66 protein-coding genes and 7 tRNA genes (2 of these 73 running past the window's edge) are annotated in these 54423 nt (G+C 52.0%); 18 read left to right on the forward strand and 55 right to left on the reverse strand.

Annotated elements, in window-relative coordinates; translation table 11 throughout:
* The 30 genes from FIU95_RS12950 to FIU95_RS13095 all read right to left on the reverse strand — a co-directional run.
* Nucleotides 1–1253, reverse strand: the 5' portion of a protein-coding gene (locus tag FIU95_RS12950) for a hypothetical protein (protein WP_152454166.1). It extends 799 nt beyond the left edge of the window; 1253 of the gene's 2052 nt are visible here — the first part of the coding sequence; it begins with the start codon at nt 1251–1253; its stop codon lies beyond the left edge, outside the window.
* Nucleotides 1253–2362 carry a hypothetical protein gene (locus FIU95_RS12955; RefSeq protein WP_152454167.1) on the reverse strand — a complete coding sequence of 370 codons (1110 nt, stop codon included), beginning with the start codon at nt 2360–2362 and terminating at the stop codon, nt 1253–1255. The genes FIU95_RS12950 and FIU95_RS12955 overlap by 1 nt, the downstream gene beginning before the upstream one ends.
* Before the next feature lie 32 nt (nt 2363–2394).
* Nucleotides 2395–3321 carry a hypothetical protein gene (locus FIU95_RS12960; protein ID WP_152454168.1) on the reverse strand — a complete coding sequence of 309 codons (927 nt, stop codon included), beginning with the start codon at nt 3319–3321 and terminating at the stop codon, nt 2395–2397.
* 15 nt (nt 3322–3336) lie between these two features.
* Nucleotides 3337–3720 carry a hypothetical protein gene (locus tag FIU95_RS12965; RefSeq protein ID WP_152454169.1) on the reverse strand — a complete coding sequence of 128 codons (384 nt, stop codon included), beginning with the start codon at nt 3718–3720 and terminating at the stop codon, nt 3337–3339.
* Nucleotides 3721–3728: 8 nt separating this feature from the next.
* The gene (locus tag FIU95_RS12970; RefSeq protein ID WP_152454170.1) at nt 3729–5609 is read right to left on the reverse strand and encodes a hypothetical protein; all 1881 of its coding nucleotides are present in this window, start codon (nt 5607–5609) and stop codon (nt 3729–3731) included.
* On the reverse strand, nt 5606–7138 hold the full coding sequence (locus tag FIU95_RS12975) for a hypothetical protein (protein ID WP_152454171.1): 1533 nt from the start codon (nt 7136–7138) through the stop codon (nt 5606–5608). Before FIU95_RS12975 ends, FIU95_RS12970 begins: the two co-directional genes overlap by 4 nt.
* The gene (locus tag FIU95_RS12980; protein WP_152454172.1) at nt 7138–7905 is read right to left on the reverse strand and encodes a tail fiber protein; all 768 of its coding nucleotides are present in this window, start codon (nt 7903–7905) and stop codon (nt 7138–7140) included. The genes FIU95_RS12975 and FIU95_RS12980 overlap by 1 nt, the downstream gene beginning before the upstream one ends.
* 91 nt (nt 7906–7996) lie before the next feature.
* Nucleotides 7997–9781 carry a hypothetical protein gene (locus FIU95_RS12985; protein WP_152454173.1) on the reverse strand — a complete coding sequence of 595 codons (1785 nt, stop codon included), beginning with the start codon at nt 9779–9781 and terminating at the stop codon, nt 7997–7999.
* Entirely contained in the window at nt 9781–10389 is a 609-nt protein-coding gene (locus tag FIU95_RS12990; protein WP_152454174.1) for a hypothetical protein, read from the reverse strand. The genes FIU95_RS12985 and FIU95_RS12990 overlap by 1 nt, the downstream gene beginning before the upstream one ends.
* On the reverse strand, nt 10362–10718 hold the full coding sequence (locus tag FIU95_RS12995) for a hypothetical protein (protein WP_152454175.1): 357 nt from the start codon (nt 10716–10718) through the stop codon (nt 10362–10364). The genes FIU95_RS12990 and FIU95_RS12995 overlap by 28 nt, the downstream gene beginning before the upstream one ends.
* A gap of 57 nt (nt 10719–10775) precedes the next feature.
* On the reverse strand, nt 10776–11669 hold the full coding sequence (locus FIU95_RS13000) for a DUF5309 family protein (RefSeq protein WP_152454176.1): 894 nt from the start codon (nt 11667–11669) through the stop codon (nt 10776–10778).
* A 2-nt stretch (nt 11670–11671) separates the two neighbouring features.
* Nucleotides 11672–12679 (reverse strand): hypothetical protein, encoded by a 1008-nt coding sequence (locus FIU95_RS13005; RefSeq protein WP_152454177.1) that lies wholly within the window; start codon nt 12677–12679, stop codon nt 11672–11674.
* A gap of 6 nt (nt 12680–12685) precedes the next feature.
* Nucleotides 12686–12931: a hypothetical protein gene (locus FIU95_RS13010; RefSeq protein ID WP_152454178.1), complete on the reverse strand. Its 246-nt coding sequence runs from the start codon at nt 12929–12931 to the stop codon at nt 12686–12688.
* Nucleotides 12932–12935: 4 nt separating this feature from the next.
* Nucleotides 12936–14972 (reverse strand): hypothetical protein, encoded by a 2037-nt coding sequence (locus tag FIU95_RS13015; RefSeq protein ID WP_152454179.1) that lies wholly within the window; start codon nt 14970–14972, stop codon nt 12936–12938.
* On the reverse strand, nt 14972–16402 hold the full coding sequence (locus tag FIU95_RS13020) for a terminase large subunit domain-containing protein (protein WP_172975399.1): 1431 nt from the start codon (nt 16400–16402) through the stop codon (nt 14972–14974). The genes FIU95_RS13015 and FIU95_RS13020 overlap by 1 nt, the downstream gene beginning before the upstream one ends.
* Complete coding sequence (locus tag FIU95_RS13025; protein WP_152454181.1) at nt 16344–16859, reverse strand: terminase small subunit protein; 516 nt, start codon at nt 16857–16859, stop codon at nt 16344–16346. Before FIU95_RS13025 ends, FIU95_RS13020 begins: the two co-directional genes overlap by 59 nt.
* 2 nt (nt 16860–16861) lie before the next feature.
* On the reverse strand, nt 16862–17101 hold the full coding sequence (locus FIU95_RS13030; RefSeq protein WP_152454182.1) for a hypothetical protein: 240 nt from the start codon (nt 17099–17101) through the stop codon (nt 16862–16864).
* Entirely contained in the window at nt 17091–17309 is a 219-nt protein-coding gene (locus FIU95_RS13035) for a holin (protein ID WP_152454183.1), read from the reverse strand. Before FIU95_RS13035 ends, FIU95_RS13030 begins: the two co-directional genes overlap by 11 nt.
* On the reverse strand, nt 17306–17815 hold the full coding sequence (locus tag FIU95_RS13040; protein ID WP_152454184.1) for a hypothetical protein: 510 nt from the start codon (nt 17813–17815) through the stop codon (nt 17306–17308). Before FIU95_RS13040 ends, FIU95_RS13035 begins: the two co-directional genes overlap by 4 nt.
* Nucleotides 17815–18192, reverse strand: a complete 378-nt coding sequence (locus FIU95_RS13045; protein WP_152454185.1) for a D-Ala-D-Ala carboxypeptidase family metallohydrolase — start codon at nt 18190–18192, stop codon at nt 17815–17817. The genes FIU95_RS13040 and FIU95_RS13045 overlap by 1 nt, the downstream gene beginning before the upstream one ends.
* 150 nt (nt 18193–18342) lie before the next feature.
* Nucleotides 18343–18729: a hypothetical protein gene (locus FIU95_RS13050; protein ID WP_152454186.1), complete on the reverse strand. Its 387-nt coding sequence runs from the start codon at nt 18727–18729 to the stop codon at nt 18343–18345.
* 10 nt (nt 18730–18739) lie between these two features.
* Complete coding sequence (locus tag FIU95_RS13055; RefSeq protein ID WP_152454187.1) at nt 18740–19219, reverse strand: hypothetical protein; 480 nt, start codon at nt 19217–19219, stop codon at nt 18740–18742.
* Nucleotides 19220–19221: 2 nt separating this feature from the next.
* Nucleotides 19222–20373 (reverse strand): hypothetical protein, encoded by a 1152-nt coding sequence (locus tag FIU95_RS13060; protein WP_216646244.1) that lies wholly within the window; start codon nt 20371–20373, stop codon nt 19222–19224.
* The gene (locus FIU95_RS13065) at nt 20373–21002 is read right to left on the reverse strand and encodes a recombination protein NinG (protein WP_152454188.1); all 630 of its coding nucleotides are present in this window, start codon (nt 21000–21002) and stop codon (nt 20373–20375) included. The genes FIU95_RS13060 and FIU95_RS13065 overlap by 1 nt, the downstream gene beginning before the upstream one ends.
* Nucleotides 21002–21448: a hypothetical protein gene (locus FIU95_RS13070; protein WP_152454189.1), complete on the reverse strand. Its 447-nt coding sequence runs from the start codon at nt 21446–21448 to the stop codon at nt 21002–21004. Before FIU95_RS13070 ends, FIU95_RS13065 begins: the two co-directional genes overlap by 1 nt.
* Nucleotides 21448–21744 carry a hypothetical protein gene (locus FIU95_RS13075; RefSeq protein WP_152454190.1) on the reverse strand — a complete coding sequence of 99 codons (297 nt, stop codon included), beginning with the start codon at nt 21742–21744 and terminating at the stop codon, nt 21448–21450. The genes FIU95_RS13070 and FIU95_RS13075 overlap by 1 nt, the downstream gene beginning before the upstream one ends.
* A gap of 114 nt (nt 21745–21858) precedes the next feature.
* Nucleotides 21859–22104 carry a hypothetical protein gene (locus FIU95_RS13080; RefSeq protein ID WP_152454191.1) on the reverse strand — a complete coding sequence of 82 codons (246 nt, stop codon included), beginning with the start codon at nt 22102–22104 and terminating at the stop codon, nt 21859–21861.
* A gap of 26 nt (nt 22105–22130) precedes the next feature.
* Nucleotides 22131–22907 (reverse strand): helix-turn-helix domain-containing protein, encoded by a 777-nt coding sequence (locus tag FIU95_RS13085; protein ID WP_152454192.1) that lies wholly within the window; start codon nt 22905–22907, stop codon nt 22131–22133.
* Nucleotides 22904–23119, reverse strand: coding sequence for a hypothetical protein (locus tag FIU95_RS13090; RefSeq protein ID WP_152454193.1), 216 nt, complete (start codon nt 23117–23119; stop codon nt 22904–22906). Before FIU95_RS13090 ends, FIU95_RS13085 begins: the two co-directional genes overlap by 4 nt.
* 67 nt (nt 23120–23186) lie before the next feature.
* Nucleotides 23187–23414 (reverse strand): hypothetical protein, encoded by a 228-nt coding sequence (locus tag FIU95_RS13095; protein ID WP_152454194.1) that lies wholly within the window; start codon nt 23412–23414, stop codon nt 23187–23189.
* 427 nt (nt 23415–23841) lie between these two features.
* On the opposite strand from FIU95_RS13095, the gene FIU95_RS13100 reads away from it, so the two are divergent.
* A complete protein-coding gene (locus FIU95_RS13100) occupies nt 23842–24270 on the forward strand; it encodes a hypothetical protein (RefSeq protein ID WP_152454195.1) in 429 nt (142 codons plus the stop codon).
* Nucleotides 24271–24287: 17 nt separating this feature from the next.
* Here the strand turns inward: FIU95_RS13100 and FIU95_RS13105 are convergent, their stop codons facing one another.
* Entirely contained in the window at nt 24288–25295 is a 1008-nt protein-coding gene (locus FIU95_RS13105; protein ID WP_152454196.1) for a hypothetical protein, read from the reverse strand.
* A 267-nt stretch (nt 25296–25562) separates the two neighbouring features.
* Between FIU95_RS13105 and FIU95_RS21765 the strand changes: the two genes are divergently transcribed.
* The 13 genes from FIU95_RS21765 to FIU95_RS13170 all read left to right on the forward strand — a co-directional run bounded on the left by FIU95_RS21765 (nt 25563) and on the right by FIU95_RS13170 (nt 33111).
* Nucleotides 25563–25865, forward strand: coding sequence for a helix-turn-helix transcriptional regulator (locus FIU95_RS21765; protein ID WP_152454197.1), 303 nt, complete (start codon nt 25563–25565; stop codon nt 25863–25865).
* A gap of 54 nt (nt 25866–25919) precedes the next feature.
* Nucleotides 25920–26486 carry a hypothetical protein gene (locus FIU95_RS13115; protein WP_152454198.1) on the forward strand — a complete coding sequence of 189 codons (567 nt, stop codon included), beginning with the start codon at nt 25920–25922 and terminating at the stop codon, nt 26484–26486.
* A 29-nt stretch (nt 26487–26515) separates the two neighbouring features.
* Nucleotides 26516–26905, forward strand: a complete 390-nt coding sequence (locus tag FIU95_RS13120) for a hypothetical protein (RefSeq protein ID WP_152454199.1) — start codon at nt 26516–26518, stop codon at nt 26903–26905.
* Nucleotides 26906–26910: 5 nt separating this feature from the next.
* Entirely contained in the window at nt 26911–27648 is a 738-nt protein-coding gene (locus tag FIU95_RS13125; protein WP_152454200.1) for an ERF family protein, read from the forward strand.
* Nucleotides 27645–28289 (forward strand): lambda exonuclease family protein, encoded by a 645-nt coding sequence (locus tag FIU95_RS13130; protein ID WP_152454201.1) that lies wholly within the window; start codon nt 27645–27647, stop codon nt 28287–28289. The genes FIU95_RS13125 and FIU95_RS13130 overlap by 4 nt, the downstream gene beginning before the upstream one ends.
* Nucleotides 28290–28302: 13 nt before the next feature.
* Nucleotides 28303–29304: a hypothetical protein gene (locus FIU95_RS13135; RefSeq protein ID WP_152454202.1), complete on the forward strand. Its 1002-nt coding sequence runs from the start codon at nt 28303–28305 to the stop codon at nt 29302–29304.
* 53 nt (nt 29305–29357) lie between these two features.
* Nucleotides 29358–29873, forward strand: coding sequence for a single-stranded DNA-binding protein (ssb, locus tag FIU95_RS13140; protein ID WP_371416916.1), 516 nt, complete (start codon nt 29358–29360; stop codon nt 29871–29873).
* On the forward strand, nt 29833–30600 hold the full coding sequence (locus FIU95_RS13145; protein WP_152454203.1) for an Nmad5 family putative nucleotide modification protein: 768 nt from the start codon (nt 29833–29835) through the stop codon (nt 30598–30600). Before ssb ends, FIU95_RS13145 begins: the two co-directional genes overlap by 41 nt.
* Nucleotides 30601–30643: 43 nt before the next feature.
* On the forward strand, nt 30644–30922 hold the full coding sequence (locus FIU95_RS13150) for a hypothetical protein (RefSeq protein ID WP_152454204.1): 279 nt from the start codon (nt 30644–30646) through the stop codon (nt 30920–30922).
* 469 nt (nt 30923–31391) lie between these two features.
* Nucleotides 31392–31655 carry a hypothetical protein gene (locus tag FIU95_RS13155; protein ID WP_152454205.1) on the forward strand — a complete coding sequence of 88 codons (264 nt, stop codon included), beginning with the start codon at nt 31392–31394 and terminating at the stop codon, nt 31653–31655.
* Between the two features lie 16 nt (nt 31656–31671).
* Nucleotides 31672–32067 (forward strand): hypothetical protein, encoded by a 396-nt coding sequence (locus tag FIU95_RS13160; protein WP_152454206.1) that lies wholly within the window; start codon nt 31672–31674, stop codon nt 32065–32067.
* On the forward strand, nt 32060–32821 hold the full coding sequence (locus FIU95_RS13165; RefSeq protein WP_216646245.1) for a hypothetical protein: 762 nt from the start codon (nt 32060–32062) through the stop codon (nt 32819–32821). The genes FIU95_RS13160 and FIU95_RS13165 overlap by 8 nt, the downstream gene beginning before the upstream one ends.
* A gap of 68 nt (nt 32822–32889) precedes the next feature.
* Nucleotides 32890–33111 (forward strand): AlpA family transcriptional regulator, encoded by a 222-nt coding sequence (locus tag FIU95_RS13170; RefSeq protein WP_152454207.1) that lies wholly within the window; start codon nt 32890–32892, stop codon nt 33109–33111.
* Nucleotides 33112–33233: 122 nt separating this feature from the next.
* On the opposite strand, the gene FIU95_RS13175 is transcribed toward FIU95_RS13170, so the two are convergent.
* Together FIU95_RS13175 and FIU95_RS13180 are read right to left on the reverse strand one after the other, a co-directional pair.
* Nucleotides 33234–33321, reverse strand: a tRNA-Ser gene (locus FIU95_RS13175).
* 138 nt (nt 33322–33459) lie between these two features.
* On the reverse strand, nt 33460–34029 hold the full coding sequence (locus FIU95_RS13180; RefSeq protein WP_253868627.1) for a nitroreductase family protein: 570 nt from the start codon (nt 34027–34029) through the stop codon (nt 33460–33462).
* Between the two features lie 238 nt (nt 34030–34267).
* On the opposite strand from FIU95_RS13180, the gene FIU95_RS13185 reads away from it, so the two are divergent.
* Nucleotides 34268–35662 (forward strand): adenylate/guanylate cyclase domain-containing protein, encoded by a 1395-nt coding sequence (locus tag FIU95_RS13185; RefSeq protein WP_152454208.1) that lies wholly within the window; start codon nt 34268–34270, stop codon nt 35660–35662.
* 49 nt (nt 35663–35711) lie between these two features.
* Here FIU95_RS13185 and cyoD read toward each other — a convergent pair whose 3' ends face one another.
* From cyoD to msrB, 17 genes are all read right to left on the reverse strand, one after another.
* A complete protein-coding gene (cyoD, locus tag FIU95_RS13190) occupies nt 35712–36032 on the reverse strand; it encodes a cytochrome o ubiquinol oxidase subunit IV (protein ID WP_152454209.1) in 321 nt (106 codons plus the stop codon).
* Nucleotides 36025–36651 carry a cytochrome c oxidase subunit 3 gene (locus tag FIU95_RS13195; RefSeq protein WP_152454210.1) on the reverse strand — a complete coding sequence of 209 codons (627 nt, stop codon included), beginning with the start codon at nt 36649–36651 and terminating at the stop codon, nt 36025–36027. The genes cyoD and FIU95_RS13195 overlap by 8 nt, the downstream gene beginning before the upstream one ends.
* Before the next feature lie 6 nt (nt 36652–36657).
* Entirely contained in the window at nt 36658–38733 is a 2076-nt protein-coding gene (locus FIU95_RS13200; protein ID WP_152454211.1) for a cbb3-type cytochrome c oxidase subunit I, read from the reverse strand.
* Complete coding sequence (locus tag FIU95_RS13205) at nt 38730–39758, reverse strand: ubiquinol oxidase subunit II (protein WP_152454212.1); 1029 nt, start codon at nt 39756–39758, stop codon at nt 38730–38732. The genes FIU95_RS13200 and FIU95_RS13205 overlap by 4 nt, the downstream gene beginning before the upstream one ends.
* Nucleotides 39759–39976: 218 nt before the next feature.
* Nucleotides 39977–40393, reverse strand: coding sequence for a hypothetical protein (locus FIU95_RS13210; protein WP_152454213.1), 417 nt, complete (start codon nt 40391–40393; stop codon nt 39977–39979).
* Nucleotides 40394–40538: 145 nt separating this feature from the next.
* Nucleotides 40539–42104, reverse strand: coding sequence for a DcaP family trimeric outer membrane transporter (locus FIU95_RS13215; RefSeq protein WP_152454214.1), 1566 nt, complete (start codon nt 42102–42104; stop codon nt 40539–40541).
* Between the two features lie 456 nt (nt 42105–42560).
* A complete protein-coding gene (gene queF, locus FIU95_RS13220; RefSeq protein ID WP_152454215.1) occupies nt 42561–43391 on the reverse strand; it encodes an NADPH-dependent 7-cyano-7-deazaguanine reductase QueF in 831 nt (276 codons plus the stop codon).
* An 8-nt stretch (nt 43392–43399) separates the two neighbouring features.
* Nucleotides 43400–44173 carry an ABC transporter permease gene (locus FIU95_RS13225; protein ID WP_152454216.1) on the reverse strand — a complete coding sequence of 258 codons (774 nt, stop codon included), beginning with the start codon at nt 44171–44173 and terminating at the stop codon, nt 43400–43402.
* Nucleotides 44170–45105, reverse strand: a complete 936-nt coding sequence (locus FIU95_RS13230) for an ABC transporter ATP-binding protein (RefSeq protein WP_152454217.1) — start codon at nt 45103–45105, stop codon at nt 44170–44172. The genes FIU95_RS13225 and FIU95_RS13230 overlap by 4 nt, the downstream gene beginning before the upstream one ends.
* Nucleotides 45106–45308: 203 nt before the next feature.
* Nucleotides 45309–45384 (reverse strand) — tRNA-Gly (locus tag FIU95_RS13235).
* Between the two features lie 39 nt (nt 45385–45423).
* Nucleotides 45424–45499, reverse strand: a tRNA-Glu gene (locus FIU95_RS13240).
* 114 nt (nt 45500–45613) lie between these two features.
* Nucleotides 45614–45689: transfer RNA gene (locus FIU95_RS13245), tRNA-Gly, on the reverse strand.
* A gap of 34 nt (nt 45690–45723) precedes the next feature.
* Nucleotides 45724–45799: transfer RNA gene (locus FIU95_RS13250), tRNA-Glu, on the reverse strand.
* 118 nt (nt 45800–45917) lie between these two features.
* Nucleotides 45918–45993, reverse strand: a tRNA-Gly gene (locus FIU95_RS13255).
* A gap of 1 nt (nt 45994) precedes the next feature.
* Nucleotides 45995–46070 (reverse strand) — tRNA-Glu (locus FIU95_RS13260).
* Between the two features lie 161 nt (nt 46071–46231).
* A complete protein-coding gene (locus tag FIU95_RS13265) occupies nt 46232–47008 on the reverse strand; it encodes a DUF1499 domain-containing protein (RefSeq protein ID WP_152454218.1) in 777 nt (258 codons plus the stop codon).
* A complete protein-coding gene (gene msrB, locus FIU95_RS13270) occupies nt 47005–47424 on the reverse strand; it encodes a peptide-methionine (R)-S-oxide reductase MsrB (protein ID WP_152454219.1) in 420 nt (139 codons plus the stop codon). The genes FIU95_RS13265 and msrB overlap by 4 nt, the downstream gene beginning before the upstream one ends.
* A gap of 127 nt (nt 47425–47551) precedes the next feature.
* Between msrB and FIU95_RS13275 the strand changes: the two genes are divergently transcribed.
* Nucleotides 47552–48766, forward strand: a complete 1215-nt coding sequence (locus tag FIU95_RS13275; RefSeq protein ID WP_152454220.1) for a pyridoxal phosphate-dependent aminotransferase — start codon at nt 47552–47554, stop codon at nt 48764–48766.
* Nucleotides 48766–49167, forward strand: coding sequence for a hypothetical protein (locus FIU95_RS13280; protein WP_152454221.1), 402 nt, complete (start codon nt 48766–48768; stop codon nt 49165–49167). The genes FIU95_RS13275 and FIU95_RS13280 overlap by 1 nt, the downstream gene beginning before the upstream one ends.
* 69 nt (nt 49168–49236) lie before the next feature.
* Here the strand turns inward: FIU95_RS13280 and FIU95_RS13285 are convergent, their stop codons facing one another.
* Genes FIU95_RS13285 through FIU95_RS13305 form a run of 5 tightly spaced genes read right to left on the reverse strand, consistent with a single transcriptional unit; the run spans nt 49237 to nt 53964 of the window.
* Nucleotides 49237–50175: a class I SAM-dependent methyltransferase gene (locus FIU95_RS13285; RefSeq protein WP_152454222.1), complete on the reverse strand. Its 939-nt coding sequence runs from the start codon at nt 50173–50175 to the stop codon at nt 49237–49239.
* Entirely contained in the window at nt 50176–51339 is a 1164-nt protein-coding gene (locus FIU95_RS13290) for an ATP-NAD kinase family protein (protein WP_152454223.1), read from the reverse strand.
* A complete protein-coding gene (locus tag FIU95_RS13295) occupies nt 51330–52481 on the reverse strand; it encodes a 4-phosphoerythronate dehydrogenase (RefSeq protein ID WP_152454224.1) in 1152 nt (383 codons plus the stop codon). The genes FIU95_RS13290 and FIU95_RS13295 overlap by 10 nt, the downstream gene beginning before the upstream one ends.
* Complete coding sequence (locus tag FIU95_RS13300; protein ID WP_152454225.1) at nt 52478–53371, reverse strand: 5'-3' exonuclease H3TH domain-containing protein; 894 nt, start codon at nt 53369–53371, stop codon at nt 52478–52480. The genes FIU95_RS13295 and FIU95_RS13300 overlap by 4 nt, the downstream gene beginning before the upstream one ends.
* Complete coding sequence (locus tag FIU95_RS13305) at nt 53368–53964, reverse strand: elongation factor P hydroxylase (RefSeq protein ID WP_371416918.1); 597 nt, start codon at nt 53962–53964, stop codon at nt 53368–53370. Before FIU95_RS13305 ends, FIU95_RS13300 begins: the two co-directional genes overlap by 4 nt.
* A gap of 304 nt (nt 53965–54268) precedes the next feature.
* Between FIU95_RS13305 and FIU95_RS13310 the strand changes: the two genes are divergently transcribed.
* Nucleotides 54269–54423: the 5' end (the start) of a hypothetical protein gene (locus FIU95_RS13310; protein ID WP_152454226.1), read on the forward strand. It continues 532 nt past the right edge of the window; 155 of the gene's 687 nt are visible here — the first part of the coding sequence; it begins with the start codon at nt 54269–54271; its stop codon lies beyond the right edge, outside the window.

A 54423-nucleotide genomic window follows, 5' to 3' on the forward strand; every position in this document is an offset into this window, starting at 1 on the left:
TCTACCTGTTTGGGTGTTAGGCGTGCATGTTTCTCCGACATGCCTGCGGAGTTAATCCCTGACGGAGTCTGGTCCAGCAGCAACCCCTTACGCTGCAATCGGCCCTTAATCGCCTTCAATACACCATTGGTGGCATCGTCCGAGGTCATACTGTCTTTCAGTAACTTATTGAAACCCTTAAGCAGCACTTTGGGTTGGCCGCCAGCAATCTCGTTAGCCTTTTGGTACAGATTCGACGCAAGCGCGTCATCATCCAGTGCTCGGCGTGTAATAACGTCCTCAATCGCATAACCGGCCTCGTGCGCCTCTCTGCTTGCCCCCCCGGTCCTGCTTGCTAACTCATCCACGCGGCGAGTCAACGCGGAATCCTGCTCTTCCAGGGCTCCACGGATAGCGCCAGAGTACTTACCTGCTTCTTGCTGCTCTCTAAAGTCGTCAGCATTCCGGGTCAACTGCGCCCTGGTTGGCTTCACCCCTACTTCACTAAATGCTTTGCTTCTCACTTTCTGCTCGACAGTATCCAGTGCACCTTTGAGTTGCGCCGGCTCAATCTTGCCTTGCGCGGCGAAACGAGCCCCTTCACGGGTCACGCCATTCTCATCAGCAAGTACACCGCGAGGAATAGTTGCAGGCTTTCGCGCTAGGTTTGTTGCAACCGCAGTTCCCACCACCGGCAAAGCCAATGCTCCCAGCATCTCACCAACCTGCCGGCCATCCCTACCACCAATATATTCGCCAACCTCTCCGCCTAGCTCAGAACCGGCACCAGATGTGGCACCGAGACCGATGTCAGCTGCAGCCGAGGTTTTGCCCACCTCTCGGATAGCTCCGGCAATCGCTGACTCAGATGATGTTCCGAACTGAGGCAGCCTGGCAGCCGCTTGCCTTAACATACCTCCGGCACTTGCTGCAGCAGGTATCACTTCCCCTGCTTGGCGAACTACGTCTTTGCTTAGCCCTTCCTCCATAAAGTTACCTGCCGTTCCAGCCTCCAGAGCGTCAGTTAAGCGGGGCATTCTCCAATCAGAACCAGCTGCATATGCCACCCAGTTCGGCACTGCACCAGCAACAAAATCTACAAGCTCAGTTGCCCCTCGATTCACAGCGCCCATAAACTCCAGAGGAACAGAGGCCGCAAGAGGCATAGATGAACCTTCCTCACCACTTTCAGCCTCTTCCTTTACCCATTCGCGCTCCCAAGGCTTCGGCTTTTCTGAGGAGGCTCCCCAGTTTCTCTCCCAAGGCTTTGTCATTATTTCTGCCTCCAGCTATTAGGGTCATTAGGGTCGCCTCCAAGGAACTCATAGCCATCTACTACTTCACCCTTCTGAGGACGGCCCGACGGTGGGCCAAGGGAATCAATATTTGTGTTTCCTGTTGTCTCATCTCCACTGCCGGGCCCAGCCTCATCAAAACCGATTCCAAGCTTCGCGCGAACAATTCGATCGATCATTTCAATCTTTGCTTTTCGCGCTTCAGGATGGTCTTTTCGATTCGGAACCATGTTAAGCAGCAGCTCTTGGTCTTTATCGGTGAAAGCGCCCTCACCAGCCTCACGGAACAGAGACTTCAGAATCGGGGCCATTGCAGAAACAGCACCCTCAGCCGCCTGTGCCTCCGGAGATAGCGCCGGGAAGGAGCCGGTGAGTGGGTTAGTAGTTGTCTGTTCCATCCTGTCGGAAAGTCCCTGCATAGCGGCCTGATATGCCTTGAAGGTTTTAGCATTGAGCACTGCAGTTTTTTCAGTCTCAGAATTAGTTTTTAAATCAATCTTGCCCTTTTCGTTTTTCATACGCTGCTCAAGAATTTTTTTAAGCTGCTCATCAGTTAAGAGCTCAACCGGCGTATTCCCCCCGGTGGTTGTCAGGAGTTGGTCGCCTATTTTGTGTACCTTTGGGTCGAACTTAACACCCAGGTCACGTACTTCGGTTGAACCGTCTGGGTTTTTAACAGCGATTCCATAATTACCGTTAGCGAGTGTTAGCGGGGAGCCCACAGTGTCCGCTGAGCCTGCGCCTTGCTGCTCCATCATTGCCCGCTTCAGGTTCATTTCATCAATCCCAGAATTGAGCCTGTCTCTATGATTTTGCATAGCGGATAATTGGTAGTTGTAGCCCTGGTAAACTTGCGAGGGGTCACCACCATTTAGACCTACGCCGGCAGCGGTTAACATGCGTCCAATCCGGGGCCATTTATTGCCCTTCAGCTTTTCCACTTCACTCTGATTTTCAATTAGCTGCTGTTCGTATCGGTCGATGGTGCGGGCAAAAGGGTTTGAGGAATCGAAGGTGGGGGATTGTTGGGGTTCTATGAAATTTTGGTCGAGCGCCCCGATAGGCTCGCCCATGCTTAGTATTGGCATTTCTCTTTCCTGTTGAGTTTTAGTTGTGGGCCTTACCCCATGCCCTGCATGATTCCGCCGATACCGGCCAGGATTCCCCCGGCCCCATTACTGCCTCCCGCCTGGGTGGATTCATTGAGCACAATTGGCGAACCTATCGAGCCCTGGTAAAGCTGCAGTTTTTGCCAGGGTGCCATGGCTACCTGTTGCATGTAGTTTTGCATCGCGTTTCCGCCCTGCCCCATCATGCTTACGCCACCCATACCCATGTTGTAGGCGCTGCCGAATCCGGTATTGAAGAGATTGCCAGCGGTACCGAAGTTATTGCTGGCCAGGGATGTGTTGAGATTATTCGTTGCAAGCTGAGCGCCCTGGTTCGCGCTGGATTGGCCGGCCGCAACCTGCACGGCTTGGTTGTAGGCATTGGAACGAATGCCTGCAGCCACATCTGCAGCCCTGTCGTCTGCGCCGCGCATGGCAATACCTTCGGCAACACCTCGGCGCGTAGAGCCAGCATTGCCCGTAGAAACCGCCGCAGAGGCGATGCCCGGCAACTGGTTTTCATTAAGGTTGCGAAATATGTCGCGAGTGCTGGCCGTAATTTGAGAATCCAGTAGGTCGTTATTTATCAGGGAATTCACGGTGTTCATATCAACACCATTTTGCATCGGGGCCTGGTAGCCACCCCCGCTCATTACCTGGGTTAAATAATCCTGCATCACATTGGCTGTATTGCCGAAGCCGTTGGCCGCACCAGTTACTTGGTTGGCATAGCCATTGGCAGTGTTGCCAAACCCCATTGCAGCCTGGATGTATTGCTGCATTTCTGGGGTGAGGTTGGCGACTGGCGATTGACCAGAGTTGTAGAGCTTTTGCCCTTCCCCCCAAATATCATTCAGATAGTTTTTCTGGTCTTCATCCAGATAGCTTTTGCTCTTGGACTCGGCACCACCACCCATCAGACTGTCAAAAAATCCCATGATTTCACCGTTTAATTAGCCGCTGGGAATTGCCATGGCTGCAATAGAGTTATGAACAGCCAGGCGGTTTGCCACCTCAACAATACAGCTAGCCACAAGGTCGGCAGCATGGTCGGCAACGTTGATAGCCTCGCCCGCGTCAGTTTGTAGGGTTTTTGTGGTCACGTAAACGCTATTCATTTCATCTCCGGCACCATCGGTTTTTACTTCGTTTTGGTCATCAATTACGGCGATGGCGCACTTCAATACAGCTGCGGCCTGAGCGTCAGCCGTAGCTGGCTCAGTGGATTGAGTTACTGTTGCGCGAACAATAGTGCCTGCGCTATGGCCATCATCAATGGAGTAGGCAAACTGCCAGGCCAGCAGGTCCGGCACTGTTATCGGGGAGAAACTGGGCATGCGCCCTCCTATGGTTTGTGCTGAATGTTGTGAGTTACAACGAGATGCAGAGGGTCAACACCTGAGGCATATGAAATTCCCCCCACAGAAATCTTGTAAACAGTGCGCAGACCCGCACACTCGACGCTGACCACTTTCTCCCAGCTAAACGGCTCGCCATGGTGACAAGTGCCCAGCTCGACCCCGTGGCAATCCTGAGCCCAGTACACCCTCCCAGCCCTATCGGTAACCGGGGTTTGCCGGCTGCATATCACCTGAGCACCGCTGGACATGGTCAGCAGCACACACGGCACATTTTCTTGAGCTTCTACCGCCTGGATTGGCGCAAGGTGAGTGCCAGAGTCACCAACATCCCAGCACCTAATCAGGTCGCCAGGTTTGCAGTCATCCACCTGGAGGTCATCACGCAGCCAGGTGCCAGCCGCAACGCACCAAGGGTTATCAGGGGCAGTGCTGTCGCCACCATTAGCCGGTGTATTAATTGTGCCCACCGATCGACGCCAGGTGCCGGCAGCCGAGGTGGGGAAGTTTTTGGTCGCGTAATAAGTGACAGCGCCGCCCTTTATGCCGGGGTCATCGCAATACACGTAATACCTTGTGCTAAATGACAAGCCGGAAATGCTGCCGCTGTTGTAATTCACAGGACCAAAACCAAACTGCACTGTATGGGCGGCAATCGTTATTTTCGCTGTATTGCCGTCATCCGAGGCGGACAAGGCTGAGCTAGTCGGGAGGCTGGCAACGCTTGCTTGAATCATTGGCAAGCTGCGCTGGTCCTGCACCTCCACCACATCGACTTTTATATAATCAATTAGGGTCCTGCCGGTTCCTCCATAATTGACCAGTGCCAACGGGGAGAAATAGCGCACGCTTGCCTGGAGTTGGGCCGGGTTGCCTATATGGTTGCCACCGATTGCCCCGCCGATGACCGCATCTCCCGGGGCGTTGCCTTTAAAATAACCGACATAGCTGACCCATTCAGAAGCGACGTTTTGTCCTGAAGCAACTACATAGTGCTGACTGGAAAGGCTTTCACTCCCAAAGGTATTGCAATAAACACCATTCTTATCAAAACCCACAATACCGAGATATATAGGTCTGTCGGGGTCGGTATCCGCGTATTTATACAAACGCATTTCCACCCGGTAGAGCTTGCTGGGGTCGAACGGAATTTTATCTTTATGGTGAATGCCAACAGTGTCATCGTCGGAATCATTACCCAAAAGCACACTGCGGCCACCCAGAATGGTCTCCCCACCTCCAACAGCAATTTCACCCCCGCCGTAATAATGGGTCCAGGCGTTCATCCAATCAGGGTTTTCAAAGGTCTCCAGAAAAGTATTGCGCATTGAGCGGATTTGTTCGCGCTCTTGTGGGGTAGCCCCTACCGTGGCGCCATCCTCGGGGCGCTTGCCATCATCAGCCACCCCAGACCATACGGCCCGCTGTCCCGCCACAGTATCAATTTTATTTTGCAGAGCGGTCTTGGCTGTGGTCACCGCCTGCCAGTGGTCATCCCACTCCTCTCGTACGATTTTTGTAGCCGCGGTGGTATCGGTCCAGGCTGGAACCAGGGCATCTAGATAGGTGGTGAGGTTGGCTATTGATTCGCTGTAAGCAGTTTTCTCGGTGGTTATGTCATAGCTGTCTGCTTGTTGCTCTAGGCCGGCTTTCTCCCCGGTTATCTGGGCATAACGCAGCACCACTAATAGTTTTTCACTTTGGTGCAAGTAGCCATCATCGGCAATTACACTAAGGTCATCGCTGGCTTCTTTTGCTTGTGTTTCTACACGGGTATATAGCCGCTCGATTGACATGAATTCACGGCGGACAAACTGCCACAAGTCGGTGAGCGTACGCGGGACGCCCGGCCCTGTGCGATAACTCATCGTCCATCCACCGGATTAAGGTCTAGGTCCCAACCGGTGAGCCGCCAGAAACCGCCGCTTACAGATTCAACCTTGATAGCCAGATAGCGGGCTTTGATGCGGAAATGCAAATCTAACCCCTTGGCCACATCAAAGACTTTTGGAGTTTTCCAGCGCACTGGGCCCGTGGCAGTCTTGGCACCGCCGACCGAAATCTTTACCTGTCCCTGGCCATCAAACTGCGGAATGATGCGCTTTAAGCTCTTGAGGCGGCCCACCCCTTGAGGCATAACTTGGTCCAGGTCGATGCCGGTCCGCTCCAGGTAGACCAGTTGGGTGTTATCACCCGTAGCAAGAAAATCGGTCTGCATTAAATGGGTATCGGTGAGGTAGTACATCACCGGGTAATAGTTGGTGTCAGTCAGCTCGCCGTAAGTTAGGTTCAGGTCAGAAAAGGCAATGCCTTGCGCGTCCAGGTCACCGAAAGTGATTACCTCGCCGGCCTTGGCCGCAAAGAATGCGCAACGCACGTTCGGCAAATCGATAAAGGTGAAGGTGTTATCCAGCCAGTTATAGATTAATGCCCGGTTGGCCGGGCCATCGGCGTTGGTAGAATAAACCGTCCAGATTTCCTTGGTTTTGTGGTTGGTCACACAACGTACTTTATCGCGCTGGGCCAGCTCACCGTAAAAGGTTCGATTAACGCGGCGGTGCGCCATCGGTTTCATGCTTAAACCGTCGTGGACAAAAATTTCGGTAGCACCCACTACAAAGTGATTGCGGTCAAATGCGGCCACCGCATCGCGACAGAGAATGCCCTGATCGAAAATAGTCTCAAACGAAAAAGTAAATTGCCCGCCCACCAACTGCATCAAGTAAGTGGCGTCTTTCGAATAGACAATATTGGCGGACCCCATCGGCAGGCAATCCACCAGCCGTGAAGCCCCGCTATCAATCGGGTTAGCGCCAGCTAGATTGGTAGTGTCAGCCACGTCCCAAGTCTCAGGCACACCACCCGGCTCGGCCTCATCACTCCAGCGCACTGTATTCGGGTATTCGACTCCGCCCTCAGTTACACCCAACGCAATCAGGAAATTTTTATAAGGGCGCACACAGTCGGCGCGCAGGTCAGACGGCCAGTTAGGCAAGTCTTTAAATTCGATATCGTTGGGCCCTTTGATTTGCGGGATATCCTGACCGTTATTGAAAATGATTGATTCGCCCCAGGTGGTCGCATGCCAATTACTGCTGCTGTAGCCGTCCGCATAATCTGCCCCTGTGCGGTCTACAAACGTCTCGTTCTCGCGGAAATACAACCGGGTGGCAGAGGCGTAGGCGAGCTGAGGCGCTTCGCCGGCAATCCAGCCCGCCCCCCAAACAGGGGGTTCGGACAAAGTTTCCAGGGCATAGGGGGCCGGCATGGTCAGCACTGCACCATTAGAAAAGCGGACATTTTGTGCCCGGCTGAATTCATTAATCTGCAGTTCATAGGCGGGTGAATCGCAGTTGACTCCTCTCTCACCTAGCTGGCGAATCGGAAACAAGGCCATCAGTTAAGCCCCGCCGCTTTCATGGCATCAGTAATTGCCGTGGCAATCTCGCTGGATTTGGGTTCCCCAGTCTTGATAATCCAGCTCAACGCCATACTTGGCTGCATGGTGCTGACTGTATGGCTGTGCTTCCCATCGTCATTGATATCGTGACTATGCTCCTGGCCTCCGCCCTGGCTCTGTATGGAAACCTCGCGGCCATCCTTATCGGAGGGGTCATAGTCCGGGCCAATCGAAGAGCCTTCATTCTTGGTGGAATCCCAGACCGTCGCACCACCGTGGTCATGGGGCGGCATCTCACCAACAGTCAATGCATGGCCCTTCGTTCCGCCATGGTTATGGGCGCCGCTCTCAGAAGTGGTGGCAGTGGCAGCGCCGTAAGTCATACCATCTTGAAACGTGGAACCGTTCGCACCAATAACCGCCACGCCGCGAAGGTCTGGAGTGTCGTTGGTACCGTCTGCTAACTGCCAGCCAGCCGGTATTGCCGCATAGTTAGTGGGCCACGGCTTGATGCTTCCTTTCTGCTCTAGGTGCGGCAACACATAAGAACCGAGCTTATTGGCTATCGAGGAAATAGCCCCGGGCAACGCATTAATTTCTGTCTCTGATAAAGTGACATTAGCCTCACCGCTAAAGCTTTTAAAACTCCCTTTTAAGGCGGCCTTAATCAGCTTCAAATGGTTATCTGTACTGCCGGCAGGGTCTCCCGCTGTGGGGTTCGTCACCACTAACTCAGCAATATTACCCGCAGTCTCTAACGGCATATTTCACCCATAAAAAAAGCGCCCGGAGGCGCCTTGCGGTTTGATTGATTTTAAGAGCCGCCCAACTGGCGCCCCAAACTAAGAGCCGTAATTACAAATAAATCCTATCGGCTTTGAATTTGAAAACTCCATCGTCACTGACTTCAGTGCAGAGAAAGCCTTTATTGATATAGTTCGCACCATCTGGGTCCACGGTCGTGGTGGCGACATTGCGTACATAGTCCCCCACGCGCCAAACGCCTTTTGTTGGCGCTCCGCTGCGGGTTTGGAACTGTCGCTGCCCAACCTGAACAAAAGCCTCTGACTCCTCATTGAGATTGAGACGGTTATCACTGCCAATAACACGGCTCACACTAATCGCACCATCTTGCCGATAATTCTGTCCGTTATAGGCTGCATCGTAGTCGCCAAATACAGGGACATGCGCCCCTTGGACTGATTCGATATGGATTTGGTGCTCGTCTTCTATTTCCATAACCAGCGCCACAAGCACATCGATTGAAGGCTCGCCCAGTAGCTTCAGTTCGCCAACATAGTGTTTCCTTGGGCCGGAGAGAGAGACGTTTGGCAAGGTGACATTAATTCCTTCATAGCGGATAAGATTCGGCACATCGCCAGCATCACCTTCATGTCTGGAAATAATGCTTTCTACCTGACTATTGAGGGAGCGAACCCGCAGAGACCGGCGGTTGAATATCAGTGTGCCGATATTGCAAATTCCGGTTTCTATAGTGCCAGCGTTGCCTGATTCGTATGTGGTGGTTACATCTAGCTCGGCATAGTTGCACTCAAAGGATTTAACATTTTGTACTTTGAGACAATTGGAGCGCCCGCCCCTGATTTTTAGTTTATTTATTGATAGGGTTTCTACGCCAAGAAAACTGTTGTCGTTCTCAAGGTCACAGAGAAATCCATCACTGCCATCGTAAACAGGGTCAAAATCTATCTCCACACTACCCAAATCAATAAGCTTGATGGTGCTGGTGCCTTGGTTGCCAATACTGAAGCCTTTGAAGTCACTGTCATACGATTCAAAGGAGTCAACCTTGAAACGCTTCATATCTTTAGCGATATGCAGACGAAGGGCTGAGTAGCCACAGTTGCGCCCAATAAATCTCGAACAGTAGAAGTTATCACCCGATACCCTGCAGCCGATAAGTTGCTTTTCACCCCCGCTAGGCATTGGTGAATTGATGCAGGTTAAGCGGCCCATGCTGACGTTATCGCCCGGTATGAGTAGGGTCGCGAAGCTATCGTCAAACGTGCCGGTTTCATCCGGGTTGTTTCCGTCAAAAATCAAGTGCCCGGAGGTCTGCACATCATCGCCGATTATCAAGACGGGGTCGGTGCCGGTATATCCGCTGCTGTATCGCTTAATAATGAACTCGCCAGCGCGCACTATTAATCCGGCCGGCCAAGTGTGTCCTCCATCGGTCAGCAAGGTGCCACTGCCAAGGTCAAGCGGTAGCCCCAACGAGTCCGCGATACCGTAGGCCATGGCAAACACAGCGCCCTCATCACCAACCCCGGTAAATCCGCACTGCTTCAAGTGAATGACTCCGCCCGGCCAAAGCGGCCTGGCCCAGAGCCCACCGAGGTCAATAAGTGCAATATCGCCATTGCTGGTGGCTACGATTTCAAACTCATTGCCACCACCATCACCAGGCCAGCGAAAGCCGAGCGTAATGGCTACGTCCCCGACCTTCAGCTCCTGAGATGCAACCATTTCGGCAAAAGTGTTGAAGGTGCGGGTACGGCCGGCAGTTAGAGCGGAATTCTTGAACTCTTCCGCTTGGTCACGGCTAGCCTTTGCCTGCAGGACTAAATCTCCCACTTCCTCCACGCCGACACCCACCGCACGATAGAAGCCGGCCATTAGTAAGCACTCCGAACTGCCATAACACCGCCCGACAGCTCATCGCGTTCAGCCATATCTTGAATCTGCTCTAAAGCCTGCTGGTATTTGTGCTGCCATAGCGGTAAACGGGCTTCATTCTCGAGGAAAGGCTCAGCCTCAATCAGACTCGCGTACAGATACAAATCAGGAGCCACAGCCAACACGTTGCAGGTATCGCTGTCGGCACTTAAACCTGACTGGTCTTGCCAGTAGTTCAGCTCAAGCTCGCCAGCAGAACTGGGAGTGGGGTATAAGCGCAAGTAGCTACCACGCCGAGCGAAATACCGGGGCGTTTCACCGGCCAGATACTGGCGGTTGTCGCGGTCGCTGATGCGGTCCAGCACAATCCCATCCCAGCGCACAGAACGCATTTCGAGATAATCAGCAGGCAGTGGAGCACCGGCACTCGTGCTGTAGCTATCACTGGCCACCGTGGCTTCATTGGCAGGGCAACGCAGCTCGCGATATATCCGCGCCTCTGCCATGCGAATAAAGTCAGGCACACGGGCTAGTATTTCGTCGTCATCCTCGCGGTTTACCCACTCGGCGACGGCGGTTTTCAATTCGCCGTAATTGGTGATTGCCACTTGTTACCCTCAAAGAATTTCTGCGAGCGTCCACCCATAATGCAGCGTGGAAACTCGGCACGGATTATTTGATCGAACTTGCGTTGCTCAGCAGGTGACATTTTCCCGTATCGAATAGGGTCCATTTCCTGGCCGTATTTTTTGATAATGTCGAGCTGAACCGTTGGAGGAATACTAAAGCGAAGACGGCGATAATCTTCTTTCACTGCACCCGCTTCTATTTGATGCCGGCGGTGGTCCTGCTGAGCAAAGAAGGCTTGCTCATTATCTTTGCGGACCTGATAGACAGTGCCGTCTTCAATCGCGAAACTTTCGTGTGTTCTGGCCATAAAATTAGAGCAATAAAAAAGGCGCCCGGAGGCGCCTTAGTTTGAGAAAGTTAAAGCTTAAGAGGTAGTGATGTTCTCAATCACAAAGCTGGTTTTATCATTGAGGCAGGCCAGTGTTAGCTCAGTTTTCCACATCATTTTTTGATTGTGGCCAGTTATTGCGAGCGGCACCAGCTTAGTTTTCTGCAAAATATCAGCAGACCAGAACTCTGAATCAAGACCGAGTATTGTGGAGGTATCCATATACCGGCCTTTAACCACTGAAACAGAACCATGAGGCGTATCAATGATGTCGATACAGTCAACCAGCCTCTTCTCTTCCACTTCGCGATTTCGTCCAGACTGCTGTGCAAATCCTGCAATAGGGTCAGCGTGAATAGGGTTAATCAGAAGCGTTTCAACATTGCCACCATTGTTATAGGTCGCTAGCTGGCCGGCCTTTATCGATGCCTCACCATTCGACGCAGTGAATGCAGCACCGTGGTCCACCCGACAATCACTATGAACCTGCACTTGCGCGCAATCCATTTTGTCCGGCACGTTGTTACCATCACCGGTCTGTCGAGTTTGCTTGCCCGCACCGTTAAAGGCGTACTCAATATCGTTCTTGAGTTCGCGGAGTTTTACGGTGGACTGGTCCTTCAGCTCACTCGAGCGGCCGTGCTTTTTAATCTCTTCAAGTGTGTCAGAGATTTTGAACGGCTTATCCATCAACTGGCAACGATTGTTCATCATCGCTGTTGGCGTGTAGCCGAACGTGCCGATATCAGCCCCTTCTGGCCGTGCATTTTCGCCTGGCGCAGTGGTGTCCCGCTTTTGCCATTCGTGAAGCTTCCCGCTTGCTTTCCCGTCTTTGATAATGTTCAGCATCGGCTGGTCTATCAATTTAGTTTCGAAGATTGCATCTTTCACATCTTCGGCGTTACCTACTGAGTTGTATGTGGTAGTCATTGCTAATTTCCTAAAATGCGGTCGATTTCACTATTTACTGCGTGAGCTGTAAGACGGTTTTGAGCAGCCCGGTCACCCTTTGCCGCTAGTGTGCGGTCTCGCTTTATTGCGTCCGCGCGCTTCTGTGCAACCGTGCGGGGCTTACCCGCCGCCTTCTGCTTAATCGTGCGTTTTACTGTTTGGGGTTTAGGTTTAGGTTTGACTTGGGCCTGCTCGGCCTTCATCTGGTTAAGTAATGCGGAAATCACCCAGGGGCGGGTTTCGTTGGCTATTTCATCCTGGGGCACACCTTTCTCAACTGCGTACTTCAGCACCGAGTGATACAGCTCATTGCTCCAGTCTGAGTGCATTTCTTGCAGGGTTTCGACTGCCTCCTTGGCCTTGCGCTGATGGTCTGCCTTTCGCTGCTCCTCGGCCTGCCCCTTCAGTTTCTTGCGGGCTTCCTCAACCTGCTGAAAACCTTGAAGCGCAACTTTGTACTGCCCTTGCAGCTCCTGATACTTCGCCGGGTCATTGGCCTGCAGCTCTTGCCAGTTAACGCTGTCGAACTGAGCCAGCGGCCCTTTCAGTTGGTTTTCCAGGAACTGCAAACCCTGGTCAAGCTGCTGGTATTTCTGGTCAGCCTGCTTTTGGGTGTCCGCGAGTTTTTGCTGCCTTTTGGAGTGGGTAGCTTGATAGTTTTTCTCGGCATCCCGCCAGGCCTTCACCTGGCTGAGAGATACTTTCTCGCCATCCACCTCGAAAGAGGGCTCGTCGGTTGATTCACTTTCGTCGCTGGTGTCTTCGCCCTCCTCCTCTGTTTCATTTTCTGTTTCGTCTTGCTCCTCTTCACTGTCCTGCTCCAAGGATTCGCCATCGGCTTCACCGATAGCTTCGGTTTCACTTCCATCTTCGGTCGCGATCTCTGAGGAGTCGCCAGCAGAAGTTTCAGATTCAGCTGCTTCAGTTGAATCACTGGATTCGCCCAACGCTTCGGAAAGAGCAGCATCGATTGCAGAATTTTCTAACATGGCCGGTTATGCCTCTGTTGGTTGGTAGTAGCTGTTTAATTTTTCGGTGACGCGATGCAGTGCGCGGGATTGGCGATGCAGCTCCTCGCGCTGCTGCGGGTTTTCACAGTGGAGCCACTCGCTTTGGATATCGGCAACCACGTCCTTGACCGCCTGCTTAAAGGCCGGGCTATCCCAAAGCTGTTTGGATTGAGCCGAGCGCGCACGGGCTGACAGGCAGGTATTAGCAACCCGCTTAAGTAGTTTTTTCATGGGATTAAATGCTTACGTTGCGGTCCTGCCGGCGCTCGAGGGCGAGCTCCAGCTCATCAATAGTTTGGTCGTGGGCTTCGGCGTCTTCAGCCAAGGACTGCTTGCGGTCACCAAGGGAGGCATCGGTCATTTGTTTCTGGCGTTTCAGGTCCAGGTCTCCCAAGGCTTTCACTTTCCGTGTCTCTGCATCCTGGGCCTTGATACCAAGCTCCTGCTGGTTAAACTGCTGCAGTACCGCCTGGAGCTGCTGGTTTTGCATTGTCATCTGCTGCAGCTGCTGCTGGGCCTGCATTAGCTGTTGCTGCAACTGTGCCGGGGTGCTGTTTGGGTCCGTCAGGAATTCCGGCGAAGGCTGGCCGGACAGCTTGAATATCTCGCGCAATACAGAGTATTTATTCTGCGGCGAGTAGATGGCCTGCAATGAGGGGTCCATCTGTGCACCCTGAGTCAGCGAGTTATGCAGCACCATCAACGTGCGCGCGCGCATCTCGGCATCATCTGGGGTAAGGGCCGTGGTCACCTCCATATCAACACCCTCCCCCATTTCCTGTGGGTTGAGCTGCTGCCACTCGCCATCAACCTCAGCTAGCAGCCCCTCCTGGTCGTGCTCCAGGGCTAAGGTGTAAATCTCTTGGAATATCGGGATTAAAAACAGCTCGGCGTAACGCCTGGCCATGCCCATCATTCGCCGCATTGCTGCGCTGGTCATGCGGTTAATCATGTCATCGGCGTTTTGATTGCTGATAACGTCCTGATTGAGCCCGGAAGTTAAACGAGACACGCCGGCCCGGTGCTCTTTATCTTGGTTGAGCATCTCCAGGGCGGGCATAGTCAGCGGCGTTAACTGTGGGGCTGGGGTTGGCAATACGTGGTCGGTAACTGGACCGGTTGCTTCCTTCTTGAGCCAGTGAGTCGCACCAACAGGGTTATCAATCCAGTCAGCAGGATTAACAAATGCACCTTGCCGAGCGATACGAGATTGATTATTGGAAATCAGCAGGTTGTCTACTATCTGCCGCTTAATGGTCGCCTTGAGCTTTTGAATGTCGCCAATAATGTCGTACATGGACAGGCCGTCATATCGATGAGCTATCCGAAGTGCAGCCCAGCTGAAGTACGGCATGCGCTGCACCTCTTCAACATCAAGAATGGTGTTGCCCACCTTAAAGACCTGATGCAGCTGTGCGATTCCCTTGCCCTCGTCATCCCACCAGATAAACAGCTCGTAAAGCTCCAGGGTTTCTTGCGAGGGCTCGCCAAGCAGGTCGTCGCCAGTCGTTACACCTTCGCGGGCCTGCTCTTCCATTTCATCCTGTGAGTCACCGTCAGCAGTTAGGCCAGCAACTACTGTGGGGTCAAAGCCCATCTCAACCAGCTCGGAACGGGTAACCTCGCTCTTCTCCCCCCAGAAGCGGGCCTTGCTCGGTTCGGTGGCGTTCGGGTCTCGAACCACACGCTCAGGGGCAATAACCTCAACGACAACACGAGAGGCATCAACGGGAACTCTCAGCTCAGCATCAATCAGGCCGGTGACCTCATCTTGCACCGCCTCGATAATCTCAGCCTCAGAGTTTTTCAACTGCTCATAAGCTTCAGGAGGGATTCCCTGCACCTGCTCGGTTTTATATTCAGTCTCCTCATTCCAATAGACTTTGGCCGTGCAGTTCTTGGCTAATAGCGCATCCTGGATTGAGTCGTGAAGGATGGAATAGCCAGAATTGTTTTTATTAAACACGCGATTGCAGTAACTGGTGCGCAGCTTTGCCTGCAGCACGTCATTCTGGTCTTGCGGGGTAAACTTTACTGTCTCCCGGTTGGAGCCGAACACCTCCAATAAAATCTCTTTGGCATCCTCCACCGCGTCGAATACATCACGGCTTACATAATCGGAACGCCCTTCGCGTTCATTGCCGAAGGGCTCGCCGTAGTAATATTTGTACGCCTGGGCACGGTCATCGGAATTGGTGGAATCGTCATCGCCTTCTGATAGCTGAATGCACTGCTCAGCCAGCTTCAGAATTTCGCCTTTAGTTTTTGCCATCAGTAACGGATTCCAGGGTTGGAGCGTGAGTAGTCGAAGTTATCGGCACCGCTGCGAGTCTCGCCAAACCTGGCAACACTGAGCGCGGAGTACCTGAAGCCATCCATAAAGTCATCATCAATCTTGACGATTCGCCCGTTCTTACGATGGTATTTTCTGAACTCATCCCAGAACGGTTTGACCGTTGAGAACACCTTGAGACGCCCGGTGCACATCCTTTGGTAAAGCTCTTGAATTCCAGGCTCTACAAAGTTGGTGCCGTCTTCGTTGGTGAACTTGATGTGCATGTTCACATTGAGTTGGCGGTATTGGTCGGCCATGGTTTGGCCTGAGCCCTTCTCAACACTGTCCCCATCATGGGGATATATCACCGGGATATAGTCACCACGAGAGTTAATTGCAGCCGCATGGATTGCAGGAACCTCGCCGCTCTTTGCGTATCCATCGAAGACGTAAATTATGTCCGCGTCCGCATCGTATGCAGTCCAACAAACTGCTGTGTCATGAGAAAAACCGAAATCAATGGCCGCGCACTTCTTCCAGTGGGGCGGCAGCTCAATCGGGTCGATTTTTATTGAGTCTTCCGATACCGGGTAAACCATCCCTTCACCCAGGAGAGGAATACCTTTTGTTCTCATATCTCGCTGGTAGGGAGGGAATGCCGCAAGCAGCTGCTCTTTGGTGGAATCATCAAGGTGCGGGGCATCATCCCAGGTCACGGTCTGCAAATACTGTCCCTTCTGGCGGTCTTCCATAAACTGAGTCACCAAGTCGGTCATACCATTTTCAGGGGTGAAAGTGAGTGAGGCCCAGCCGCCTTTGTTGCGGTTACCTGTTGCAGTCCTGGTTAGTGTTTGCGGATATATTTCCGAGTCTTTAGGCTCTTCATCAATCCACCCATAATCGACTGATGCGCCCATTAGGACATGTTGGCCTTGGGCGTATGCCTTGAGGCTGATTTGCGAATAGTTCACCACGTCACCGCCGGCACCGTGACGCACATAAATATCCTTGGCCAAGCGCGGAGTCCCCATCGCTGGCACAACCTCATGAATCAGGTCTTTGTGAACCAGCCCGGTGCCGTCGAACTGCCCACCGTAATAATTACCGAACAGTTCTTTCTGCATCACATCACGAATCTGCTCGCCGGTGACGCCTAGCCCCCAGGTGTAAGGGGCATAATTAAAAGTGATTCCCGGCCACCAATCTGGGTACTCACCAATTAGATGGCTTGCGACTTGGTAGGCTTCAGATGCGGTCTTTCCCACCCTATTCGCTGCCATAAGTAGGCACTGCTTATGGGCTTGAAAAGCGCCATACCACTGCAGCTGCCAGTCATACGGCTTAAAGTAATGCCGCTTGTTGTATTTCTTATGCTCCTTGACCGTCTGCAGGGCTTGAGCCAGTCGTATTGTCTCCGCTGGGGTCAATTCCATGCTCCTGCAAAATCGCGTTGGCTTGGTCGATGGTCATGCTTATGCCGCCGCTGTGTTCGGTCTTCTGGTCAATGTCGAGCTTCTGCCCGTATTTCTTGGGCTTGAGCTTTTCCATTAGCCATTTGCGTGTATCAACTCGAAGGCGAGAGCGCTGGATGTTCTCGGGGTTAAGTGATTCCTCTACTGAGCCATCTCTTGTCTGCCGGTCCATGTAATCATTGGAGCTATCGTCAGCTATCTCCAGCAGCTCCTCGGCCATAACGAAAGTCGAAACCTCTTTCGCCTGTGCGTACTGGTCGCAAAACTCTGAGTTAGTAGCCAACCAACGTATTACTGTGGACTTGTCCGGCATGCCTTCCTGAACACATACCTCACGCAGACTGAGACCTTCTGAGAGCAATATGCAGATAGTGTCAGCAAGCTCTTGGGTATACAGGGTTGGCCTAGCCATGGTTACTTATCCAAAATGCTTATGTGGCCATCGTCATAATCATTTAGCCACTGACGTTGCCATACGGTGGGAACGCCGTTCACGTTGAATGTGACAGTCTCCTTATCGGACGCTATCACTCTGAGGCGTTGGGCCTCTATGTTGACCAGAGTTCCCGGTTTAAATGGGTCGGGCCTGCCCTTGAAAAAGGTTTTGAGGAAGCCCTGCTTTTCAGTTTCCTTTGGCGACTTTCTACTTCTCACTGTTCTGACTCTCCTTGTGCTGCTCTTTCATAAGCTTGTGCCGCTGGTGGGAGTAATACCAATTCACTGCCAGGCCTAACGCAGCTATCACTACACCAACAAGACCAAGCCAATTATCAGCAAGCCAACCGGCGAAAGTGCCCGCACCTACAGCGGTGATATAACTGGCCTTATCCGGTATTTCCCGCATTGCGTCGTGTAGGGTCATTGTTTCACCAGCGCGTGAGTCTTTTCTTTGCTGCCCTGGCTGGAACCAAACCAAAAGGACATGATTCGAGGTACTTCCCCAGTCATAACCCCCAGCATTAAGACGCACATATCACGAAGCTCTGGGCCTAGGGTTACCTCTCCACTGAATAGGGCAAACAGAAGAGCAAAGTAGCCACCAATGAATGCAACAGATAAGGCCATCTGAGCGGCAAGCCCACTCTTGACCCCCATATCCCGTGCACTCTTCCTGTCGTCAACCTCAAGGGCATATACATCAATGTCGAGTTCACGCATTCTCAGCTTGAAATCATTATCAAGTGCTCGGAGCTCAACTAATTTTTCAGGGCTGGCATTTAACACAAGCTCGGCAATATCTTGCTCTTGGGCTTCGCTGTCACCAAGGAAGTGTTCGGCAAGGAATTTGACTGCCGTTCCAGCAACAGGACTACCCAGGGCGGCGCCCAGTGTGGGGGCCACACTTTTAACAATGGCTTTCCAATTCATCAGTAGCTCCACACTGTGGGGCGGGTGCGCTCGCCGGGTATTGATTCGAGGTCATCCAGGTGAAGGAATCGCCCTTTGAATGCCCCCTTCTGTTTTACCCCTATACCGGTGAAGCCTTCCTCCTGGGCTATTTGGATTAACCGATAGGCCCTGCCTGACGCCACCTGCACATCAATAGCCTGCCCAGTGGCATGGGTCATGGTGGCATTCAGTCGGGCATTATGTGCTGGGCAGCGGTAACCGGAATTGATGACCATTGGCTTGCCAAAGCGCTCCCTGACTCTAATCAGGCGTTTTAGCGTTTCATCTTTAAAATGATTTTTGCCACAGCAACGACAGGCCAATTCCGACTCTGTGAAGTAGTCGTTTTGGAACATGGGAGTCTCAAATTTCAGGCATAAAAAAACCGGCGGGGGAGCCGGTTTAAAAAGGATGAACGGTCGCCGCATTAAAACCTCAGCAGCTTTACACATGTTAGCGTGTACACGTGTACACTGTCAATTAATACAGCCTGTATTTAAAGCCAGTTATGCGGCATTTTGTGCCAACACAAACGCTTCTATAGTCCCCTCTATTACTCGGCACATATTTATCACCCAGCTTTTACTCTGTCCTGCCTTCCTACACACATCAGGCATTTCCCATTGGTAATAATATCGAAGCCAGAAAATCATGCCTTCAAGCTGCGCCTTCTTTTGGTCTCTCCGTTTGCGTACCACATTTAGATATGCAAGCACGGCCGCATCTGTCATCTCTGCCCTCTGCTCATTTATCGGCTCTGGGCTCTCTCTATTCCCTGATACCATTTCCCGACTAAAAGCAGACATCCGGGGCCAGGATACAGAATCCCCTGCTCTCTCTGGATAGGCCCGGGACCACTCCCACAATAAGTCACGTATTGCTATTTCTGACATTGGCTTCCCCTTAATTAAGCGCCCTTGTTACCCGCCGCACCTTCGCCTCAAACTCAGCCAGAGAACCGTTGTTCTCTATGACAATATCGGCATGGTCTGGGCGCACGGTGATTGAGTCTGGGGATTCGTTAGGCAGACGGTCACCAGCATCCACCCAGATAGCCAGGTCAAATAATCCCGCCTCTTTAGCTGCTAGAAATTCATGCTTGCAGCGGATGCCGCAATAGATGTCGTATTTACTAAATATTTCCCGAGCAAGTCGCGCTTTATCTGGGGTGTTGTATTCCTTAATCAGCTCGTGCCAATCTGCTCGATGGTTGGCGCGGTCCTCATAGCACTCATCAACATTTCTATATCCATATGTTGAAGCTAGAGCGGGAAAAACTATTGGTTCAGCAGCAAATCTTGATGATGATACGTAGTCGATGCCCGACTCTTCGCAGAACGTATCTTTGCCGTGACGGCCATTACCCATAACCATTAATTTCACGTTTACTCTCCTACCATTGCCAAGTTGACTGTATGCCGCTCTACTTCCCCAAAATCTTTATGAATAACCAAACACTTACTATCTTGGAGTGCTCTATATCCACCCCAGGTCGCATATGCATCTTTTGCTGCTAGTGTTCTGAACGACTCCACGACGCAACCTGCATGTTCTTTTTTTGTGTCGTGGTGAATATGGCCAGTTAGCCAATAGCGGTATTCGGTTTCGCCCCACAGTTTTGCCTGGTCTGCTGCCATGACTCCCGGCAATCTATCCGATTTACAGCTATGACCGTGGTGCACACCGAACAAATTCTTGCCGTGGCGGAAATAGTGGAACGGCGCGGGGCTTGTATCAATTTCTACCCGAGACTCCCCTTCGTACATATTGGCGAGCGCCACGCTGAGAAATAACGCACCGGTATCATCGTGGTTACCAACAGCATTGATTACCCGAACGGATTCATGGTGCGCGAGGGCTGAGGCAATCATTTGTCGAATGATTTTCACTCCAACCCAAACCATTTTTGCGTATCGACCATCCAGGTCTAATGTGTGGCCAGACCGTGCAGTGACTCCTGCCATATTGTCTACGTGGAAATAATCCCCGAGATTCACAATGACAGCCTGTTTGCATTTCGGGGCAGTTCTCACCAGCCGGTCAAATACTCCGCAAAATTTCTCTTCCGCTATATTTAAGTCCCAATCTTGGCCGGTCTCAGCTCCCCACGACAGCACACCGATGTGCGGGTCACCGAGTGGGTAAACTGCCATCAAATCGTCATTGCAGTGCGCCGGGGCTTTTCCCGCTTTAACCTTTGGGAGAGTCTCGGCCAGCGCCTGACACGCCTCACGCATTAACTCTGCTTGTCGCTCCCGGTCCTCCATGGATTTAACCCACTGGTTTCGGACCTTGCCATCTTTGTCATATAGAGTGGATACGCCTTTTACCTTAAATCCATCGGGTACAGTCTTGGTCATGTCATGCTCTGGTGACCACCCCTGTCTTGCGGCTTTCTTTTCCAGTGAGCTTTTAACTATCGATACTCTCGCATGTGAAATACCCAGCTGGCGAGCCGCCCCGTTTACACCATGCTCAATGCTGGCCGTATAAATCTCTGCCTGTCGTTCTGTCTCTGCAAAATCCGCTGGCCCCATTAGCACTCCCTCCGCTTTAGTAGTAACCGCCTTTTTCTATTGAATATCCGCTTAATCCTTTCGCAATACTCCCGGTTGAATCTCCGTATTCCGTTATTATTTTTCAGCCAGTCAACTCGGCGATTACCTATCCTCTCCCTTAGATTTAATTCGTATTGCACGGCTACGGTCTCCGCTTTGTGGGCATATTTGGCAGAGCCCCCGTTACAGCTTTTGCACTGCCGATGAATATTCCAAAGGTTGAATCTCAGGTGGCCGGCCGCACCCCTAGAGCGGAAGTGGCCAGCATCCCAGGCGCCGCCAACTTTCCAGCCCTGCTCCACTTCTATTTCCTGCTCCGGGCGACTGCAGGAGGGGCAAGGCTTACCTCTGTCCCTCTCTCGCACATAGGCATTGATTGAGCGCTGGGCTTCGGCGATGAGCTGAGAATCAGTCTTTAGCTCCTGCTTTCTCGCTCTGGTTTCAGCCTTGAATTTTTTGGCTTCAAGCTTCTTTTGCTTCTCTACTCGCTGAAAACCCAAATCAACCAGATGGTCTACGCTACAAACAAAATCCAGCCCATTGATAATTCCGTGCGCTACCTCTCGGCGGGTTTTGCAGATTTTGCACTTGCGGTAGCGAGGGCCCATTAGCTTTCTCCCTGGCGCTTCAGCTTCATGAATTCGCCCTCACCCGGCACTGTCAGGAATAAACCGCGCTCAGTTGCCCAGGCTAGGTGCATATCCATCATTCTGAGCATCTCGCCTTTATCACCGCTGGCGGTTTTGTAGCGCTTACCGTTTGCATCAAGCCCCAGGTGCTGACTCACAAACAACTCATGCGCGTCCTGACCATTGAACGGGCGTTGGCCGTAGGGCTTGCCGCCTTTCATGCAGAGAGGCATGGTTGCACCTCTCGCTGCCATCCATTCAGCTGTTTCACCCATCCACATGCGCCACGTTTTCATCATTGGCCAGCTGTTGGGGTTATGCTGATTCCACTTGAATTTCCAGGGCTTACCTTTAAGGTCCAAGCTCTTGATGAACTTAAGCAGTCGAGCCTTGCTGAACTCGTCACGGATTAGCTCCTCTGCCATTAGAACCACCCCAGATAGGCAACAGGGACTACTCGCACTGCTCCACCACCCCAGCCAGGGCGTTTTTTCAACTGCTCCTCGACAGTGTCTTGCCAGTTGAGGCATTCGATAATTTGACGCTCTTCGTAGATCCCGCTTCGCCTAGTCGTGTGAATACTGCCTTCAGCAGAAAAGAGGTCATACTCATTCTTTTGATAGACGATTCTCACTTGCCACCGATAGCGACACCCAGTCATCATGCTTGCAAGGTGCTGAAACTTACCCAAGGCGCACTGAAACAAGGTTTTTTCGCTCACGATATATCCCCCCCTACTCCAACCCAACCAGAAACCAAACACCTGAACCAACCACCACAACCAAAAAAAATAACTCCAGGCATAAAACCGTTTTTGTTGGGGCTGGCTCATCCATTACGCGGCGTCCTTCATGTACTCGACGTATTCGTCAAGCTTCTGTTGCGCCTCGGCTAAATTTTCTCGGTGAAACACACCCAAAAAATCCCAGGTGCCACGGGCAATACACTTTTGCGTCCAAATCGTGTTGGCAAAAACCACGTTTACACGGCGCGGATGCTCTGTTTGAAAAACTGCAAGCGGGCTGCTTGGGTCGGCTTGAGAAATACGCTCGATGGCTTTTGAGATTGTGATTACTGACATGATTATCGCTCCGTGATGTTTTGGGTTTACCAAGTGGTGTCTGTAAGTATTTCGGTCACTGACCGGTCTCGGGTGCGCTGCAGGCTGTGCACTTGAGCCTGGGGTGGACTTGACCTTTCGCGTCTTATCCAGTTGCGCCAAGTAGCCAGCCAATCTGCCTTGACGCCTCGCTGGCCAGATTGGGCCACCCAGTAATCTTTGAACTCGTCGGCGATATCGTGAATCCGGTTAATCAGGTCAGGGCGGATTCGCTGCGCTTCAGTGCGGAATTCTTCGGTCAGAGTCCAGTCGCCAGGAAGTCGTGTTCCACGCTTGGTTTGGGATTTCGGTTTTCGAGTGCTTGCGGGAGGGCGCTCTTGCGCACTCTCAGACTGGTTACTTAGTCCAGTATTTACTTTGTTATATTCTTTACTTTGTTGTGTCGGATTTACCGTATACGGTGAAACCGTATCTGGATTTACCGTATCCGGTTTTTCAGGAAGTGGCTCCTCCAGGGGTTCCTGGGAGTCTCTAGGGGTATCGGAAATTTCATAATCTGTACCGAGAATCTTCCCCCCGTCGCTGCGTCTTACAATGCGCTCGCAATAACCAGCATCAATCAGCTCGTTTAGCAATTTGTATATGCGGTCCCGACCTTCCTGGGCCTCTCTGGCAAGTGCTGCGGCTGACACTTCCCAGTCATCAGGCTTCGATAGAAGATGCAACAGAAGCCCGCTGGCAGCGAATGAGATACGGCGGTCGCAGACAACCGAGTTGGCCACTACTAGATAATTTGAGGATGGTCGAGCACCGCGGCGAATCATAAGGCACCGCCTAGTTCTTCAATGAGGTTTTCGGGAGTCTCTGGGGGTTTGGCTTGACGGATAAAATCGTCCACAACTTCATCACATAATTTTTTTATGCCTTGACGTTCTAATTTCCCAACTTGTAATTCCGCGTAATTTTTTGATGGTTGGGCAGGGATTTTTTTACGCGACTCATTGCGAGGTAGCGCATTAACAGGTCTTTTGGCCATGGTTTGCCCCTGAATATTTTGCTCTTGATGGGTTTACTGCTTAATTTTTATTGGCACCACGATAAATTCAGCTAACAGCCCCCTGCACTGAACTTGCCTTAAATAAAATCAACATACTTGAAAGGGCTTTCTTGAGGTCTTCAGGAGTCTTCGCGGAGTAAACGGGAAGCGCCCCTTTAACCAAAATTCTCAATATCTGTTCATGCCCCAAATCCAATTCATTCGAGAGGCTTTTTAATTGCTCGTATGTAGGCATGGGTACGCGGACATTGCACTTACGTAGGTTGGTCTCCATTGCTGTTACCTGAATCATCCTTGGTTTGAAAAGTTGCTTTCAGCTCTTCGGCTGTTAGTGAAACTAAACATCTATCCCCAAATGTCTGGGCGGCACTCAGCTAGGCTTACGTCACCAATCAGTTCCTCGGCTAGTTTTATCGATAGCTTCGGACCTGGAAGGACCTTCATGCGGCCATACGCAATGCGCGATAGGTATCTGCCAGTGGTTCCAACCTTTTGAGCTAACTCATCCCGCTCAGACAGGCTCAGACTTTTGAGGTAGTGGTTAATTTTCATACCTGAAATATACCCATAAGGTTTAGTTTTGTCTACAGAATAAACCTTTGTGTGTTATTTCATGCGCCACAATAAACTTTTTGGGGTGATTTTTGAGGGGTTTATTCCTGCTAACATGGGGAAAGACTGGTGAATTCTTGATAAAAGAGATGGATATAAACGAGATAAGACGCACCAATATCCGACGGATAGCGGCCGACTATAAGAATCGAGCGGAATTCGCACGCAAGGTAGATAGGTCTGAGCAACAGCTCTATTCGCTCATAAGCAAAGGTGCGACCAAAACGATAGGCAACCGCATAGCAAGAGACCTTGAGGAGAAGCTGGGCCTTAAAGAGGGCGAACTAGACAGGCTTGAAAGCAGCAACGATAGCACCTCGAAAATTGCTAGCGATATTGACCTCGAGCTGCTGCGCAAATGTATTGATGCTATTGAGGTCGAAATTGAGAAACAGGGGCTTCAGGGTATTCCATCATCCAAAAAGGCCCAGGCTATAGCATTAGCCTACGGGGCGACTCGTGCAGGCAGTAATGATGATGTTGTACCGGTGGGCTTCATTATTAACGCACTTTTCTAAAACTTCAGTCTAAACCGCTAACTCTCTACGGTGCCGGCCAGAATTGCCGACCTAAGAATGGGCAGGGGGTCTATAACGCTCTCTGCCGGCTGGCTTGCGGAGTAGAGAGCAACAAGAGCTGCGCTAAAAATCCTGGGAGCCGGCATCTCCATACCCTCCTCTTCTATAACTTCCATCATAGCTGAAACACAGCTTGCAACTAGAAGCTCATCTATTTGACCAGGCTTTAACTGTTTCCGAGGCTTAGCTTTTTCAGGATGGGCATGGTCAAACCAGCCGAGCTCAAGGTTTAAGCGGGTCTCGATTTCTCGCGCTTTTTTATCGCCCAGGTTGGTAATGGGTGGGTTGTGGCTTATCTGGCTTGCGTAGCTCTCAGAGATGCCTAGCGCATCAGCAAAATCTCTATTCTTGGGCCCGTGCTTTGACCGCAGGAACCTTACATTCCGAGCTCTAATTTCTTTTATGGTAGTTATGTCTGGTTCAATCCTTGCTTTGTGCGCATGAATAACGTCGAGCCACCCCTTGTCCTTTTTGCATACGGTCTCAATCCGGCGGGCCATAGTTGTCCCAATTAGACGACGCGGGTTGGGACCGATCAATTGAGAGAGTTGGGATTGAGTTATACCTAGAGCTTCGGAGAACCCTTTTAGGCTTGCGAACTCCTCGGAAAGCCGTCTAGCATTTTTAAGCCGAATTTCACCAGCTTCCATAGCAAACGGATAGACGCTAACTTCCCCTGGAGTGTGCGGGGTTTTAGCTTGCTCGTTACCATGATAAGCGTCAAGCCAGCCATAATGATACCCTCCAGCACTCTCAATCCTGCGAGCCATGGAGTCGCCAATATTACGGCGAGGGTTCTTACCTATAACTTGTGACACCCCTGAGTTAGGCGTTTCTAACGCACGAGCAAGTGCGGCCACCCCTCCCATCTCCCTGGCAATTCGCCGAGCGTTCTCTCTTCTAATCGTCCTGATATCCATATCGACTTTCCACCCTTTCATGATGCCAGCAGGAGTTATCGTCATTGTCCCACATCATTTGGCAGGGCCTTTTTACACACTGTCGGCACTGGTAGGGCATAACACGGGCAAGGCTTGCTCGCGCTTCTTCCTGTAACTCCAGTTCTGGAGTCTCTTGCTTTATCTCAATAGAGTCAAATAGCATTTTATTCCCTTAAAGCGCCATATCGTCTTGCTTAAAGAATGTACCTAGATAAGGGCTTAGGGGGCAGAACAAATTGTGTATACTTAGAAGGTTTATGACGCCAAAACTCTACAAGTTTTACCGACACGATGTTTAGAATCGGTGTAGTAGTTCGACAAGAACGCACTAAGAGAGGGCTTACCCAAGCCGAATTAGCCGAAAAACTCTCCATTCCTTTAGCTCATGTTCAACGCATTGAACAAGGACGCTCCAAAACAGTTTCACCAAGCCTCCTTAGGAAAATAGCCCTTCAATTAGATATTGATGGCAACAAACTCCTTTCCCTACCTAATCAAGACAGCCCCCTGGCAGACCCATTGAGCCCCCTACCCAGCTCCGCCAAATCCCACCTCATTCGCTTTCTCAACGAAATATCCGCCAACCTCAAATAAAATAAACCTTTTGGGTTTACTTTCTAAATCTTGCAGGTATATTTGTTTTCAAGAATGAAAACCGCCGGAATACAGGCGTCCACCAAGCCCGGATACGGTCTCAAAGAGGACAGGGAAATGTACACAGCCAGCTCAACCGCCCCCGCCCAAGACGCTCTCAGAAGTTATGAGCGTCAACAAGACTCTCTAATCCAAGTCGCACAACATCGGCATGGAAGCCTGGAGTACATAGTTGCCAGCCTGCGCGAAGCTGTGGCTCAAAGTAAGGAGCAAGTCCCCGCTGGCAATAAATTCCATGCTGTGACCTACGACCGCTACGGATATTTAATTGCAGCTGCAAGGGAAGCCGCTGAGCTGCTTGAAACCTACCGCTGCAATCTCCCTAAAGAGCCACCTATTCCAAACGGAGAGGCTGTCACCGTCGAGATAAATATTCCGGTCAACCACCTCTCGGTAGAAAACTTCAAAACCTTCAGTCATGAGCACCGCTCAGATGAAATCGAAGTTGCTCATGCAGAGCTTATTGATGAAATCAAATTGCCAGCTGGCTGGGAGATAAATGACATCGACCTGGACCAAGACGCACTTCGAAAACACTTAATTGAGCAAATCAACTCTTAAGCCCTCCCCTCTCTAACGGAGAAAACACAATGGAAAAAATAGCAAATAAGCGCTCCCAGGCTGCAATAGATCGGTTGAAGCAAGCCTGGATAAAAGACCCATGCTGGGATATTTACGACGCGGAGGGGTTTGAGGCGCACAGGGAAGAGTTAGAAGCCTACCAGAAAGAGATGGAGCTGAAGTGGGAGCAACAAAGAAAGGAAAGAATAAACAGGCGGATGGAGTCCCTGTACTCCCTTGAACTAGGAGAAGAGGTGGGAATCAACGGGCGTTATTTTATCCGTGTTCCTGGCGGCTGGGTAATGGAGAAGACCAAAATGTCAGGAGTTTACGGGGAAATTAATGATGTATCAGTAGCGGCTGTTTTTATCCCCCTCAGCAATGAATTTCTGCCCTCCTTTTTCCAATCAAAGGAGTGAGCAAAATGTCTGAATCCAACCAAGTTATGGCAAAGCCGGAAACCCCACCGGCTACAGTTCCAGCGCCTTCAGAGGTTGCCCAAGTGCTCGCAGTTATTGAGCGTGTAGCAGCAAACCCGGAAGCGGATATCGACAAGCTCGAGCGCCTGCTGGACATGCAAGAGCGGGTTATGAGCCGCAACGCCGAACAAGCTTTCAATGCGGCCCTGGCGCAGATGCAGAGCGAATTACCAACGGTCGCTGAAACAGCCAAGGGGCACAACACCATGTACGCCCCCCTTGAAAAGATAAATGAAGCTGTGCGCCCAGCCCTGCAGAAACACGGATTCGCTGTGACCTTCCGCACCAAGCAGCATAGCAACGCAGTGGAAATAACTGCGGTTCTATCCCACAGAGAAGGCCACCACCAGGAGACCTCCCTGATTCTCCCGCTCGATACCAGCGGCAGCAAGAACGCTGTGCAAGCCATTGGCTCAACTGTCAGCTACGGCAAACGCTATGCCCTATGCGCCTTGCTAAATATCAGCACCGGTGAAGATACGGATGGAGCCCCACCGGCAAATATGAATGGGGTTGCTCCAAACCAAATCCAGCAACTTCGCAACGCAATACAAATGGCCGGAATCAGCGAACAGCAATTCTGTGCATCAGCAGGTATTGCAGACATCAACCAACTGGAGGCTTCAAGGTTTAGCCGAGCTATGAGCCACCTCCAAAGCAGGGCACAAGGAGCACAGCAATGATTATCTGCAAAGTCGAACAAGGTTCCGAAGACTGGCACCGCGAACGTGCTGGGGCAATCACTGCCAGCAATTTCTCTGAAGTGCGCAAGCGCTTGAAGAGTGGCCCGAACAAAGGCGACTTCACATCGGCAGCTCACGACTACGCCTTTCGCCTGGCAGTAGAGCGCATCAGCGGTGAACCCCTGGACGGTGGTTTTCAAACCTGGGCAATGAAGCGCGGCAATGAATTAGAGCCAGAAGCCCGCGCAGCCCATGAAGACCACATTGATATGTTTATCGAGCAAACCGGGCTGGTACTAACTGATGACCGCAAGTTTGGAGCCAGCGCAGACGGCTTAATCGGTGAGGAGGGCGGCAGCGAATATAAGTGCCTAGTTTCACCTGAGCGCCTTCGAACCATCCTGCTCGATGAAAACCTCGACGAATTCAAAGATCAGATTCAAGGCTGCATGTGGTTGACCGGGCGCAAGTGGTGGCACTTTGTCTTGTACTGCCCTGCCCTGGAAAAAATCGGAAAAGCTTTAACAGTTCGAAAAATGGAGCGTGATGATAACTACATCAACCAGCTGGAAATGGATTTATTGAAGTTCGACAAATTGGTTGAGGAGTATCGTAGCAACCTAAATAAAAAAGCCGCTTAGAAGGGATAGAAAAATGACTACAGAATTAATCGCCTCACCAGACGTTCAACCGGTCCAGATTTTCGCAGGTAATGGATTAGATGCGGTTCTGGAAGAAATCACCAGCAAAGCAAAATCTGTTGTTGCCGATGCTGATACTGCAAAAGGGCGAAAAACTATCGCCTCTATTGCTCATCAGGTTGCCCGCAGTAAAACCTACCTGGATAGCCTCGGTAAAGACTTAGTAGCCGACCAGAAAGCCCAAATCAAAAAGGTAGATTCTGAACGCAAACGTATGCGCGACTATCTCGACAATTTAAAAACGGAGGTAAGGAAGCCTCTAACAGACTGGGAGGAAGCTGAAAATCTGCGTGTAGCTGCCCATAAAAATGGAATCGCCTGCATTGAGAGGTATGCGACTGAATGTTCTGAATTGGATTCTGAAGACATTCAGAGGTTCATCGACATTGTTCAAAGAGTGATTATTGATGAGCGCTGGGAAGAGTTTGAGCCCCAGGCCGCCCGAGTCAAAGAGGAGACCTTAAGAGCTCTAAATCAGGCACTTGAGAAACGCAAAGCTCATGAGCAGCAGCAGGCAGAGCTTGCACAACTCCTACGAGAGAAAGCAGAGAGAGAGCAGAAGGAGCGCGAGGAGCGAATCGCTCAAGAAGCGGCTGAACGTGTACGCAAGGAAGCAGAGCTAGAAAAGCAAGCAGCCATTGAAGCCAAGGAGCGCGCAGAGCGCGAAGCCAAAGAATCAGCAGAGAGAGCTGAACGTCAAGCTAAAGAAGCAGCAGAGCGAGCAGAACAAGAAAAGCGTGAAGCGGTGGAACGCGAGCGCCAACGCGCCGAGGCTGAGAGACGAGCAGCTGAAGAAGAGCAGCGCCTAAAGGAAGCCAATAAGACTCACTGCCGCAAGATTAACAATGCAGCCAAGAAGGCTTTCATTGACCAAGGTTTTCAAGAAAAGACCGCACAGAAAATTGTTGAGTTAATAGTTCGCGGCTCAATTCCAAATATCTCAATCAACTACTAGGCGCGTGAGGCTAGCGCCGCTGGTACGGGGCGCATTTTTTGAAGGAGCCAATCATGGCTAGAGGAATCAATAAAGTAATTCTGATCGGTAATTTGGGCAACGACCCAGAAACCAGATACATGCCCAGTGGCGGAGCTGTAACCAATATCAGCCTAGCAACCAGTGAAAGCTGGAAGGATAAGCAAACCGGCCAGCAGCAAGAACGCACCGAGTGGCACCGCGTAGTCTTTTTCAATCGCCTTGCAGAAATAGCTGGGGAATACCTGCGCAAAGGGTCGAAAGTTTATATCGAGGGCTCGCTTCGCACCCGCAAGTGGCAAGACAAGCAAACTGGCCAGGACCGCTACACCACTGAAATCGTCGCAGCTGAAATGCAGATGCTTGATGGTCAGCAGAACGGAGCGCAACAGGGCCAGAGCTTCCAACAACCCTCCTCTACAGCATCACAGAGCCAGCCACAACAAAGGCAGGCCCAAGGCCAGGGGTATCAGCAGAATCGGCCAGCGCCGCAATCAATGGGCGGTAGGAATGATTTTAACCAAAATTTTGATGACGACATTCCCTTTTAAATGGCAGGAGCTAACCATGAAATCATTTCCAATCACCAAAGGAATGCGCAGCGATATTGCTCGCTGTATGACCTCAAAGGCTGTAGAGAAATCAGTAAATGATATTGGCAAAGAAGCCGAGCGTTTGAACAAGGTTTTCTGGAAATTGTATGAGCAAAAACTGCGCGCCGTTTCCGGCATCCCCTCTACACGCTGGCCGGAATTAATTCAGCAGGGTATCGCCACCAATTGCTACCAACGAGTCCCTAAGATTAAGGTCGAGAACACCTTCATAAATATCCTGCATATTGATGGGGACTCAGCTCCCATGAGATGCCTTACGGAGATGCTCAATAGTGACCTCCTGCAGGCATTCCGTAAGTGGATAAAGAAAGTGTCACATTACGGCAAACACTCAAGCATCACCTTCACCACCCCAAAGCCTATGGCAGATATGCGGGAAGGCGAAGTGATAGAAGACCCAGAACTGATTGCCTCAATCCAGAAACTAGAGACGCGCATAAAAACTACGCTCACCGCAGCTATGGGTTTCCACAGCAAAGCTATGACAGTCCTCAATTCTTGCCGCACAGCTAAGCAGCTACAAGACCTCTTGCCGGAAGGGGCAAAGTATCTGCCTAAACGTGAACCCAAAACAAAAGAGCTAGCACCAACCGAGCTTGCCGCATCGGTCACTGAAATGCTGCAAAAGGGCATTCCGCCTGTCGAGCAGAGCGAGGCCGCTTAACACCAACCTGGGCCGCTAGTTCAGGGCCCCCAAGGGGGTTCAAATGGAAATCTCGAAATTTCCACTAAACAAACAAGCATCAGCAGTAATAGCAGAAGTTAAAAAGTTTGTTTCCGCGTTCGAAAGGATAAAGAACAGAAAACCCACTGGCGTGGCAGTTGACACCGATAAATTCAAAATGGTTCAGCGCGCAATAGTTGCCGAATTACGAAGACAGAGGAAAGGGGGTGCATCTGCAAAGGAGATTACCCCCCCCCGATGTGCTGCATGTAGAGGGCGTCTCTATTTATCCGTTTGCAGCATAGGAAAACTTTATGCCTGACCTGGAAAGATTAACCCTAAAGCAGCGAGTCTACCGTGCAGGTGGAACTATTAAGAAGGTCCAAACCAAGCAGGGTGAACGGCCAGCGGCTTTTGATTCAGAGGGTAATTTAATCTCACTCAACCCGTTCGGCGCTTGGGATTGGGTAAAGGAGCGGGAGGCGGCCGGGGTTTGTGCTTTACCTGATAGCCAACTCCCGCCAGCACCCGAACTAAAACCAAGAGGAAGACCACCATTAGCCCCTTAACTGGGGCTTTGTAGGTGCAGGGTTTAACCCAATTAATCAATCAAATTGAGGATAGAAAAATGATAACGCAGGGGTAACGCCCCTAGAGTTGACCAGGCAAGCCATAAACCGTTGAAGCTATCGTTTTTTGGTTTTAAGTGGAGGTAGTGCGAGCCCTAAATAACTCCCCCAGCCCGCCCAGTGCGGGCTTTGTGGGTGAAAGACAATAGCGAGGGAATGTCCATGGCCAACCAGGTAATTTCAGATGAATATATCGAAGAGCTATTCGAAGGCACAAACTTCGGCGAGAGAGTAAATAATAGCACCCTATTAAAAAGGCACCATATTGCTAAACATCTAAAGCAGCAAATTGAAGGCTTCTGGTCTGGCCACACCATGTATCACATTTTAATTTATGGCGGCTTTCTAATGGATGCAAAGACATCAGAAACCAAGAGACTAACTGCACTGGGAAGAGCATTTTTAGAAACTCACGGAAATAGTTAATAGCGAGGGATATGCAATGAAACAACCAAGATTTGAAAACCTTCTGGAGCAGTGGAAACAAAAAGCCACAGAAATAGCCGGCACTAGCGAAGGATTCACTTTCCACGAATCAGAAATGAGCGAGTTTTTACACTGGATGTTTTCGCAGTTTCAGGCGTTTGCTGAATCAGAGCAATCTAATCAAGAAAGCAGCGTGGCGGAATTTATAAATAAAGCTGTTGAGCTGGAAAATCATTATCCATTTTTATATGTGGAAATTGCTAGAAGCAGAATAACCGACTGGATGGCATGGCTAAAAGACAAACCTGGCTCAAAGTTATTGCTGGCTTGCGGTAGTGGTTCAACTGCTGAAGAGGCTTGTCGGGACGCCTTAGATTATCTAGCCGAAAATACGGAGGTAGCCAGTGTCTAACTCAGCCATAACAGAAAAACCAATTTTATTTAATGCAGATATGGTGCGGGCGATTCTGGATGGCCGCAAAACCCAGACGCGCCGCATTCTGGGAGGTAAGCGGGTTTGGCCATCTGACATCATTCAAGATACGGATTTTATTGACGGCAAAGAGGTACCGCTCGGGTTTGAACATTTTGAGCATGGGTGGCTTAAGACTGAAAGCATGTGCCCCCACGGCCAACCGGGTGACCGCCTATGGGTTCGTGAAACTTGGTGGCAAGCAGGAGATTGGGTTACTGCATATCCTGAAGATGATGAAGGTCACTGGGGCGGAAGCAAAAGAATTCACTTTGCTGCTGATGGTACCCCACCCAATGAACCCAATTATGATCATCCAAATGGGCTCCAGAATGGCTCATTTGCTGCGGCACATCCGCATAGAGTCTGGAGAAAACGCCCTTCAATCCACATGCCCCGCTGGGCCAGCCGTATCACCTTAGAAATAACTAATGTTCGCGTTGAGCGTATTCAGGATATCAGCGAAGAAGATGCAATAGCTGAAGGGATTCGTAATTCAACCCTACAAATACCATTAACTAAAGCTGTCATGTATCACCATGAACCATGGCCCACGCCGGTTTGTGGTGAATCAGCCAGAGATGCATATGGAGCGCTTTGGGAGTCCATTAATGGCAAAGACAGCTGGGACAAAAACCCCTGGGTATGGGTTATCGAGTTTCGCAGGGTTGAACAGGCAATGGTGGCAGCATGAAAGTGCAGAGCGGAATTATTGAAGGCGGAATAGTGATTACGATTGCACAGTTATTTGAGGGATAAAAGATGAACCACCAAGAATTAACGGACAAGGATATAAAACCACCTCGCCGCATTTTACGCTTACGTGAGGTTGAGAGACTTACCGGATATAAAAGCAGTAGTATTTACCGCATGGTTAAAGAGGGAGTTTTCCCCCGGCAAAGGCGGATCGGTCCGGGCGCTGTCGGCTGGGATAGTCGGGAAGTCGATGCTTGGATAGAAGAGAGGCTGGACGGTGTTGCATAATGATGGACCGACTCCCACCCTGGCACAATTGTCTAGCAAAAAATAAGTGGGGGACTAGGTGGGGGACTGAGAAATCCAGAAATAAAAAAGCCCTGAAAAATCAGGGCTTTCTTTATGCAATATGGCGGTGAGGGAGGGATTCGAACCCTCGATGCCTTTCGACATACACACTTTCCAGGCGTGCTCCTTCGGCCACTCGGACACCTCACCAAATTGTCACCCCTTTGGGGTATCCCACTTCTCAGCAGGGCTCTCTCGCTGGCTAAATCTTCAAGTAAATCAGAGAGATAGCTGCTGTCTCGTCGAGAGAGCGCGCACTTTACCCAAATGTTTCTCGGTGTGCAAGCACTATTCTGCATTCCATTGTGAAAAAAATTCTTCTACCGGTAATTCCGGAGCCTGCCTAGGGGCTTTATCAGGAGTTCCGCAGTAGATAAATCCATCGATTCGCTCATTTTCAGCCAGGCCCAGGCCTTGAGCTACCAGTGGATCACTCGCCAGGGGCCCGGTTCGCCAATAGACACCCACACCCTCGGCATAAGCGGCGGTGAGCATTGCCTGTACCGCTCCAGCGGTGGACATATGCTGCTCCAAGTGGGGGACCTTGGGATGATCCTGCAGGCGGGTTATGGCCACAATAATCAGGGGAGCGCGCAAGGGCATAGCCCGGGTGCGCTGACGCTGAGCTTCACTCAGGGATGCCCCTTCTGACTGCTCGGCCGCTTTTAGGAAGATTTCCCCGAGGCGTTCGCGCTCTTGCCCTTCCACTAGAAGAAAACGCCAGGGGCGCAGGCAAGCGTGGTCCGCAGCACGTAATGCCGCGCGAAAGATGTTTTGCCGCTGCTGCTTATTCGGCGCGGGCTCGGTCAGCTTACCCGTTGAAACTCGGTTGTGCAGGGCACTCAGGGCATCCATCATTCTCTCCGGTAATTGTCTGAGCGCTGAGTGTACCCTAACCCGTCCGTGCAGCGCATACGTACACCCTGCATAAAAACCAAGTACAGGCATCGGTTTTTTAGCAATCTGGCTTTTGTAGGAGTACACTTCGCCCAGTAAATCACTGCGCAACCACACGGGCCCATAGCTTTACGGAACCGGCCTGTGGCCTGCGCGCAGTTTGTTTATTACTGCTTAACGGACAAAAAGATAACCACAAATGCAGGACCAGCTTGAGGGGAACAAAGGGCAAAGTATCAGCCCTCATTACTCGACCTATTTTCGCACCCTAATTCTATTTGCGGCTGCCGGTACTTTGGCAACTGCGGTCGAGTGGTCGTCCCCCTGGCATCCGGACAAATTGCTCAATCTGGGCACCGCTGTCTTCCTGCTGATTTACTGCGCTTTTGCCCAGTTCCTCCTTTATAAGGCTCGCGATAAAAAGGCTTTCAAAACCCGCCGCACCCTGACATTTGTCGATACTGTGCTTGTGGGCATTACTGTCGCACTAGCCAATTTCAGTATGCTGCCCTCTCTTTTGTTTATTACGATGGTGCAGCTCAATGCCCTTACCCAGGGCGGTGGTCGCCAGTGGTTTGAACACAATACGGGCCTTTTAGTTGGAGTGGTGCTGGGTTATTTGATGCACCGGCCAACACTATTAATTAATGCCGATCTTACCATTAGCACCGTGAGCCTGATGGGCATCCTCATTTATCTCTGTGCCTATGCTTTTTTTACCCATCGCCAGATCGGTAAGCTAAAGGAAGCCAACCAGTCTCTGGCAACAGAGCAGCGTGTAAGTAAGATGCGCTCTTATAAGCTCTCCAAATACCTACCACAACGTCTATGGCGCTCGGTGACTACCGGCGATGAAGAGGCGCTAACCACTCAGCGAAAGCTGCTTACAGTGTTCTTCTCCGATATCAAAGATTTCAGCCAACTTACCGAGGAGCTCGAGGCGGAGACTTTTACTCTCCTGCTCAACAACTATCTTTCGGAGATGGCCCGAATCGCCGGACAGTACGGTGGCACTATCGACAAATTTATTGGCGATGCCGTGATGGTGGTCTTTGGTGACGATGAAAGTAAGGGCCCGAAATCCGATGCGTTGCGCTGTGTGGCTATGGCCCTGGCTATGCGCAAGCGTGTGCGGGAAATGAAGCAGGAATGGTACAACAAGGGTATCTCACGTCCGTTGCAGGTGCGCATGGGCATCAACACTGGCTACTGCACCGTGGGTATCTTCGGTACAGCCAACTACCAGGCTTATACCGTTATGGGCACCCATGTAAACTTGGCTTCTCGCTTAGAAGGTGCGGCGCAGCCGGGGGAGATTCTGATCAGCCATGAAACCTGGGCAATGATCAAACACACCGTTATGTGTCGTGACAAAGGCCATATTACCGTGAAGGGCATTAGCACCCCGGTCAAAGTCTATCAAGTCACCGACTTGCGCAAGAATCTTGGTGGCCAGCAGAGCTACCTGGAGGAACATGCCCCCGGCTTTTCCATGCACTTGGACCTGGATAAAATCCGTAACTACGACAAGGTCAAGGTTCTGCAATCCCTGGAGAAAGCCACATCCAGCCTTAAGAGCAAAGTGATTATTTAAAAAAGTAATTCTCTCAATGCGTAAATTAAGCGGCAGCCTGACTCCGCCATCACATTGTCGTATGCATACGCATTGCCAGGTTCCCCATAATCCAGGCGGTACCCAGGACAATAATCAGTAAAATCAGCGTTGAAAAAAGGATCAGAGCCAGGTTATCCCGCCCTTCCCTTTGCGTGGTCACATTTAAGAAGCACTTAAGCTGTACTATCAACTGGGCCACCCCAAGCAAACCTACCAGTATGAGTACACTTTTGTATTCCTTACCCAGAGCCAGTACCGCCCAGAATGCAGCCAACGTAAACACGACTGACAGCACATACCCGGTAAGATAGGTGCGCAAATGTGCGGAAAAACCGGATTTTTCAGCCATAGACCCAGCCACCAAAATAAACTACTGAGAAAATCCCAATCCAAATCAAATCCAGGAAGTGCCAAAACAGCGCCAATCGTAAAAAGCGCAACTTCACCAGATCCGTCATACCCACTGTTAGTACCTGTGCAATCATGACCAGCATCCACAGGCAGCCAAAGCTGACATGTAAACCGTGTAGGGGTACCAAACCAAAGAAGGCCGATAGATAACCGCTGCGCTGAGGTATTCCCCCCTTTGCCGCCATCTCGGAGAAATCGAGTAACTCCAAGGTGAGAAAGCCGAGACCAAATAACAAGGTCACCACCACCCAAAACAAAAAACTGCCCTGGCTGCGCTGGTGCTTCATGGTGATGGTGGCGATCCCCACCGTCAGACTGCTGGTAAGCAGTAGCATGGTCTGCGCGAAGAGGCTACCGAAATCAAACAGCTCCCTGGGGCCTGGTCCACCCGCAGTGGCACCAATCATGGTGATATAAATAGCAAAAACGACCCCGAAAAAAATCAGGTCGCTCATCATAAAAACCCAAAAACCAAAGATCACCATATCCGGGTCTTTGTGAATGGCTCCAGGGCTCTCTCTCAAACCCTTATTTAGCGCAGATGAGTTTCCATCCATTGGCAACTAGTGCTCCAGCTTTGCATAGCCATTGTTCTGCGGGGTGTTTTCCAGATCCCGGCCTACAGGTTCTGTTTTATTCACCAGCGCTAACCATTTCTCTGTATCCTGCTGCACCTTGCTTGCAGGAATAATTTGTTCACTATCCCAACGGAATGTAGAGGCAATGACCACAATGATGATCGCCAGTGTAGTAAGCAGGGCCAGCCACCACATGTACCAAACCAGCGCAAACATCAGGATACCGCTCAGTACACAGAGTAAAAATCCCAAGGGATTATTCTTGGGTATCTCAATATCCCGATAGACTTTTGGTGGCTGATAAGCACGCCCCTGCTCCTTGGCCTCGGTAAATTCATCCCTATCCGTTACCCTGGGCAGCTCGGCAAAATTGTAAGAGGGTGCCGGAGCCGGAATCGACCACTCAAGAGACCGACCATCCCAGGGGTCACCTACAGGAACACGGTTCTTTTGACGATCCCGCAAGCTGACCAATAACTGCAATACCAGGCTAATCAATGCGCACAGCACCACCATGGCGCCAATAAAAGCCACCACCATATAGGGCTTGAAAGTCAGATCCATATAGCTGAAGGAGCGCCTTGGCATTCCCAATAAGCCGGCGCCATAGAGGGGAAAGAAAGTCAGCATAAAACCGACTATCCACAAATACGCTGACCACTTCCCCAGCCGCTCATCGAGGCGAAAACCAAATGCTTTGGGGAACCAGTAGTTATATCCAGCCAATACCCCAAACAATACCCCAGGAATCAGTACATTGTGGAAGTGCGCCACCAGGAACAAAGTGTTATGCACTTGGAAATCTACCGTGGGGTTTGCCAGGATCACCCCCGACAGGCCACCAATCACAAACAAAATCAAAAAGCCGATGGCATAAATCATCGGTGTGGTAAAACGAATCCGGCCCCGATACATGGTCGCCATCCAATCGTAGACCTTAACCCCGGTTGGAACCGCAATCAGCATGGTGGCAATACCAAACACAATATTGATCGTAGGACTCTGCCCCATAGTAAAGAAATGGTGGAGCCACACCGTAAAGCTCAACACGGCAATGCTCATGGTGGCAAATACCAAAGACTTGTAGCCATAAAGGCGCTTGGCAGAATAGGTGGAAAAAACCTCGGAAAAAATACCGTATGCCGGCAACACCAGCAGATAGACCTCAGGATGACCAAACAACCAAAATAAATTGGCGTAGTTCATCATATTTCCGCCAAGGTCGTTGGTAAAAAAGTGGAAATCCAAATACCGGTCGAAGCCGAGCATTAACGCGGCCACACTGAGCGGCGGCATGGCAAAAATCATTAAGATAGAGGAACAGAGTACTGTCCAGCAGAATATGGGCATACGGAAAAAATTCATACCCGCAGCGCGACATTTGAGAATTGTAACAGTGAAGTTAATTCCCGTAAGGGTGGTACCCGCCCCTGAAAAAACAATAGCCCAGATCCAATAATCCGGCCCCACACCAGGGTTAAAATCCCCTCCCGTATAGGGCGGATAGGCAGACCAGCCACCAGTGGAGAACTCCCCCACCACCAGGGAAACCATCAGCAACATCCCCGCTGCAACTGTCACCGCCAGGCTAATTTGGTTCAGCACAGGGAAGGCTACATCGCGAGCGCCAATCTGCAGTGGCATCACCAAGTTGACCAGCCCTACCACAAAAGGCACGGCGACAAAAAATATCATTATCGTGCCATGGGTACTAAACAACTGTGCGAAGTGGTCTGCGTAGAGAAAGCCATCTGGTGCCGCAGCCTGCTGCGCTCGCATCACCATGCCTTCCAGCAGCCCTCTCGTCATCATCACCAGTGCGAACACAATGTACATGATGCCGATTTTTTTATGATCCGTGCTGGTCAGCCATTCAGACCAGAGAGTGCCCCACACCTTAAACCAGGTCAGTAATGCGAGAGTCGCGATTGTCGCAAAAATAACGATAGCGCCAGCGGTACTCCCTACCGCTGCACTTACCGAGAAATTGCTAATCAAGTCGCTGAAAACGATGGAGTCCCAGCTCAGCTTTCCCAGCCAACCGTAATCGGTAATATTCATGGCTGCGCTCCCTCGGTTTTCTCTTCACCCTGACCAAACTTCACAGTGCCGGGTTGCTCTTCCATGCTAAGAGGTTTACCAGAATGGTATCGCATAACAATGCTCTGGAAGAGCTGAGGGTCGGAAAGGGTAAAGTAGAGGGCATTACTCGGCATTTGCGGTGTCGCCAACTGCTTTTGCATCTCCTTACGAGTGCTTCTCATGGCCAGGCGCTTATACGTCTGAGGATCGAGTGTAATGCCATTGGTACGAACCTGCGCCACCCAGTCCTGAAAGTCCTCTTCACTTTTAATCAATACATCAAATTTCTGTTCAGTAAATCCCTTACCGGTATATTGGGTATTTTCACCCTGGGTTTTTCCATTCTTTGTCGCGATAAAATTGAGCCTGGTGGTCATACCTGGCATAACATAGATTTGTCCGGCCAGTGCCGCAATCCAGAAAGATTGCATCACCGTATCGCTGGTGAGGATCATAGAAACTGGAGTGTGAACAGGAACAACCAGCTCACCCACTGTGGCAATTTTTAGCTCGGGATAAATAAACAACCATTTCCAATCCAACCCCACCACTTGCACTTTAACTGGCGGCACTACCCCCTCTATTTCCTTATAGGGGTCCAGCATGCTGGTAGCGCGCCAAAGCATAAAGGAGAGAACAAAGATCACCAGAAAGGGGACGCCCCACATAATGAGTTCCAGTGGACCGTAGGATTCCCACTTGGGCGCATAAATACCTTTGCCCTTTTTGCGTCGGTATTTAATCAGGATAACCGGCACTAAAACAAACACCGGCAATATCGCCACCATAGTGAGCGCCGTCGCCCAGAAAAAATGTGTTTTCTGTTCATGGGCAACAGGCCCCAGGGGCACTAAAAAGGTTTCGGTGGCATAACTGGAGTGAGGGAGCAGAAAAAATAGTAGGGAAAGGAAAAATATCAGACAGAAAGAGCGGTAACCAATATACCCCCACAGCTGTGTCCAATATTGCAATAGCCTGACAGGAGCCCCGGTATTCCAATCCATTGCAAAGCCTTCCGACCTCCGGATTCAGCAGGCACCCGCATCAGACTACCCGCTACAACAAATTCACCATACACAATGAAATATGCCAAGTGTTTACTACACACTGGTGTACAGCTCTTCTCACCAGAATAGCTGAATAAATAACGTTTTAACTTCACCCCTCGAACAGAGGAAAGGAGTTAGTGACGCTCATTTACATACGCAGGAGGTAGATGCGCCTAGAAAACGCCATCTTTCATCATTTCCTGAATAACCGTTTCCACATACTCCAAGGCATCCCCCTCCCTGGGACGGCGAATTTCACCCATTATATAGTTCGCCAGAAAACTCTCAGACTGCAGAGACCAGTACACTTCTTCAGTTGGCGCTAAATATAAGCGAGTTTCAACAATGGCCACTTGAGAATTTGGGACATTCCTATTCAGGCGTTTAAAGCTGATCAGCTGCGTTACCAATAGCGTATCAAATTGATATTCAGTCAGAATATCAGCCAGTTCTCCCATAGAGGGCACCTTGCCATCCGCTGAAAAATAGCTCCACGAGAGAGCATTCACGCCATACCGACCCAACTGCTCAACCCATATGTCTTCGACATGCAGGCCAACGATCGGCCGGGGGAATAGTGTATAAGCCAAAACCAAGGTGTTTCCCAAGGGGCGTGCAGTAATCAAGGGTGAATGCCAGGTATCGGTTACTATCGTTCGTGGTGAATTACAGGAGAGAAAAAAACAACACAGCAAAATAACACCAAGGTTCTTATTTAATATCCTCCCCGCTCGGCTAAAACGAGATGCGACTGGTGAACTGAGTTCGCCAGACCGAACCATAGGCTCCATCCCTGTCCTCCCGGGTTCCATAAAGGGCCTCAACGCCAAACAACCAATGCGGCGTCGGCGTCCAGGTCAGGTTAATACTGCTGTATTGAGTTTTTCGAAATGAGGAGCCCGGCTGAAAGTCCAGGTTGTCCTGTTGCACAAGCCCATAACTTGCCACGGTATACAGGCAGGGGCTCCACCAATGTTGGTAAGCCAGATACCAGCCCAGGGTTGGGATCGCCTCCAAGCGATTGTTGACAAAGTCATAGGTTGCATCGAAGGGCTCATCATCCAAAAGCCCCCCATAACCATAACCATAACTCAATGAGTAAGAGGCAAAATCCGGCGCAAGCCTATCGGGCATATCAATAACGCCGCTCAAATTAATACCCCAACCGGTATCCGAAACGGCTGACTGTGGGTCTCCACTACCACGCAAATCCCTCAGGATAAAACTGCCCTGAAAATTCACCCGATCCGTCTGGGAAATCACAGCAACAACGAAATCCGGCCACCGTGAAACCTCCTCGGCATTCTGAAAAACCCGATCAGTTGGTGCGTCCAGGGAGACCTGCAAGGTCAGCGTTTCATGAAAAGCGCGGCTCCAGCGCGCAACCGGGCGCATCAAAGCCAACAGTGAATTGGGCCCCTCATAATCCAGCGTATTTGGCGCGGCAGTTAAGTTACTGAAAGTGGACCAATCCAGACCTAGCCGTAAATCCCCACCCAATAAGATATCGTTAACTTGACCGTAAGCCTTGCGCAGACGTAGCAACGGCTCGCTAATACTGGGGTCTTGAAGGAAATCGACAGAAAGATCATTTTCGATCAAACGTCCACCCCAGGGAGTTCGTGTCTTAAGCACTAACCTCGATACCTGAACAGAGACATTGGTCTGACCGTCTTCCCCCTCTGCCGCAGTTCGATCGCTGGTCACAATGGCGCTGGTAGTAAACTCTGCCGGGCTCACAATGGCGCCGGTATCGTAGTTTGCATCCAGCTCGGCAAAGCCGCTGATTTTTAGTCGCATGCGACTACCAAGCACAGGGATAGACCCCGGCCAGTCAGTCGGAACACTGGAGATAATTTCTTCGATATCGGTTTGTTCAGCCAGTTTTGGGTCCCCCCTGGCCCGTGGAGGCGGAAGAGAACCAGGGGGTATAGCTTTATGAATGGCTTCAATCTGATCCTGCAAGCCATCGAGCTCCACTTTTTCCACGGGCTCCACGGGCTCCACGGACACGCTATTTCCCCTGGGTAATGGAGCTGGCGGTGCTGGTGCAGTTGGGGGGCTCTGAGGAGGTCTTGCCCTGCGCAGCTCTTCCACTTGTTGTCTGAGGGCTTCCAGGTCGGCTTTTTGCCGCTGAATTTGCGCTTCCTGTGCCTCAAGTTGACGTTGCTGCGCCTCAATCACCTTCATCAACTGGTCGGCTTCCACATAGACTTGCGCATTGGCGGGCGAGGAGGAAATGAACTGGATAAAAACCACAAGCACAGCAGGCAGCGCATTAGACTGTGTTTGGATTTCCATATCTAGGTCTCGAACCTATCTCCTGCAATGCGAGGCTGCCATTCACCAAATGGTGAAGTACATGAACCCCGATTATTTCACTGCCACCGGTGAAAAATTCCGGCATCAATAAGGACTGTAATAACTCTGTAGGCGCGCGCTAACCGCTGGCGATATCTCACTAGCTATCGATAAATAGCTGTCCGTTTACTTTTGTTTCGGAGCAATAAAAAGTGCATCACCATTGATGCAGCGGAACAGGCCCATGAGGAAGCAATTTTCTATACATTCGCTTTCCGCAAAACTTATCCAGAAAAGTTTAGTTCAAGAGGAGATAACGCCATTTACAGCATAGGGTGCAAGGCAGGCACATCAATAACCAGCGGCCCATTTTGCTGTTAACGTTTTAGGCGATATTGGCCACCCAATTTCCTGTCCGGAATTCTTGCGGCCAATATCTCCAGCAGCAATGCGAATTTACTGGCGGGCAAAGCGCGGCGGTAGCGGCTTTTCAATACGAGTGGAGCGTATGGGATTGATATCCAGCCCTCCCCGGCGGGTATAGCGGGCACAGACTGTTAGCTCGGAAAAGTCTGCAAGGTTTTGCAGATCGCAAAAAATCCGCTCCACACAGTGTTCGTGGAAATCCTGGTGTTCACGGAAAGAAATAATGTAAGCCAATAGCCCCTCGCGCTGTAGCATCGGCCCCTTGTACTCCACCATCACCGTAGCCCAGTCCGGCTGACCGGTAACCGGGCAATTGCTGCGCAACAGATGGCTGTAGAGGGTTTCTGTAACCTCCACACCACTCCCTTCCAGCGCCAGCAGTGCAGAATCCGGCTGGTACTGCTCTACGGCAATATCCAGCTGGTCGAGACAAAATCCCTGTGGCCTCTGCACATCCAGGGAGATATCTTCCACCTCCAGCAGAGTAACACTCACGGCGGTACCCACCGCTGCACTCAAATCCCGTAACAAGGTATCCTGCACCAGGCGCCAGGATTCAAAGCGGCTTTGGTTAAAGGAATTCAAATACAATTTAAAAGACTTGGACTCCACCATACAGGGGCTTTCCGCTGGAAAGCTGAAGCGCGCCACGGCTACCTGGGGCTTGCCTCTGGCGTTGAGCCAGGAGAGTTCAAAGCCCCACCACTCATCCTCTCCGAAAAATGGCAGGGCACCGACGGACAACCCCAGCTGACCACGGGAAATAGAACGCTGAATCGGGTGCAACAGCTCCGGGTTGTAACTGGATTCGTAAACGGTCTCCCGGCCCAGCGGGAGGTTCTGCCAATCTTCTCTGCTCATACTTAACCTCAGTGCCTCAATCGCTTGCCGTGACTCATCAGGTAGAGTCCCCAGCTGGCGAGAAGTGCAATAAATACCAAGACCCCAACAAATGCCCAGGCCACATTGATATCGGAAACCCCCAATATTCCATAGCGAAAGGAATTCACCATATAGAGAATCGGGTTCAGTTTCGACAATCCCTGCCAAAAGGGTGACAACAGGTCAATGGAGTAAAAAACACCACCCAAATAGGTGAGTGGGGTCAAAACGAAAGTGGGAATAATCGATATGGCATCAAAGCTGTTGGCATAAATCGCGTTGATAAAGCCCGCCAGGGAAAACAATGCCGATGTGAGAAACACAATTGCGATAGTGACTCCCAGGTGTTCGACACTGAGGGAGGTAAAAAACATCGCTACTAAAGTGACAATCAGGCCTACGATCAAACCGCGCGCCACACCGCCCAGCACATAACCAGCCATTACCGCCCAGTTTGGTGTAGGTGACACCAACAGCTCCTCAACGCTGCGCTGAAACTTGGCACTATAAAAAGAGGACACCACATTGCCGTAGGAGTTGGTGATCACCGACATCATAATCAGGCCCGGCACCACAAACTCCATATAAGGGTATCCACCCATTTCCCCGATACGACTGCCAATCAGAGAGCCGAAGATCACAAAGTACAATGTCATGGTGATCACCGGCGGCACCAGTGTCTGCGGCCAGATGCGCATAAAGCGGCGCACCTCCCTGCGCAAAATGGTGCTGAAGGATATCCAGGTCAACTTACCGCTCACGACTCCAGTCCCTCTTCTTTTTCCTCGGACAACATGGAAATAAAAAGCTCCTCCAGGCGGTTGGCGCGGTTACGCATGCTGGTTACGGTAATCCCCTGGGCTTTGAGTTCGACAAAAGCCTCTGTCAGCGACTGTCCTTTCTCCACCGTAATCTCCAGGGAATGGCTGTCCAGCAGGCGGCATTCGAAGCCTGCAAGTTCCGGCGTCTTACTAAGCAGCTCACTACTGTCGAGAATAAATGTCTCGCGGTTCAGGGTCTTCAACAGGGATTTGATCGAGGTATTCTCAACAATAACGCCCTTATCAATGATGGCGATATTACGACATAGGCTCTCCGCCTCTTCCAGGTAATGGGTGGTGAGAATAATCGTGGTACCCCGAGCGTTAATTTCTTCCAGAAAGGCCCACATGGAGCGGCGCAGCTCGATATCCACGCCGGCAGTGGGTTCATCCAGAATCAACAGCTTCGGCTCGTGAATCAGTGCCCGTGCGATCATCAGGCGTCGTTTCATTCCCCCAGACAACATCCGCGCCTGGGTATTTCGCTTGTCCCAAAGCCCCAGTTGCTTCAGGTACTGCTCTGTACGCTCCTCCGCCAACTTGCGCGGCATCCCATAGAAACCGCCCTGGGTGGCGACAATATCGAAGACCTTTTCAAACTGGCTGAAATTGAATTCCTGCGGTACTACCCCCAGCAGGCGCTTGGCAGCGGCAAAATCACTATCGATATCGACACCAAAAATTGACACGCTGCCGGCAGTTTTGCGCACCAGCGAGCAGATAATGCCAATAGTGGTGGATTTGCCCGCACCGTTTGGCCCCAGCAGGGCAAAGAAATCCCCGGGCTGTACTTCAAAGCTGATCCCTTTCAGGGCCTGGAAGCCGCCATCGTAGGTTTTTTGCAGATCATGAATAGATAGTGCGGCAGTCATTGCGAATTCCTATCACTGAATGCGCCATTCAACGCACTTAGCCGAATAATTTCAACCGGTGGAAATACAGGGAAGATCCCTAGCCGCGGAGGGCGGAATTCCAGGCGCACAGTCGCTCCCCGGCAATACCAGTGCAAGTAATAAACTTAGAAGCAATATATCGGAAAATAAAAAAGCCGCTCAATTGAGCGGCTTTTTTATCTTGGAGCGGGAAACCGGGTTCGAACCGGCGACCTCAACCTTGGCAAGGTTGCGCTCTACCAACTGAGCTATTCCCGCATTTTGCGTTGGCCCGACAGCATTGCTGCCGGGCCGTATTGGCATCCCCAAGGGGAGTCGAACCCCTGTTACCGCCGTGAAAGGGCGGTGTCCTAGGCCTCTAGACGATGGGGACAGAAACTTTGCACTACAACCACTTCGGTCCCGTGCTGCCACGCTGTCCATGGCATTGCCACCTCGCGGTGACTTCACCTTTGAATAGGGCCAAAGATCTATTCAAAAGCAAAATTGGAGCGGGAAACCGGGTTCGAACCGGCGACCTCAACCTTGGCAAGGTTGCGCTCTACCAACTGAGCTATTCCCGCAATTTGACCCGGTAGCAGTGCTACCGGGTCGTATTGGCATCCCCAAGGGGAGTCGAACCCCTGTTACCGCCGTGAAAGGGCGGTGTCCTAGGCCTCTAGACGATGGGGACAGAAACTTGCACTTCGACCTTATGATCCGGTGCTGCCATGCTGTCCATGGCAATGTCACTGATTTCTCGGTGACGTGCTTTGTGAGCTGACTAGAGATCATCTCGCAAAGCGGAAACTTGGAGCGGGAAACCGGGTTCGAACCGGCGACCTCAACCTTGGCAAGGTTGCGCTCTACCAACTGAGCTATTCCCGCGTGGCATCCCCAAGGGGAGTCGAACCCCTGTTACCGCCGTGAAAGGGCGGTGTCCTAGGCCTCTAGACGATGGGGACCCAGAAACCTTCTGTCGTTTCGCTGCGTTTTAAAGTGTAGCTCTGCGTCAGAAGTGGGGCGCATTCTATGTACCGTTCGGGATGCTGTCAACACCCGAAATGAATTTTTTTTCTTTTATTGTCAGACACTTACCTAACCCCACTGTTTGCGGAAGGATAATTTAAGTGTCAGAAGCCCCACCGTAGCGCACACTGAGTACACGCAGGTGCAACTCTTCGAGAAATTCACGGATACGCTTTGCATTGGCGCCCAGGTCACTCACCCCTACACGGGAGCTGGAACGCACATCCACTCTTGAGCCCCCATCGTCTTCCGGCCGTACTCTCACCACTATGTCATCGGTAAAGCCTAACAGCAGGGTCCGGTCGGTCGCCTCTAGGTGCCCTTTCTCAGGCTCGTAAGAGACAATCTTCCAACCCAGTTTCTTTGCCACCTCCGCCGCCAGCTCGGTGGTACTGGCTACGGACATATGTACATGCAATGGATAGATGTCGGAGTAGATATCGGTGTCCCGCTGCAGTTTTGCCACAGGCTCTCCAGCATACTCGGCACTATTGTCGCTGGCCCTTCGAAGAGACAGGACCGCCTGATACTTTGGAGGGTTGCGGGTATCGGTAGTGATATCGTGGATTTTGGGCACGTTGAAGTTGTCTTTACCCACAGTGATCAAGGGCACTGCCACCGGGAGCAGTCCTAGCAGGGCCGCCCAAAGGGCGTTGCTGCGCACCTGTGGCCTGTGGTTGCGCGAACCCCAAACAAATACAAGCAGGCTGGCCAGAGCGATGGCGAGGGCCGCCCCTCCGGCATAAGTAAATACCTTGAAAACCACACCGAAGCGCAACAGCCCAAACCTCAACGCCAAACCAGCGAGCACGATAATCCCAAGTAGCGCCCACTGCACCCATAACAACCAGCGACTCCAGTGCACCCTGCTCATTTGCCCTCTCCTCCCTCTCCCCCGCCGGGCTCCTGATCTAATTTCACCGACAGTGAGTTCACGCAGTAGCGCAGACCGGTTTCGGTGGGACCATCATCGAACACATGCCCCAGGTGACTGTCGCACTGACTGCAGCGAATCTCGACACGCTCCATGCCAAAACTACTATCGGCCAGCTCCCGAATAACTCCCACGGTGAACTCCGCATCGAAGCTGGGCCAACCACAGTGGCTCTGGAATTTTGCCTCGGCTTCAAACAGAACTTCGCCACAGCAGCGACAGCGGTAGACGCCGTCGTCAAAAACATCCCAATATTCGCCACTAAACGGGGCTTCTGTCCCACCCTTGCGACAGACCTCAAACTCCTCATCTGTCAGCTGATCACGCCAGTAGTTATCGTCTTTTGGTTTTGCCATACTCTCTCGTTCCGTTTTTAACCGTTCCCGCAGGAGCGGCAGTCGCCGCCAGTGAACGTCCCGCCTATCGCGCAGCTCGCTCGCGGCCCAGGCTGCTCCTGCCAAGTTACAGGGCTGCCGCACCACCATGAAGGACATCCATAAATCTGAAAAACTGCACGGCGTCTGCTATGAGATTCGCGGCCCGGTGATGGAGCAGGCCCATCGCATGGAGGAAGAAGGGCACCGCATCCTCAAACTGAATATCGGCAACCCCGCGCCCTTTGGCTTTAACGCCCCGGATGAAATCATCCAGGATGTCATCCACAACCTTTCCCAGGCACAGGGCTATGTGGAATCCAAGGGATTGTTCGCCGCGCGCAAAGCCATTATGCAGGAGTGCCAGACCCTGGGTATCCAGGGTGTAGAAATTGAAGACATTTATCTGGGTAACGGCGTCTCCGAGCTGATTTCCATGGCCACCCAGGCACTGCTCAACAATGGCGATGAGCTATTGCTGCCCATGCCCAATTACCCACTTTGGATGGCCGCCACCAATCTCGCCGGAGCCAATCCGGTACTCTACCGCTGCGACGAGGAGTCTGACTGGCTGCCCGACATTGAGGATATCAAGGCGAAAATCACACCCCGCACCCGCGGTATTGTCGTGATCAATCCCAACAATCCAACCGGGGCTATTTATCCAAAGGCCCTGTTAGAAGAAATTGTAGAGGTGGCGCGCAGTCATCACCTGGTGATTTTTGCCGATGAAATTTATAGCAAAATCCTCTACGACGACGCGGAATTCACTCCCATGGCCAAATTGGCCCCGGATGTGCTCTGCCTGAGTTTCAATGGGCTCTCCAAGTCTTACCGCCTGGCGGGCTTCCGCTCCGGCTGGATGATTATCAGCGGCATCAAACATCGCGCAAAAGGATTTATCGAAGGCATGGATATGCTTGCCTCCATGCGCCTGTGCGGCAACGTGCCAGCCATGTTTGCGGTGCAAACGGCACTGGGAGGTTATCAGAGCATTAATGACCTGGTACTACCCGGCGGCCGCTTACGTCAGCAGCGAGACTTAGCCCACCGCATGCTCAATGACATCCCCGGTGTCAGCTGTGTCAAACCCAGTGGTGCCATTTACTTATTTCCCAAGTTGCATTTGGATCACCATAAAATCGAGAATGACGAGCAACTGGTATTGGAATTCCTGCGCCAGGAGAAAATCCTTTTGGTACAGGGCAGCGCCTTCCATTGGGACGCACCCGACCACCTGCGCATTGTCTTTCTGCCCCGCGCCGACGACCTCTCCCACGCGATTGAACGACTGGGTTACTTTTTGGAGCGATATACCCGCTGATGTTGGACGATTTACATATCCATGATTTTTACCGCGATGCCGGCAGGATTTTGCTGGCATTGTTTGGCCAGTTCCCCCTGCCCTCCACCCTTTACGTGGAGGACATTGCCGGACCAGATACCCCCGATGAATTCGGCCTGCACTCGCCTCGGCACTTGGCCTGCCTGGGGGCTATCAGCTGGTTAAAACAGAGTGGCTACATTCACTTCTCACAGCTGGTGCGCCAGGAAGCTGCGGAGGAAGTGGTACTGAGCCACCGGGGATTTTTGCTGTTAATCAATAAGGAAGAAAATTCCGGCCAGAGCAACGCGCAGCTGCTCAACAGCGCCGTGCGCGATGGTTCCTCGGCAAAGTTACAGGCGCTGGTGGAGCGCCTGATGCGAGAGTTTGCCGGTCTGTAATTTAGGCGGCCGAGGCCGTAGTCGTTAGGGGCTGGTTTCGTTAGGAGCTATTGTCGTTAAATGGCGCCGCTATTTCTGGCGGCGATATTTAACATGCAGCATTTTTAGGGCGGCATCCGGATCCCGGTCCGGGAAATCCGGGTTTTGCGCCAGTCGCTCTACCACTTCATAGCCGCTATCGGCACCGAGAATCAATTCGCGAAAATGCGCTTCGCTGTGGCGCGGAGAGTTAATCACCATCAGCAGGTCCGCCTCATCGGCGAGGCAGGCAGGTAGCTGTTGCAATAGCTTTTCGTAGTTATGGCTCACGTCGAAGCGGCCTTTCTGGCGCGTGGGCGGGTCTACGATAGCCAGCTCAAAAGGTCCCCGGCGGTCGAAGCGCTTGAACTGGCGCAGCGCATCGAATTGCAAAAATTGAATGCCCCGCAGGGACAGGCCGTTCACCTCGTGGTTTTCACGGCCGCGATTCAATACGCCCCGATTCACATCCACATTGACGATCTCAATATCCCCAGCCGCACGGGCCACGGCGGAAAAAGCACAGGTAAACGCAAACAGGTTCAGCATCTTGACCGATTCGCGCCCCGAGCGCTCCCGCACCTGCGCCTCAAGCCAGGCACGGCCGGGCTCGATATCCAGAAAGAAGCCGACATTCTGTCGATCAAAGGTCAGCGGAAACTGCAGGCCGTTGCGCAGCGCCTTGGGTGCAGCTACTGGCTCGCCACACTGCCACTCCAATGGCGCACCGGGCAGGTAGCGTCGCTGTGCGGCCACACCTTGATAACCGAAACGCTCGGCCATTTGCCAGAGCTTCTCGCACAGCTCCCCTTCCCCCTCGTACTCCTCAAAAAAAGTAACCAGCAACGCGGGATAAAAACTATCCACACAAACCTGCTCGAGACCTGTAAAGCAACGGCCGCGTCCGTGAAACAAACGCCGGCTGTCACCGCCGCCCGGTACTAACTTGGGCTCAACCTGCTGCAGCAGCACTTGCCAATCGGTAGACACTCAAACTTCTCCATTACTTAAGGGGTAGAGGATCGCATCGCGGTAGCCGGTAACCACACGGATAAAACCGTTCCACTGCCGATCCAGCTCGGGGTCGCCGCTGTCCACCAACAGCGGGCGCCCGCCAAGCTCGGTTATTTTGGTTTTGGTGGCAACAACTATCAGGTTTTCGCGGCCGACTTGGCGCAGAACCTTGGGGGAGAACTGCTGGTTACCGCGGCCGATCAGATGCCCCTGCCCACCGATAGCAGTAAGCACAACCTTCACCTGACCATTAACTTCCGAATTTCTGTACTCGGCGATCGCCGCCTCAATTTGCGGAGCGCTGACATCTTTTTGTACCAAGGCACCATTACACAGCAGGTCCACCCCCAGCAGAGTGCCGTCACACCCCAACTCGTTCAGGATGGCCAGCGTGGTTGAGCCGGGGCCAACGATATACAAGGTATCCGGCTCCAACTCCTCAACGACCTCCGCGGCGATATCCGCTACGGCCAGTTCCTCTACCTCGCGTCCTGCATTCTTTACCGCCTGCAGGAAATGGCCCTCCTGGGGCACCAGCAACTCTCCGTAGTGATGAGTGCTCACCCGCCCCTGGCGAAAACTGTTCTCATCGATATCGCGCACTTCGCGCTCGCATAAATCCACCAGCTCACCAGCCAACAATTTTCGCAACACCTCTCCACCGGCTTTGGGAGAAATAGCGAAACAAGCGGAGTGCATTTTGACGCCGGCGGGAATACCCAGTACCGGGAAGTGATCCCCCAGGGCATTGGTCATATTGCGCGCAGTGCCATCACCGCCAATAAATACAATCAGGTCGGCACCGGCATCGCGGATCGCCATCGCCGCTCTCTCGGTATCTTGCGGTGTTGATGGAGTGGACTCGGCTGCCCCCACTTCGCGCACGGCAAAGCCCAGCTCACGAGCCGTCTCCGCGCCCATGTCGCCGGCAAAGCACAAGAACTCCAGCTGCTGCCGAAACGGTGCCAAGGCCTCCAGGGCAATTGCGGCGCGCTTATGGGATTGGGGCTCGATACCGGCCGCCAGGGCCTGGGCCACTGTCTCGGCACCATCGCTGCCTTTTAGTCCCGCTGGCCCGCCAACACCGGCCCAGGGATTGATAATCAAACCGAGCGTCTTAACTTGCTTCTCTAATCGCACTTGAGCCCCAGTACTGCCAATTCTTCTCTATCTTTTTCACCCAGGGTTTGCGCTGCGGTGCGGTAATGGGAAAACTCCAAACGCTCGGGGTATTCACGGCGCAGGCGATCGAAAGCCTTGGCCATAGGTTCTGTGCTCCGTGCCCCTTCACGCAGGCGCGCGTCATCTTCGCGTGGGTCGTACATTTGCAATAGCAAATCCGCTATCGGCGCTGCACTCTCATTCACGGGTTCAATTGGAGTGCTCCCGGCCTCAGCTTGCGTATGATCGGCATCACCGATATTTTCTGGCAGAGCCAGATCCAGCGCATTAGAGAGCGCCTCGCGAATCATACGAGTGCCGGCAAGCTTGCCATCCAAACTGTATCCGGCGATATGCGGGCTACCCAAGTCCACCAGCTCCAGCAACTCGGTATTGATACCCGGCTCTCCCTCCCAGACATCCAGCACCGTTTTAAAGCGTTTTTCCCGCTGCAGTTCCTGCAATAGCGCTCGATTATCGACTACCGCTCCGCGGCCTGCGCTAATCAAAACGGCACCATCGCGGATCTGAGCGAGTTGCTCCTCACCGATCATATGCAAGCTGGGAAATGGCCCACTTTTTACTAGAGGCGCGTGCAGGCACACAATGTCCTGGCCCAGTACTTGCTCCAGAGAAGCAAAGTCGGGGTTATCTGGCAACCAGGGGTCATAGATAGCGCAGCTGGCGCCCAATGCGTGCAGACGCTTTTGCAGCAGCCCCCCTACATTGCCACACCCGACGATGCCAAAGCTGCGCCCGCGCCAGTCGACCTTCAGGGCGGCTAACGCACAAAATACATATTCAACCACCGAATTGGCATTGCAGCCAGGCGCGGCACTCCAGTAAATGCCGTTGCGCTCCATCCAGTCGGTATCCAGGTGATCGGTGCCAATGGTGCAGCTGCCCACGAAACGTACCGGTGTGCCCTCCAACAGGCTCTGATTCACCCGGGTGACAGAGCGCACCAGCAGTATGTCCGCATCGATCAATTGCTCCCGGGTCAGTGTGCGGCCCGGATAGCGCACCAGCGTACCCAGGTCGCCGAAATACTGCTCCAGTGCCGGTATATTCTCATCGGCAACAATCTTGAGGCCAACGCCCTGTGCATGGCTTTCACTCATGTAGATTCTCCTTCAGCGCTCATCAGAGTGCGCTCCATTTTTCCCACCAGCCCACCAATCCCAAATTCCTTCGCCAGAGCCATAGCCAACTCCAGATCCACCGGCTGGGGACGCAAATCCATTACCTTGATACCAAGGGGAATATCCTCCACCAGGCTTGTCAGGCGTTTCGCCAGGCGCAACTGATCGGCATACTCTTGCAGCCGCCAGGCAAGCCCTTTTGCGCCTCTAATAGGCAGTGTTGCCACCCGCTCTCGCTGTGCCAACAGCGCTTCGACATCATCAAACTCTTCCAACAGGCGCGCCGCGGTCTTGGCGCCAATGCCGGGCACTCCAGGGATATCGTCACTGGTATCCCCCACCAGTGCCAGGTAGTCGGCAATCTGCGCGGGTCTTACGCCAAATTTCTGCTCAAGAGCCGCGCTGTCCATATGCTGGTTCGCAGCGAAGTCCCACAGACTGGAGGCTCCGCGAGCCAGCAACTGCCCCAGGTCTTTATCGCGACTCACAATAATCGGAGCGTGATTGCGCAACTTTCGCGTCAAAGTAGCTAGGATGTCGTCCGCCTCATAGCGCTCACTGGCGAAGCTGGCAATACCCAGGACTTCCGCCATCTCCCGGCAGGCCGCCAACTGGAAAGCCAGGGCCTCGTCTGGCAGTGCGCGACTGCATTTATAGTCCGGGTAAAGCGTATTGCGAAAGCAACTGCCCAGAGATTCATCGAAAGCACAGGCGATATGGCGCGGGCTTCTCGCCAAAAGATCCAGCAGGAAGTTAGTGAAGCCGTAAACCGCCTCTGTGTCATAGCCGCTGCGGCTCTGCCAGTTAGGTGGCAAAGCGAAGTAGTAGCGAAAGATATAGACCGAGGAGTCGACCAGGTAACTACTCACGATAGCTCCGACAGATGATAGGCGTCGCCATTCAATGGGTCTGGCTGGGTAAACGCCTCCGCGAGAGCCGCAGCAAAAGTACGTGCACGCTGGTTGGGTCCCTCGGCACAGTAGCGTTGGACTTGGCGCCAAATCGCTTCTTTGAAACTATTGCTGGGGCCGAGGCCACTCTCCAAATTGTCTGCGCTGACGCGAAAACGAAGGCCACAGGCTCGGGCAAAAATCCATTCCAGCGCCTGGGGCTTGACCTCCACCTTCTCGAATTCGGCCTGTTGCTCGGCACTGCGCCCATCCGGCGCGTACCAATAGCCGTAGTCCGGCAATTGCCGGCGGGCCTCGCCGGCCACGCACCAGTGAGCCACCTCATGCAAAGCACTGGCGGCATAATCCAGGGTGAACTCCACCTGGTGGTAGTCCTGCTGGTCCCCGGCGGGCCGATAGTAAGGCTCGGAAAAGCCGCCGCAAAGTCGGGTATTGAGCCCCTCTGGTGCGGCAAAACAACGGTTGAAGACCGCCACAATCCCTTCGGCAGTGGATCTGGCTTCAAGGGGTGTTTTAGAAACTGGAGCCATTTCTGGGTTAGGGGCAGGCAAGATGTTCTCCGGGGTACCGCAAAGGCGGGGACTATATCAACGGGGGCGCTTCGTTCAAAGTCGTGCCGCCTTAACAGGTGCTCCCAGGCCCGGTTGTATTTCTGTAAATCAACATATACCTTTATTCACAGGGAGGCCGCTGAGCACCCGTGAGTACCCGCCCTTTCAGCGTATTCCCCGAGGAGGGGTCTAAAGCAGTCAATTACCCTCCTGCCCCGGTCTTCCTTCAGAGATAGGGCCTTGGCAGTCGCACCTTAGATCTGATCGGAGACGGTAAATAACCGGCCCTGCCAGGAGGTGTTCCATGACAGACCACAGCATCAACAATGTGGTTGACCTCTTCACCGGCGAGCCGATCGAAACTTCTGCGGACAGGCGCTTTATCCGCCTTTCGCCGGAGCTAGACGGCTTGGAAATGCTCTACTCCAACAACTCCAGTGGAACAGATCTATACAGTTT

It is taken from the genome of Microbulbifer sp. THAF38, from assembly GCF_009363535.1.
Classification (GTDB): domain Bacteria; phylum Pseudomonadota; class Gammaproteobacteria; order Pseudomonadales; family Cellvibrionaceae; genus Microbulbifer.

Coding starts and splice junctions, on each gene's coding strand:
- FIU95_RS13085 (WP_152454192.1), bottom strand. CDS start 22,907: ATGATTCGCCGCGGTGCTCGACCATCCTCAAATTATCTAGTAGTGGCC.
- FIU95_RS13100 (WP_152454195.1), top strand. CDS start 23,842: ATGGATATAAACGAGATAAGACGCACCAATATCCGACGGATAGCGGCC.
- FIU95_RS13150 (WP_152454204.1), top strand. CDS start 30,644: ATGGAAATCTCGAAATTTCCACTAAACAAACAAGCATCAGCAGTAATA.
- FIU95_RS13120 (WP_152454199.1), top strand. CDS start 26,516: ATGGAAAAAATAGCAAATAAGCGCTCCCAGGCTGCAATAGATCGGTTG.
- FIU95_RS13005 (WP_152454177.1), bottom strand. CDS start 12,679: ATGTTAGAAAATTCTGCAATCGATGCTGCTCTTTCCGAAGCGTTGGGC.
- FIU95_RS13070 (WP_152454189.1), bottom strand. CDS start 21,448: ATGGCAGAGGAGCTAATCCGTGACGAGTTCAGCAAGGCTCGACTGCTT.
- FIU95_RS13275 (WP_152454220.1), top strand. CDS start 47,552: ATGAAGGACATCCATAAATCTGAAAAACTGCACGGCGTCTGCTATGAG.
- FIU95_RS12965 (WP_152454169.1), bottom strand. CDS start 3,720: ATGCCCAGTTTCTCCCCGATAACAGTGCCGGACCTGCTGGCCTGGCAG.
- FIU95_RS13050 (WP_152454186.1), bottom strand. CDS start 18,729: ATGTCAGAAATAGCAATACGTGACTTATTGTGGGAGTGGTCCCGGGCC.
- FIU95_RS13025 (WP_152454181.1), bottom strand. CDS start 16,859: ATGGCTAGGCCAACCCTGTATACCCAAGAGCTTGCTGACACTATCTGC.
- FIU95_RS12985 (WP_152454173.1), bottom strand. CDS start 9,781: ATGGCCGGCTTCTATCGTGCGGTGGGTGTCGGCGTGGAGGAAGTGGGA.
- FIU95_RS13205 (WP_152454212.1), bottom strand. CDS start 39,758: ATGGATTGGAATACCGGGGCTCCTGTCAGGCTATTGCAATATTGGACA.
- FIU95_RS13215 (WP_152454214.1), bottom strand. CDS start 42,104: ATGGAAATCCAAACACAGTCTAATGCGCTGCCTGCTGTGCTTGTGGTT.
- FIU95_RS13265 (WP_152454218.1), bottom strand. CDS start 47,008: ATGAGCAGGGTGCACTGGAGTCGCTGGTTGTTATGGGTGCAGTGGGCG.
- FIU95_RS13160 (WP_152454206.1), top strand. CDS start 31,672: ATGAAACAACCAAGATTTGAAAACCTTCTGGAGCAGTGGAAACAAAAA.
- ssb (WP_371416916.1), top strand. CDS start 29,358: ATGGCTAGAGGAATCAATAAAGTAATTCTGATCGGTAATTTGGGCAAC.
- FIU95_RS21765 (WP_152454197.1), top strand. CDS start 25,563: ATGTTTAGAATCGGTGTAGTAGTTCGACAAGAACGCACTAAGAGAGGG.
- FIU95_RS13295 (WP_152454224.1), bottom strand. CDS start 52,481: ATGAGTGAAAGCCATGCACAGGGCGTTGGCCTCAAGATTGTTGCCGAT.
- FIU95_RS13060 (WP_216646244.1), bottom strand. CDS start 20,373: ATGGGGCCAGCGGATTTTGCAGAGACAGAACGACAGGCAGAGATTTAT.
- FIU95_RS13015 (WP_152454179.1), bottom strand. CDS start 14,972: ATGGCAAAAACTAAAGGCGAAATTCTGAAGCTGGCTGAGCAGTGCATT.
- FIU95_RS13145 (WP_152454203.1), top strand. CDS start 29,833: ATGATTTTAACCAAAATTTTGATGACGACATTCCCTTTTAAATGGCAG.
- FIU95_RS13065 (WP_152454188.1), bottom strand. CDS start 21,002: ATGGGCCCTCGCTACCGCAAGTGCAAAATCTGCAAAACCCGCCGAGAG.
- queF (WP_152454215.1), bottom strand. CDS start 43,391: ATGAGCAGAGAAGATTGGCAGAACCTCCCGCTGGGCCGGGAGACCGTT.
- FIU95_RS13080 (WP_152454191.1), bottom strand. CDS start 22,104: ATGTCAGTAATCACAATCTCAAAAGCCATCGAGCGTATTTCTCAAGCC.
- FIU95_RS13230 (WP_152454217.1), bottom strand. CDS start 45,105: ATGACTGCCGCACTATCTATTCATGATCTGCAAAAAACCTACGATGGC.
- FIU95_RS13170 (WP_152454207.1), top strand. CDS start 32,890: ATGAACCACCAAGAATTAACGGACAAGGATATAAAACCACCTCGCCGC.
- FIU95_RS12995 (WP_152454175.1), bottom strand. CDS start 10,718: ATGGCCAGAACACACGAAAGTTTCGCGATTGAAGACGGCACTGTCTAT.
- FIU95_RS13090 (WP_152454193.1), bottom strand. CDS start 23,119: ATGGCCAAAAGACCTGTTAATGCGCTACCTCGCAATGAGTCGCGTAAA.
- FIU95_RS12960 (WP_152454168.1), bottom strand. CDS start 3,321: ATGGGATTTTTTGACAGTCTGATGGGTGGTGGTGCCGAGTCCAAGAGC.
- FIU95_RS13185 (WP_152454208.1), top strand. CDS start 34,268: ATGCAGGACCAGCTTGAGGGGAACAAAGGGCAAAGTATCAGCCCTCAT.
- FIU95_RS13195 (WP_152454210.1), bottom strand. CDS start 36,651: ATGGATGGAAACTCATCTGCGCTAAATAAGGGTTTGAGAGAGAGCCCT.
- FIU95_RS13040 (WP_152454184.1), bottom strand. CDS start 17,815: ATGAATTGGAAAGCCATTGTTAAAAGTGTGGCCCCCACACTGGGCGCC.
- FIU95_RS13115 (WP_152454198.1), top strand. CDS start 25,920: ATGAAAACCGCCGGAATACAGGCGTCCACCAAGCCCGGATACGGTCTC.
- FIU95_RS12980 (WP_152454172.1), bottom strand. CDS start 7,905: ATGCCGTTAGAGACTGCGGGTAATATTGCTGAGTTAGTGGTGACGAAC.
- msrB (WP_152454219.1), bottom strand. CDS start 47,424: ATGGCAAAACCAAAAGACGATAACTACTGGCGTGATCAGCTGACAGAT.
- FIU95_RS13200 (WP_152454211.1), bottom strand. CDS start 38,733: ATGAATATTACCGATTACGGTTGGCTGGGAAAGCTGAGCTGGGACTCC.
- FIU95_RS13130 (WP_152454201.1), top strand. CDS start 27,645: ATGATTATCTGCAAAGTCGAACAAGGTTCCGAAGACTGGCACCGCGAA.
- FIU95_RS13180 (WP_253868627.1), bottom strand. CDS start 34,029: ATGATGGATGCCCTGAGTGCCCTGCACAACCGAGTTTCAACGGGTAAG.
- FIU95_RS13280 (WP_152454221.1), top strand. CDS start 48,766: ATGTTGGACGATTTACATATCCATGATTTTTACCGCGATGCCGGCAGG.
- FIU95_RS12955 (WP_152454167.1), bottom strand. CDS start 2,362: ATGCCAATACTAAGCATGGGCGAGCCTATCGGGGCGCTCGACCAAAAT.
- FIU95_RS13105 (WP_152454196.1), bottom strand. CDS start 25,295: ATGACGATAACTCCTGCTGGCATCATGAAAGGGTGGAAAGTCGATATG.
- FIU95_RS13010 (WP_152454178.1), bottom strand. CDS start 12,931: ATGAAAAAACTACTTAAGCGGGTTGCTAATACCTGCCTGTCAGCCCGT.
- FIU95_RS12975 (WP_152454171.1), bottom strand. CDS start 7,138: ATGGCCTTGTTTCCGATTCGCCAGCTAGGTGAGAGAGGAGTCAACTGC.
- FIU95_RS13125 (WP_152454200.1), top strand. CDS start 26,911: ATGTCTGAATCCAACCAAGTTATGGCAAAGCCGGAAACCCCACCGGCT.
- FIU95_RS13095 (WP_152454194.1), bottom strand. CDS start 23,414: ATGGAGACCAACCTACGTAAGTGCAATGTCCGCGTACCCATGCCTACA.
- FIU95_RS13000 (WP_152454176.1), bottom strand. CDS start 11,669: ATGACTACCACATACAACTCAGTAGGTAACGCCGAAGATGTGAAAGAT.
- FIU95_RS13155 (WP_152454205.1), top strand. CDS start 31,392: ATGGCCAACCAGGTAATTTCAGATGAATATATCGAAGAGCTATTCGAA.
- FIU95_RS13045 (WP_152454185.1), bottom strand. CDS start 18,192: ATGTTCCAAAACGACTACTTCACAGAGTCGGAATTGGCCTGTCGTTGC.
- FIU95_RS13135 (WP_152454202.1), top strand. CDS start 28,303: ATGACTACAGAATTAATCGCCTCACCAGACGTTCAACCGGTCCAGATT.
- FIU95_RS12970 (WP_152454170.1), bottom strand. CDS start 5,609: ATGAGTTATCGCACAGGGCCGGGCGTCCCGCGTACGCTCACCGACTTG.
- cyoD (WP_152454209.1), bottom strand. CDS start 36,032: ATGGCTGAAAAATCCGGTTTTTCCGCACATTTGCGCACCTATCTTACC.
- FIU95_RS13035 (WP_152454183.1), bottom strand. CDS start 17,309: ATGACCCTACACGACGCAATGCGGGAAATACCGGATAAGGCCAGTTAT.